At 28.7% G+C, this 57,671-nt stretch carries 64 protein-coding genes (1 of these 64 running past the window's edge); all 64 read right to left on the minus strand.

Going from position 1 to position 57,671, the window contains the following annotated elements; genetic code table 11:
* Positions 1–113: 113 nt before the first annotated feature.
* On the minus strand, positions 114–557 hold the full coding sequence (locus BUB51_RS01155) for a hypothetical protein (protein ID WP_073194771.1): 444 nt from the start codon (positions 555–557) through the stop codon (positions 114–116).
* Positions 558–571: 14 nt separating this feature from the next.
* The gene (locus BUB51_RS01160; protein ID WP_073194772.1) at positions 572–883 is read right to left on the minus strand and encodes a hypothetical protein; all 312 of its coding nucleotides are present in this window, start codon (positions 881–883) and stop codon (positions 572–574) included.
* Between the two features lie 17 nt (positions 884–900).
* Positions 901–2,514 carry a DUF342 domain-containing protein gene (locus BUB51_RS01165; protein ID WP_083599459.1) on the minus strand — a complete coding sequence of 538 codons (1,614 nt, stop codon included), beginning with the start codon at positions 2,512–2,514 and terminating at the stop codon, positions 901–903.
* 19 nt (positions 2,515–2,533) lie between these two features.
* Complete coding sequence (locus BUB51_RS01170) at positions 2,534–3,268, minus strand: FliA/WhiG family RNA polymerase sigma factor (protein ID WP_073194774.1); 735 nt, start codon at positions 3,266–3,268, stop codon at positions 2,534–2,536.
* A 65-nt stretch (positions 3,269–3,333) separates the two neighbouring features.
* The gene (locus tag BUB51_RS01175) at positions 3,334–3,816 is read right to left on the minus strand and encodes a chemotaxis protein CheD (protein ID WP_035162634.1); all 483 of its coding nucleotides are present in this window, start codon (positions 3,814–3,816) and stop codon (positions 3,334–3,336) included.
* Positions 3,813–4,427 carry a chemotaxis protein CheC gene (locus tag BUB51_RS01180; protein ID WP_073194776.1) on the minus strand — a complete coding sequence of 205 codons (615 nt, stop codon included), beginning with the start codon at positions 4,425–4,427 and terminating at the stop codon, positions 3,813–3,815. Before BUB51_RS01180 ends, BUB51_RS01175 begins: the two co-directional genes overlap by 4 nt.
* A gap of 31 nt (positions 4,428–4,458) precedes the next feature.
* Positions 4,459–4,869, minus strand: coding sequence for a chemotaxis protein CheW (locus tag BUB51_RS01185; protein ID WP_242945531.1), 411 nt, complete (start codon positions 4,867–4,869; stop codon positions 4,459–4,461).
* 19 nt (positions 4,870–4,888) lie between these two features.
* Positions 4,889–6,907: a chemotaxis protein CheA gene (locus BUB51_RS01190; protein WP_073194780.1), complete on the minus strand. Its 2,019-nt coding sequence runs from the start codon at positions 6,905–6,907 to the stop codon at positions 4,889–4,891.
* On the minus strand, positions 6,908–7,957 hold the full coding sequence (locus BUB51_RS01195) for a protein-glutamate methylesterase/protein-glutamine glutaminase (RefSeq protein WP_073194782.1): 1,050 nt from the start codon (positions 7,955–7,957) through the stop codon (positions 6,908–6,910).
* A 2-nt stretch (positions 7,958–7,959) separates the two neighbouring features.
* Positions 7,960–8,634: a flagellar brake protein gene (locus tag BUB51_RS01200; RefSeq protein ID WP_073194784.1), complete on the minus strand. Its 675-nt coding sequence runs from the start codon at positions 8,632–8,634 to the stop codon at positions 7,960–7,962.
* A 62-nt stretch (positions 8,635–8,696) separates the two neighbouring features.
* Positions 8,697–9,596 carry a MinD/ParA family protein gene (locus BUB51_RS01205; protein ID WP_073194786.1) on the minus strand — a complete coding sequence of 300 codons (900 nt, stop codon included), beginning with the start codon at positions 9,594–9,596 and terminating at the stop codon, positions 8,697–8,699.
* Between the two features lies 1 nt (position 9,597).
* Positions 9,598–10,725 (minus strand): flagellar biosynthesis GTPase FlhF, encoded by a 1,128-nt coding sequence (gene flhF / locus BUB51_RS01210; protein ID WP_073194788.1) that lies wholly within the window; start codon positions 10,723–10,725, stop codon positions 9,598–9,600.
* Positions 10,725–12,758, minus strand: a complete 2,034-nt coding sequence (flhA, locus tag BUB51_RS01215; protein ID WP_073194789.1) for a flagellar biosynthesis protein FlhA — start codon at positions 12,756–12,758, stop codon at positions 10,725–10,727. Before flhA ends, flhF begins: the two co-directional genes overlap by 1 nt.
* A gap of 18 nt (positions 12,759–12,776) precedes the next feature.
* Entirely contained in the window at positions 12,777–13,862 is a 1,086-nt protein-coding gene (gene flhB / locus BUB51_RS01220) for a flagellar biosynthesis protein FlhB (RefSeq protein ID WP_073194791.1), read from the minus strand.
* 18 nt (positions 13,863–13,880) lie between these two features.
* Positions 13,881–14,645, minus strand: a complete 765-nt coding sequence (fliR, locus tag BUB51_RS01225) for a flagellar biosynthetic protein FliR (protein WP_073194797.1) — start codon at positions 14,643–14,645, stop codon at positions 13,881–13,883.
* Between the two features lie 17 nt (positions 14,646–14,662).
* The gene (gene fliQ, locus BUB51_RS01230; protein ID WP_035162597.1) at positions 14,663–14,932 is read right to left on the minus strand and encodes a flagellar biosynthesis protein FliQ; all 270 of its coding nucleotides are present in this window, start codon (positions 14,930–14,932) and stop codon (positions 14,663–14,665) included.
* 11 nt (positions 14,933–14,943) lie between these two features.
* Positions 14,944–15,708: a flagellar type III secretion system pore protein FliP gene (gene fliP / locus BUB51_RS01235; RefSeq protein WP_073194798.1), complete on the minus strand. Its 765-nt coding sequence runs from the start codon at positions 15,706–15,708 to the stop codon at positions 14,944–14,946.
* 39 nt (positions 15,709–15,747) lie between these two features.
* On the minus strand, positions 15,748–16,185 hold the full coding sequence (locus tag BUB51_RS01240) for a hypothetical protein (protein ID WP_073194800.1): 438 nt from the start codon (positions 16,183–16,185) through the stop codon (positions 15,748–15,750).
* Between the two features lie 2 nt (positions 16,186–16,187).
* On the minus strand, positions 16,188–16,550 hold the full coding sequence (locus BUB51_RS01245; RefSeq protein ID WP_035162787.1) for a response regulator: 363 nt from the start codon (positions 16,548–16,550) through the stop codon (positions 16,188–16,190).
* Between the two features lie 25 nt (positions 16,551–16,575).
* Positions 16,576–17,727 carry a flagellar motor switch phosphatase FliY gene (gene fliY / locus BUB51_RS01250; protein ID WP_073194802.1) on the minus strand — a complete coding sequence of 384 codons (1,152 nt, stop codon included), beginning with the start codon at positions 17,725–17,727 and terminating at the stop codon, positions 16,576–16,578.
* Positions 17,717–18,715, minus strand: a complete 999-nt coding sequence (fliM, locus tag BUB51_RS01255; RefSeq protein ID WP_073194804.1) for a flagellar motor switch protein FliM — start codon at positions 18,713–18,715, stop codon at positions 17,717–17,719. The genes fliY and fliM overlap by 11 nt, the downstream gene beginning before the upstream one ends.
* A 13-nt stretch (positions 18,716–18,728) precedes the next feature.
* The gene (locus BUB51_RS01260) at positions 18,729–19,142 is read right to left on the minus strand and encodes a flagellar basal body-associated FliL family protein (protein ID WP_073194805.1); all 414 of its coding nucleotides are present in this window, start codon (positions 19,140–19,142) and stop codon (positions 18,729–18,731) included.
* 17 nt (positions 19,143–19,159) lie between these two features.
* Positions 19,160–19,906: an OmpA/MotB family protein gene (locus BUB51_RS01265; protein ID WP_200791867.1), complete on the minus strand. Its 747-nt coding sequence runs from the start codon at positions 19,904–19,906 to the stop codon at positions 19,160–19,162.
* Positions 19,906–20,691 (minus strand): flagellar motor protein, encoded by a 786-nt coding sequence (locus tag BUB51_RS01270; RefSeq protein WP_073194809.1) that lies wholly within the window; start codon positions 20,689–20,691, stop codon positions 19,906–19,908. Before BUB51_RS01270 ends, BUB51_RS01265 begins: the two co-directional genes overlap by 1 nt.
* Before the next feature lie 3 nt (positions 20,692–20,694).
* A complete protein-coding gene (locus tag BUB51_RS01275; RefSeq protein ID WP_073194811.1) occupies positions 20,695–20,904 on the minus strand; it encodes a flagellar FlbD family protein in 210 nt (69 codons plus the stop codon).
* A gap of 55 nt (positions 20,905–20,959) precedes the next feature.
* Positions 20,960–22,231, minus strand: a complete 1,272-nt coding sequence (locus BUB51_RS01280) for a flagellar hook protein FlgE (RefSeq protein ID WP_073194813.1) — start codon at positions 22,229–22,231, stop codon at positions 20,960–20,962.
* A 70-nt stretch (positions 22,232–22,301) separates the two neighbouring features.
* A complete protein-coding gene (locus BUB51_RS01285) occupies positions 22,302–22,685 on the minus strand; it encodes a TIGR02530 family flagellar biosynthesis protein (RefSeq protein WP_242945532.1) in 384 nt (127 codons plus the stop codon).
* A gap of 5 nt (positions 22,686–22,690) precedes the next feature.
* Complete coding sequence (locus tag BUB51_RS01290; protein ID WP_073194817.1) at positions 22,691–23,131, minus strand: flagellar hook assembly protein FlgD; 441 nt, start codon at positions 23,129–23,131, stop codon at positions 22,691–22,693.
* Positions 23,132–23,144: 13 nt separating this feature from the next.
* Positions 23,145–24,485, minus strand: a complete 1,341-nt coding sequence (locus BUB51_RS01295; protein ID WP_073194818.1) for a flagellar hook-length control protein FliK — start codon at positions 24,483–24,485, stop codon at positions 23,145–23,147.
* Positions 24,486–24,502: 17 nt separating this feature from the next.
* Complete coding sequence (locus tag BUB51_RS01300; protein ID WP_073194820.1) at positions 24,503–25,741, minus strand: MotE family protein; 1,239 nt, start codon at positions 25,739–25,741, stop codon at positions 24,503–24,505.
* Between the two features lie 12 nt (positions 25,742–25,753).
* A complete protein-coding gene (gene fliJ / locus BUB51_RS01305; protein WP_073194822.1) occupies positions 25,754–26,194 on the minus strand; it encodes a flagellar export protein FliJ in 441 nt (146 codons plus the stop codon).
* Positions 26,195–26,206: 12 nt separating this feature from the next.
* Entirely contained in the window at positions 26,207–27,526 is a 1,320-nt protein-coding gene (gene fliI / locus BUB51_RS01310) for a flagellar protein export ATPase FliI (RefSeq protein WP_073194824.1), read from the minus strand.
* Positions 27,527–27,531: 5 nt separating this feature from the next.
* Complete coding sequence (locus tag BUB51_RS01315) at positions 27,532–28,257, minus strand: FliH/SctL family protein (RefSeq protein ID WP_073194826.1); 726 nt, start codon at positions 28,255–28,257, stop codon at positions 27,532–27,534.
* Entirely contained in the window at positions 28,250–29,260 is a 1,011-nt protein-coding gene (gene fliG, locus BUB51_RS01320; protein WP_083599462.1) for a flagellar motor switch protein FliG, read from the minus strand. The genes BUB51_RS01315 and fliG overlap by 8 nt, the downstream gene beginning before the upstream one ends.
* Positions 29,261–29,273: 13 nt before the next feature.
* Complete coding sequence (fliF, locus tag BUB51_RS01325; RefSeq protein ID WP_073194829.1) at positions 29,274–30,818, minus strand: flagellar basal-body MS-ring/collar protein FliF; 1,545 nt, start codon at positions 30,816–30,818, stop codon at positions 29,274–29,276.
* A gap of 30 nt (positions 30,819–30,848) precedes the next feature.
* Positions 30,849–31,145: a flagellar hook-basal body complex protein FliE gene (gene fliE / locus BUB51_RS01330; RefSeq protein WP_073194831.1), complete on the minus strand. Its 297-nt coding sequence runs from the start codon at positions 31,143–31,145 to the stop codon at positions 30,849–30,851.
* 14 nt (positions 31,146–31,159) lie between these two features.
* Positions 31,160–31,600: a flagellar basal body rod protein FlgC gene (flgC, locus tag BUB51_RS01335; protein WP_073194833.1), complete on the minus strand. Its 441-nt coding sequence runs from the start codon at positions 31,598–31,600 to the stop codon at positions 31,160–31,162.
* Between the two features lie 2 nt (positions 31,601–31,602).
* The gene (flgB, locus tag BUB51_RS01340) at positions 31,603–32,004 is read right to left on the minus strand and encodes a flagellar basal body rod protein FlgB (RefSeq protein ID WP_073194835.1); all 402 of its coding nucleotides are present in this window, start codon (positions 32,002–32,004) and stop codon (positions 31,603–31,605) included.
* 206 nt (positions 32,005–32,210) lie between these two features.
* Entirely contained in the window at positions 32,211–32,993 is a 783-nt protein-coding gene (gene codY / locus BUB51_RS01345) for a GTP-sensing pleiotropic transcriptional regulator CodY (RefSeq protein ID WP_035162817.1), read from the minus strand.
* A gap of 15 nt (positions 32,994–33,008) precedes the next feature.
* Positions 33,009–34,403: an ATP-dependent protease ATPase subunit HslU gene (gene hslU / locus BUB51_RS01350; protein WP_073194837.1), complete on the minus strand. Its 1,395-nt coding sequence runs from the start codon at positions 34,401–34,403 to the stop codon at positions 33,009–33,011.
* A gap of 14 nt (positions 34,404–34,417) precedes the next feature.
* On the minus strand, positions 34,418–34,948 hold the full coding sequence (gene hslV / locus BUB51_RS01355; protein WP_073194838.1) for an ATP-dependent protease subunit HslV: 531 nt from the start codon (positions 34,946–34,948) through the stop codon (positions 34,418–34,420).
* A 47-nt stretch (positions 34,949–34,995) separates the two neighbouring features.
* Entirely contained in the window at positions 34,996–36,318 is a 1,323-nt protein-coding gene (gene trmFO, locus BUB51_RS01360) for a methylenetetrahydrofolate--tRNA-(uracil(54)-C(5))-methyltransferase (FADH(2)-oxidizing) TrmFO (RefSeq protein WP_073194840.1), read from the minus strand.
* Between the two features lie 11 nt (positions 36,319–36,329).
* A complete protein-coding gene (gene topA / locus BUB51_RS01365; RefSeq protein ID WP_073194842.1) occupies positions 36,330–38,414 on the minus strand; it encodes a type I DNA topoisomerase in 2,085 nt (694 codons plus the stop codon).
* A 64-nt stretch (positions 38,415–38,478) separates the two neighbouring features.
* Positions 38,479–39,573 (minus strand): DNA-processing protein DprA, encoded by a 1,095-nt coding sequence (gene dprA, locus BUB51_RS01370; RefSeq protein WP_073194844.1) that lies wholly within the window; start codon positions 39,571–39,573, stop codon positions 38,479–38,481.
* A gap of 31 nt (positions 39,574–39,604) precedes the next feature.
* Positions 39,605–41,134, minus strand: a complete 1,530-nt coding sequence (locus tag BUB51_RS01375; RefSeq protein ID WP_073194846.1) for a YifB family Mg chelatase-like AAA ATPase — start codon at positions 41,132–41,134, stop codon at positions 39,605–39,607.
* A 202-nt stretch (positions 41,135–41,336) separates the two neighbouring features.
* Positions 41,337–41,699, minus strand: coding sequence for a YraN family protein (locus tag BUB51_RS01380; RefSeq protein WP_081943502.1), 363 nt, complete (start codon positions 41,697–41,699; stop codon positions 41,337–41,339).
* Positions 41,680–41,961, minus strand: a complete 282-nt coding sequence (locus BUB51_RS01385) for an EscU/YscU/HrcU family type III secretion system export apparatus switch protein (protein WP_073194848.1) — start codon at positions 41,959–41,961, stop codon at positions 41,680–41,682. Before BUB51_RS01385 ends, BUB51_RS01380 begins: the two co-directional genes overlap by 20 nt.
* 5 nt (positions 41,962–41,966) lie before the next feature.
* Positions 41,967–43,343, minus strand: coding sequence for a hypothetical protein (locus BUB51_RS01390; protein WP_073194850.1), 1,377 nt, complete (start codon positions 43,341–43,343; stop codon positions 41,967–41,969).
* Complete coding sequence (locus tag BUB51_RS01395; RefSeq protein ID WP_073194852.1) at positions 43,330–43,983, minus strand: ribonuclease HII; 654 nt, start codon at positions 43,981–43,983, stop codon at positions 43,330–43,332. Before BUB51_RS01395 ends, BUB51_RS01390 begins: the two co-directional genes overlap by 14 nt.
* A 99-nt stretch (positions 43,984–44,082) precedes the next feature.
* The gene (gene ylqF / locus BUB51_RS01400) at positions 44,083–44,931 is read right to left on the minus strand and encodes a ribosome biogenesis GTPase YlqF (RefSeq protein WP_073194854.1); all 849 of its coding nucleotides are present in this window, start codon (positions 44,929–44,931) and stop codon (positions 44,083–44,085) included.
* A 106-nt stretch (positions 44,932–45,037) separates the two neighbouring features.
* Positions 45,038–45,385 (minus strand): 50S ribosomal protein L19, encoded by a 348-nt coding sequence (rplS, locus tag BUB51_RS01405; protein WP_035162832.1) that lies wholly within the window; start codon positions 45,383–45,385, stop codon positions 45,038–45,040.
* A 100-nt stretch (positions 45,386–45,485) separates the two neighbouring features.
* Positions 45,486–46,223: a tRNA (guanosine(37)-N1)-methyltransferase TrmD gene (trmD, locus tag BUB51_RS01410; protein ID WP_073194856.1), complete on the minus strand. Its 738-nt coding sequence runs from the start codon at positions 46,221–46,223 to the stop codon at positions 45,486–45,488.
* Positions 46,220–46,714, minus strand: a complete 495-nt coding sequence (rimM, locus tag BUB51_RS01415; protein ID WP_035162835.1) for a ribosome maturation factor RimM — start codon at positions 46,712–46,714, stop codon at positions 46,220–46,222. Before rimM ends, trmD begins: the two co-directional genes overlap by 4 nt.
* A 102-nt stretch (positions 46,715–46,816) precedes the next feature.
* Positions 46,817–47,047 (minus strand): KH domain-containing protein, encoded by a 231-nt coding sequence (locus tag BUB51_RS01420; protein WP_035162837.1) that lies wholly within the window; start codon positions 47,045–47,047, stop codon positions 46,817–46,819.
* Between the two features lie 24 nt (positions 47,048–47,071).
* On the minus strand, positions 47,072–47,341 hold the full coding sequence (rpsP, locus tag BUB51_RS01425; protein ID WP_035162839.1) for a 30S ribosomal protein S16: 270 nt from the start codon (positions 47,339–47,341) through the stop codon (positions 47,072–47,074).
* Between the two features lie 26 nt (positions 47,342–47,367).
* Complete coding sequence (gene ffh / locus BUB51_RS01430; protein WP_035162841.1) at positions 47,368–48,708, minus strand: signal recognition particle protein; 1,341 nt, start codon at positions 48,706–48,708, stop codon at positions 47,368–47,370.
* A complete protein-coding gene (ylxM, locus tag BUB51_RS01435; RefSeq protein WP_341423341.1) occupies positions 48,708–49,121 on the minus strand; it encodes a YlxM family DNA-binding protein in 414 nt (137 codons plus the stop codon). Before ylxM ends, ffh begins: the two co-directional genes overlap by 1 nt.
* A gap of 46 nt (positions 49,122–49,167) precedes the next feature.
* Positions 49,168–50,217, minus strand: coding sequence for a signal recognition particle-docking protein FtsY (gene ftsY, locus BUB51_RS13540; RefSeq protein WP_035162845.1), 1,050 nt, complete (start codon positions 50,215–50,217; stop codon positions 49,168–49,170).
* Between the two features lie 12 nt (positions 50,218–50,229).
* Positions 50,230–53,811: a chromosome segregation protein SMC gene (gene smc / locus BUB51_RS01445; protein ID WP_035162847.1), complete on the minus strand. Its 3,582-nt coding sequence runs from the start codon at positions 53,809–53,811 to the stop codon at positions 50,230–50,232.
* A 116-nt stretch (positions 53,812–53,927) separates the two neighbouring features.
* A complete protein-coding gene (locus BUB51_RS01450; protein ID WP_073194860.1) occupies positions 53,928–55,019 on the minus strand; it encodes an elongator complex protein 3 in 1,092 nt (363 codons plus the stop codon).
* Positions 55,009–55,731, minus strand: a complete 723-nt coding sequence (gene rnc, locus BUB51_RS01455; protein ID WP_073194862.1) for a ribonuclease III — start codon at positions 55,729–55,731, stop codon at positions 55,009–55,011. The genes BUB51_RS01450 and rnc overlap by 11 nt, the downstream gene beginning before the upstream one ends.
* Positions 55,732–55,874: 143 nt before the next feature.
* Complete coding sequence (gene fabF / locus BUB51_RS01460) at positions 55,875–57,113, minus strand: beta-ketoacyl-ACP synthase II (protein WP_073194864.1); 1,239 nt, start codon at positions 57,111–57,113, stop codon at positions 55,875–55,877.
* Between the two features lie 79 nt (positions 57,114–57,192).
* On the minus strand, positions 57,193–57,423 hold the full coding sequence (gene acpP, locus BUB51_RS01465; protein WP_035162057.1) for an acyl carrier protein: 231 nt from the start codon (positions 57,421–57,423) through the stop codon (positions 57,193–57,195).
* Between the two features lie 33 nt (positions 57,424–57,456).
* Positions 57,457–57,671, minus strand: partial view of a 3-oxoacyl-[acyl-carrier-protein] reductase gene (gene fabG / locus BUB51_RS01470; RefSeq protein ID WP_035162056.1) — the 3' portion only. It continues 529 nt past the right edge of the window; 215 of the gene's 744 nt are visible here — the last part of the coding sequence; its start codon lies off the right edge, out of view; it ends in the stop codon at positions 57,457–57,459.

Genomic DNA, 57,671 nt, shown 5'->3' on the forward strand with positions numbered 1-57,671 from the left:
TGTAAATCCAAAGAATCACAACAACTAACTCTCTTTGATGTCTTGAATTTACACAATTTGAGCAGTTTTGTTATCTAATTTTGGGGAAACTTAAATTTTCTTAATATATATAACTATTTATTTGCTTCTTTTAATTTTAATATCATATCAATTTCCCTTATACTTCTATTTAACATTTTTGCAATTTCAACATTCTTAAATCCGTTATGTTTTAATTTTTGAACCTCATTTATCAAATTAATATTTTCGAAATTTTTAAATTCGCTGTTTTTAACTGTTTGATTGCTATTCATCAAAACTTTGCCAATTTCTTTTTCTTCATTTACATCTTGAATTTTCATATAATCATAAATCTCTTTTATTTTTTTTTCTAATTCAAATATTATTTGTTCAAATTCATCAATTTTTTGTTCAAGATGCTTAATATAATCTAGTGTCTCAAATTTATTATATTCTATTTCATCAAAATATCTATTTTTTTCTTCATTTTTCATCCAAACAATTAAAGATAATATAATTAATATAATACCTAAGCATATTAATAATATAGAAGTCATATTACAACCCCTCATCAAATTCTAACATCAAATCTACTACCTAAATAATCCCTTTTTATATCATTTTTTTTATTATCTTTATCTTCTCTTTTTTCTCTTTCATTATTAGAATTTCTATTTTTTTTATTGCTATTGTTATCCAGTTTTGCTCTATAAGGTTTTTTAGATTTATTAATAGTTTTTTGCTCTTTCTCTATATTTTTCTTGTTTTCAAGTACTTCGTTATATAAATTAGTAAATGACTTATCATTTTCAGACTGCTGAACTTTAGAAAGCATTTGCATTTTTGAAACTGCTAACCTTAAATCAGCAGTATTAATTTTCATAAATATCCCCCTAATTATTATTCAAATGGAGTAATTTTTATCTCTCCATCAATATTCACTAAAGTACATGGCCCAAGTTTTTCTCTTACAAACATAATACTATTTCCGATAACAATTTTAACCCCTGGGAAAATCTCTCTTTCAACCTTAACTTTACCATTAATTTGCATTTTTATTTTTTCTTCTATACTACTTAACTGTTCTTTTAAATCATTTAATTGATTAATTAAAACTTTTCTGCTATCTATAATTTTTATAAGTAGTTTCCTTTTCTCATCAGATAAATTGTTGCCTTTTGCCAGTCTAGTAAATAACTTTATTGTTTTATCAAGTTTTTCTAAATTTGATTTTATCTCATTTATTTTATTTTTGATTTCTGTATACTTTGATTTTAACTGTATATCTATTCCAACTTCTAATACCGTTACAGTACCCATTGGAGAACCTACTGTTTTTGCCCTAATTTCATTTTTGGCTTTACAAATTCCTCCAACAATTAAACCTTTTTTACCATTTACTTCAATATTATTACCAGAAATCACTTTACTATGCATTATTGCTTCTGCATGTATATCTAAATCGGCATAAATATCGCTATTTTCAATAAATTTTGTATAAATATTGCCTCTAGATATCAGCTTCCCTTTATGATAACCTTGTATACCTCTTTTAACTATTATGTTGCCATTGCTTTCAATAACAGCTCCTTCGACTACTCCATTTATTTCAATATCATTCATTGCTTTTACATAAAAGCCTGTAATAACATTTCCCTTTATTCTTACTGTACCATTAAAACTAATGTTTCCTGTTGAATTATCTACATTGCCAGCAATCTCAAAAACTTCGTAAACAACAATTTTCCCATTTCGACATACAACTTGTCCATCTTTTAATGCATATGCTGCATATCCATTTTCATATAAGATTACATTTTTACCTACTTTTAAAGATACTTCTTTACCTTTAATAGAAGGTATATTTTCACCAGTCACTGTAATACCATCTTCCCCATTTGTAGCAGGAATTCTTTCTGCCAATAATTCACCTTTCTTAACATTATTTATTATGTTTAAATTTCTGTAATCCACACTACCATCTTTTAAAATTTGAGGTTTACATATGTTTTCAATATTAAAATACCATTTGATATAACCATCTTTTCCTGCTACTGGTTTTTTCCCTTGAGCAATACAAATTTTTTTGTTATAAAGTTTATTTTCAAAAATTTCCTTTAACTTTTCATAATCAAGTCCATATTTTATTTTCTTTTTTACTTTATTAATAAATTCATCAAACTCTATATTTCTACCTCCATCAGGTGGTAACAAAGTTACATATCCAAACATCTTATCTTCTGATATATCAATTAAGACTTCTTCATCAATTAATATTTCTTCTTGTTTTGGTGCAAATCTTACAAAATCACTCTTATCATTTATTGCATTTACAATAGCTTCTAGATCATATTCTCTTATATGCTTTTTGTTAATTTGTTCTAGTACATCAGACAAACTAATTTCATTTTCCGCATCATTATTTATTTGAATATAAACACCATCTTCTAGATACTTAAATTCAAAATTATTGATATTTTTTTTATTTTCTAATTTGTCTAATTTTATATTCATCTACTCACCACCTGAATAATTAAAATATTCCTCTATGTTTTAACTTGCTTTTGATAGAAATAAGAGCTTTACTATGCAATTGTGATATTCTTGATTCAGAAACTCCTAAAATTTCACTTATCTCCTTATAAGTTAGTTCATTATAGTAATATAACGATATAACTAATTTTTCTTTCTCTGGCAAATCATCAATTATTTCACTGACTATAGACTTTATTTCTTTTTTTTCAAATTGTCCTTCTGGAGTATCATCACTATTTTTAAATATTATTTCATTACCAGAAGCAATAACATCTTCTAACGAAACAATATTATAAATCGAAACTTCTCTAAACAACTTTTCTACTTCTTTTTCATCGATCTTTAGCTTTTTAGCAATATCTTTATGTGTAACCGTTCTTCCTAATTTATTTTCTAGTTCTCTAACAACTGTTTCTAACTCTCTAGCTTTTTTTCTTAAAGATCTAGGAATCCAATCTAGTTTTCTCAAATTATCTATTATTGCACCTCTAATTCTAATTTGAGCATATGTTTCAAACTTTAATCCTCTATTGATATCAAATTTTTCTATAGCATCTATTAACCCAAATACTCCATAACTCAATAAATCATCAAATTCTATATTACCACTATAGTAGTTATATAGCCTTCCGGCTACAACCTTAACTAGATATACATATTCTTCTATTAACTTTTGTTTATATTCTATATTATTGGTAGATTTGTACCTATCCCAAACTTCTTCAATGGTCATATTAAAATCCTCCTGTAAGATAGGTTGCTATAATTATGTTATGTCTACTATAGCTATGACTGCCTTTAAATATATTTACACCCTTTACCAATTGTTCTTACCATTAAAGAACCGTCTTCACAGTTTAATTCAATAGTTCTACCATAATTTCCTCCTGTATCTTCAGCTACTATCGGAATACCATATTCTTTCAATTTCTTTTTTGATGCTATCACATTTCTTTCCCCTATTCTCAATAATTCATTTCGAGTGCTAAACTTAAACATTTGAGCCCCACCAGCTAATTTAGCTATTAGAATATTCTTATTAGCTCCAATCTTCAACATTTTTTCAATTAATATTTCAATTGCAGTATCTGCAAATTTTGCTTTATTTGAATTATTTTTTATATCTAAACTAGACGGCAACATTATATGAGCTAACCCGCCAATTTTGTTTGTTTTATCATATAAAACAATACCTACACATGAACCTAATCCTAAAGTTGTAATTATACAAGGTGATTTAGAAACTGCTAAATCTGCCATTCCCACTTTTATTACTTTCATATTTCAACTACCCCTAATTTTTTTAACATTGTTTCAAATGAATCTAATTCTGGTATTAAAAACAAATTTCCAGTTACTTGATTATTCCCTTCTTTAAATTGGGTTTCGATAAATAAAACTTTATCACTAATATAGCCAAACTGTATAGCAGGTACACTTAAAATCGCTCCTGCCATATCGAATGCTATTGATGGAACTGAAATTTTCAAAACCATATTAGAAAGCATACTTAAAGAATTTATATAAGAAGCAGCAAGTATGTTTCCAACTTCGGATAAAGCAGACATATCCATATCGGTAAATTCGTCTTTTTCATTACTACTTTTAAAAAGCAATTTCAATAAACAACGTGCAGAATCTATATCCAATATAAACATAATACTTCCTTTTATATCTCCATTCATTTCAAAATAAATACCAACAACAGGTTTTTCTGCTCCTCCAAGTACATTTGCTACTTCATTAAAATCTAATATTTTTACTTGAGGTACATCCATATCTATTTTTTCATTTATTATATTTGCTAGTGCAGTTGCTGCATTTCCAGAACCTATATTACCTATTTCTTTTAGTATATCTAACAACATGATATTCAAATTATTTATATCCATTATTAACACCTCTAAATACTTATTATGCTGTTTATAAAACCTTTTTCAGGTTCAAAAGCATAATTAATTTACCATCCTTTTTACCTATACCTTTAATAAACTCAACTGTATTTACTTCTCCTACTACAGGTGGATTGTCCACTTCATTATCATTTAAATAAATAACTTCTGATGAAGAATCCACTATTAATCCAATTATATAGTCTTGTATTGAAACTATCACGACTCTTGTATCATTATTATAATCTCTTATTGGCAAACCAAATCTTTCTCTTAAATCAATAACAGGAATAACTTCTCCACGTAAATTTATAACACCTTTTACATAAGGTTTAGTATTTGGTACTCTCGTTATATTTGAAATTTTTTCAATTGTTTTAACATACTCTATTTCAATGCCATAGCTCTCATCTTCTAATTTAAATAAAACATACTGATTCAAAATCTCACCTCCTGCTTATTTAAAATAAAGAATTTATATCGAGTATAAGAGATATACTACCATCTCCTAATATTGTTGCTCCTGCAATATATTTAGTTCCCGATAAATATTTCCCTAATGATTTTATTACTATTTCCTGCTGACCTATAAGCTTGTCTACAATTAATCCAGCTTCTTTATCGCCTTTTTTAGCAACAACTGTAATTAATTCTCCGCTCTCATCTTTATCTTTTGACTTTTGAACACCTAAAATTTCATTTAATCTAACTATTGGTAATGTTTTATCCCTAAATAAAACTACTTCATGATTCTGTATTTTCCTAATAGCTTGACTTTCAATAGTTGTAATTTCCTTTATAGAACTTAATGGTAATGCATAAATCTCGTCTTGTAATTTTATTAATAATGCTTGAATTATTGCTAATGTTAACGGTATTCTTATTGTAAATTTAGTACCTTTCCCTTTTTCAGTTTCAACTTCAATATTACCACCTATAGCTTCTATCTTGTTTTTAACTACATCTAGTCCAACGCCTCTACCTGAAATATCTGATATCTTTTCAGCTGTACTAAAACCTGCTTTAAAAAGTAAAGAAATTATTTCTTCTTTAGACATGTTATGTGCTATTTCTTCTGTTATTATTTTTTTATCCACCGCTTTACGCTTAACCTTTTCCAAATCGATACCTCTACCGTCATCCTCAACTTCTATAACTACATTATTACCATCTGGATATGCTCTTAAATATAAACTTCCTGTTTCTTCTTTGCCAACTTTTACTCTCTCTTCTGGACTTTCTATTCCATGATCTATCGAGTTTCGTATTAAATGTATTAAAGGATCACCTATTTCATCAATTACTGTTCTGTCTACCTCAGTTTCCTCACCAGACATAATTAATTTAATATTTTTACCTAAATCTTTAGATAAATCCCGTACCATTCTAGGAAATCTATTAAAAACTCTATCTATAGGTACCATTCTCACTTTCATAACTGCATCATGTATACTAGTAGTAATCCTTTCTAAATATTCAATTGCTTCATTCATATTATGATTTTCAGAATTACCACCGACTTCTTCCATTCTTGTTTTAATAATTATTAATTCACTTACAAGATTCATTAAATTATCAAGTCTGTCAATATCAACTCTAACAGTTTTTCCTACTTTATTATTTTTCTTTTTGCTTTTCTTTTCGGTCTTAGTTTGTGTTTTATTTTGTTTCTCATTAATCGCTTCATTAGTTTTCTCTATGACTTTGCTATTGTCCATACTATCTGTGATTTCAACTTTTTTTATTTCAATAGTTTCAACATCGGTTATCTTATTTAACTCCTCTAAAATAGAATTCTTATCACTTTTACTTAAAATTGTTATTGAAAAGCTTAAATCAAAATTTTCATCTTCTATGTCTTCAACTGAAGGTTTTGAATAAACTACCTCTCCATATCTTTCTAATGTATTAAATATAATGAATGCTCTTGCCGCTTTCAACATACAATCTTTCTTTAATACTACTTCAATCGTATAGGCGTTTAACCCATTTTCCTGTGCTTTTTTAATAACATTGGTAACATACTGATTAAGATTATTTCCACTATCAACCTTGTCATCTTCTAACATTTTTATGTTAGATTCAGATTGATGATCTTTATTATTTAAAATAGAATTCAACTTTATAATCAAATCTCTATTATCTTGCTCTCCTTCTTCACCTTCTTCAGCCACGACATTAATATATTCTTCAAGTGCATCAAAACATTCGAATAATAAATCGACAATGTCAGTATTAATAGTTAATTTATCGTTTCTTATTGCATCTAGCAAATTTTCCATTTCATGTGTCAGACTTGCTATCTTTGTAAAACCCATTGTTCCTGACATTCCTTTTAAAGTATGTGCTACTCTAAATATTTCATTAATTAGTTCTTTATCGTCTGGATTTTTTTCTAAACTAAGTAAACTCTCATTTAAACTATGTAAATGTTCTTTAGATTCATCTATAAATATATCAAGATATTGACTAATATCCAATTATAACACCCCCAATATATTCAAAATTTCATCTGAAATCGAATCTAAAGGTAATATTTTATTAATACCACCAATATTTATTGCAGCCTTTGGCATTCCAAATACAACACAGCTTTTTTCATCTTGTGCAATAGTAAAACCATTATTTTCTCTAATAAGTTTTATCCCATGACTTCCATCAGACCCCATTCCAGTCAATATTACACCTATCTTTTTAAGATATTTAATTTTTGCAACTGATTCCATTAAAACATCTACAGATGGTCTATGCCCAGAAACAGGTTTTTCTTTATTTAATCTTATATATACTTTATTAATACCCACTTCTTCTAATGTCATATGATAATCACCCGGAGCAATATAACAATATCCTCTCCTTACTAATTCTCCATCTTCACCTTCCTTTACTACAAGATGCGACATAGAATTTAATCTATTAGCTAGAGATTTAGTAAAACCCTTGGGCATATGCTGTACAACAACTAAAGCAGCATTTATTTCACTTGGTAAATTAGGTATTATTGACTGAAGAGCTCTTGGTCCTCCAGTAGAAGTTCCCAAAGCAACTATATAATCTAACTTTTCTTTTTTATTATCTATAACTATAGAATTTTTTTTAAAGACTGCATACTTATCTACTACAGTATTCGACAATATAGCACTTGCAGCTACTTTAACTTTTTTTATAATTTCTTCTCTCTTATCTCGACTTCCAACTTTGAAAATATTAGTTGGTTTTGTAATAAAATCAACAGCTCCATATTCTAAAGCTCTTAACGTCGCTTCAGCGCCCTGACTAGTTAAACTGCTAAGCATTATAACTGGTTTTTTAAACTTTTTCATAATCTCTTTTAATGCTGTAATACCATCCATTACAGGCATTTCAATGTCTAATGTAATAACATCAGGATTCAGATGAGGAATTTTATCTAACGCCTCTTTGCCATTCTTAGCAGTTCCAATTACTTCTATCATTCTATCACTAACCAAAATATCACTTATTATTTTACGCATAAATGCTGAGTCATCTACAACCAACACTTTTATCATAATTAGATCAGTCCTTTTTTCCTTAATTTTCTTTGTTGTTCAAAGATGTATTTAATCAAACGTTCTCTATCTTCATCTTTAATATCAGTAAACTTAACTCCTAAAGAAAATTTAAAATTATCATTTTCTATTTCTTGAACTCTTACAACTGTTCCTAAAGCTGTTATATTAAAATCTCCTATTGGTATCTGCAATTTTACTGAGTCTCCTATAGAATGTTTCAAATTACAAAACACCCTTATACCACTACCGCTAATATCCTTCGCTGTACAATTTTCAATAACCTCTTTCTCCTCATCGCGAATCTTTAAACTATATACTTTTTGTACATCTAATTTTACTGATAATCTATAATAATTCCTTTCTTGTATCTTTGTAATACAACTTATTCTTTCAATTTTTAATTTATATACATCTTTATATTCACGTTCAATAATTTTGGCTTTAAATACAAACCGTCCTTTATCTTCACGAAAATATGAAATTTCAATTAAGTTCCCAACGTGTAATGGTATTAATGTACTTTTTTGTATAGGACCGCTTATTATATAAATATCATCATCAATAATATCTAGCACCTGACTTGCATATTTATCATCTGTCTTTATATTAACTCTTTTGATTTCTATCTTATCGCCTATAACTGGATATTCACATAATGTCTTATTTTTGTGCATTAGATATGGTCCTCCTTTTAGAATAAATCTTTCTGTATATAATATTAGATTTATCAAAAATTCTATTTGCTATAATTTAAAAAATAATTTTTGAATCTTTCAATAAAATTTTTAAAATTATTATCATTGCTATTATCTTCGTTACCAACAATTTTTAAAGCAATAGCATTTATCCTTTTAACAAAAGAAGAATTCGGATGTAATAAAGTTATTGGCTTTTGGAGCTTTACAGATTCTACTAATAATTTACTGTTTTGTATATATCCCAAATTTATTAGCTCGAAATTTAAAAATCTTTTAGTAGCTCTATTTAATTTTTCATAAACTTCTTTAGCTTCATAATAATTATCGACTTTATTTACTACTAAATTAATTTTATTGTAACTATAATTAGAAATAATTAGAGTTTTAATCAATGCATATGCGTCTGTTAAAGAGGTAGGTTCAGGAGTGGTAACTAAAATAACTTCATTGGCAGCCTCAATAAAACTCAATACAGTTTTCGATATACCTGCCCCAGTATCAATTAATATAAAGTCTGCAGTTTCAGACAATTTTTCGAGTTGACTAGTTAATTCATATAATTCTCTCTCTTTAATATCAATTAACTCTTCTAATGCCGATCCTCCAGCAATAATCTTTAATCCACAAGGACCTTCTGTTATAATTTCCAAAATATCCTTTTCTTTTTTTATAACATCAACAATAGTATGTTTAGGCATAATTCCTAAAGCTATATCAACATTTGCTAAACCTATATCCGCATCAAAAATAACTGTTTTATATCCAAGCTTATTTAATGAAATTGCTAAATTAATTGTAAAATTAGTCTTACCAACCCCACCTTTACCACTAGTTATAGCTAAAACTCTAGTTTTACTATTGGGTTTATTTTCAATTTTCATTCTGTTGTTTTTATATTTACTTACCATTTGTCTCAATCTATATGCTTGGTCTCTCATACTATAACTCTCCAATCAAGTATTTACTTAATTTATTTACATCTGCAATTTCAATGTCATCAGGAACATTTTGACCAGTAGTAAAATAAGACAATGGTTTATCCGAGTAATATCTGGTGTTTAAAATAATACCTAAATTATCGACTTCATCTAACTTAGTAAAAATGATTTTATATTCCTGTATATTCCTATATTTATCAATAACAGATTTAATAGTATCCATACTAGATGTTGCACTTAACACTAAATAGACTTCTTTGTTATTGACAGAATTAATCAAATTTCTTATTTCTTCAATCTTTTCATTATCTTTATGATTTCTTCCAGCAGTATCTATTAAGATAATCTCTTTATCTTTTAATTTCGACATAACTTTATAAATATCCTCTATATCATAAATATTATTTACTGGAATACTTAATATATCCCCATAAGTTTTTATCTGCTCTGCAGCTCCTATTCTATATGTATCTGCATTGATAATTCCAACTTCTAATTTTTCATATAAACATATTTTAGAAGCAATCTTAGCTAAAGTAGTAGTTTTCCCTACACCAGTAGGCCCAATAAAAAATATGATTTTATTCGGCTTTGACAAATCTATAGGTTCTGGATTGCCCAAATATTCAATTATATGATATCTAATTATATCTCTAATAGATTTATCATCCTTATCTTCAACATTAAATCTTTCATTTATCTTATTCAATATTTCATCAGCTATATATTCCTCTACTCCTTTTTTAACAAGAATCCGTTTATAAGCCATTAACTTTTCTGATAAATTACTTCTTTCTTTCTTTTCGGCATTTATAAGCATATTTTCCATTAATTGTTTTAATTCTTTGATCTCTTTATTAAGTTCCTTCTGAACATTATTTATTTCATCATTGAATGAACTATTATAATAATTTATACCCTTATTGGTCCGATCATCTATTGTATTTTTTAGTTTATAATTTTCATCTACTGCAGCTACTACTTCTATTAGCGGTTTTTTAAAAAAACCAAAAAAACCACTTTGTTTTATTTTTCTTGTATGAAGTATAACTGCATCTGTACCGAGTTCTTTTTTTATTTTATCCATAATTTCTTTATTTGTCTTCCCAATATACCTCTTTACCTTCATTATAATGTCACCATCCCTAATGACTGAACTTCGACTGTAGGCTCTATTTCATTATAAGACAATACTACTAAATCTTTTACTAATTGTTCAGTCAATCTTTTGAAATATATTCTAACTATAGGAGCTGTTAGGATTATCGGCTGTTCTCCTATCGAAGTCACCTTTTCTATATTTTTTGATAAACTTTGAAGGATTTTTTGGACTTTTACTGGTTCTAGTGCCAGATATGAACCTGTTTCTGACTTATTGATAGAATCCATAATCAACTGTTCTAGTTCACCATCTAATGTAATTACTTTTATCTTATTGTCTTGCACATATTTCTTTGTTATATATCTTGACAACCTCTGTCTTACATATTCAGTTAATAAATCCGGATCTCTAGTAACTACTCCGTAGTCTGCTAAAGCTTCTAATATAGAAACCATATTTCTAATAGAAATTTGTTCTTTTAATAAATTCGCAAAAACTTTTTGTATATCGCCTATAGAAAGAACATTTGGAATAAGTTCTTCTACTAAAGCAGGATATTCTTCCTTTATATTATCTATTAAGACTTTCACTGCTTGTCTATCAAGCAGTTCATGTGCATATCTCCTAATTATTTCAGTTAAATGAGTTGCTATTATAGATGGTGGATCTACTACAGTGTACCCTAATATTTCTGCTTTTTCCCTCTCATCTTCAGTTATCCATTTCGCCGGTAGACCAAATGCTGGTTCAATAGTATCTATCCCTGTTAATTCTCCTTGAGCCGTTCCTGGATTCATAGCTAGATAATGGTCAAATAATAATTCACCTTTTGCAACTTCTACCCCTTTTATTTTAATTACATACTCATTTGGATTTAATTGTATATTATCCCTTAATCTAACCATTGGAACTATCATCCCAAGTTCTAATGCTATCTGTCTTCTAATTAATACAATTCTATCAAGCAGATCTCCACCTTGATTCACATCGGCTAATGGTATAATTGCATAACCAAATTCCAATTCTATGTCGTCTACTTTTAATAATGACATTACGTTTTCTGTCTTTTTAACTTCTTCAACTTCTACTTCTTCTGCAATTTCTTTTTCTTCTTCAACACTCTTTTTAATATTAATCTGCATATTATATCCTAAATAAAAGAATATGCCTGCTAAAAATATGTATGGCAAAAATGGTAATGGAGTAACAATTCCCAATAAAGACAGTACACTACCAATAATATACATAATTTTAGGATGGTTATTAAAAAGCTGTTTAACAACATCTTGTCCAAGATTTGATTCTGAAGCAGCTCTAGTTACAACTATACCTGTAGCAGTAGATATAATAAGAGCTGGTATCTGACTAACCAAGCCATCTCCTACCGTTAACAAAGTGTATTTATGAAGTGCTTCTACAAATGTTAAATTTTTAGTCAAAATTCCTATAACAAAGCCTGCACATATATTTATTATAGTGATAATAATACTAGCTATTGCATCCCCTTTAACGAATTTACTGGCACCATCCATAGCGCCATAAAAATCGGCTTCTTTCTGTATTTCGCTTCTTCTTTTTTTCGCTTCTTCTTCTGTTATAAGTCCTGAATTCAAATCTGCATCTATAGCCATCTGTTTCCCTGGCATAGCATCAAGAGTAAATCTAGCTGCAACTTCTGCTACTCTTTCAGCTCCTTTAGTAATTACTATAAATTGTATTATTACAATTATTAAAAATATAATAAAACCTACTATAGGATTTCCCTTGATTACAAAATTTCCGAAGGTCTCTATAACACTTCCTGCATCTCCATCTGTTAAAATATATCTTGTTGTTGATATATTTAAAGAAAGTCTATAAAGTGTAGTTATTAATAACAAAGACGGAAAAACTGAAAATTGTAAAACTTCTTCAGCATACATTGCAATTAAAAGAATTAATAATGCAAAAGATATATTCAAAGTTAAAAGTATATCTAAAGCCCCTTTAGGAACAGGTATAATAATCATTAGAATTATTGCAATAATAAATATCGCTACTACAATATCTCCAAATTTCATAATTGTCCTCCTAACTTATTAGACCTTTTTAAGGCTATAAACATATGCGAGTATTTCAGCTACTGCTTGATAAAGTTCTTCAGGAATTACCTGCCCTATTTCAACATTATTATATAGATGCCTTGCTAACCATTTGTTTTCAACAACCGGTATAGAAGATTCTTTTGCTACCTTTTTAATATTTTCAGCAATCATATCTTTACCTTTAGCAATTACATATGGAGCATCATATTTTTCTTTATCATATTTCAAAGCAACTGCATAATGTGTTGGATTGGTGATAATAACATCCGCTTTAGGTACATCCTGCATCATCCTGCGCATAGATATCTGACGCTGTTTTTCTTTTATTTTCGATTTAATAACAGGATCACCTTCTGTTTGTTTATATTCTTCTTTTATTTCTTGCTTCGACATTTTTAAATTTTTCTCATATTCCCACCATTGATATGCATAATCCAATACGGATAATATAAACAAAGCTAATCCTATTCTAATAGCAATCTCAAATGACATTTTAGCTATATAAAATATAATATTAGATATATCTTTTTCAAGTAATCGCATAATATTCTTAATTTGTCCCATGATGTAAGAATACATAATATAACCTATTAATAATATCTTCAAAAATGACTTTACCAATTCTACAAGTGCTCTTTTTGAAAATATACGTTTAAACCCCTCTATAGGATTTATCCTACTAAACTTAATTTGCAAAGTTTTTGTTGTAAATAAAAATCCTACTTGGAAATAATTAATAATTAATGCAAATATAAAAGCTATCCCTAAAATTGGCGCAACAATTTTAGCTGTTTTTAGAATAATATATCTTAATAATAAAATAATTTCTTTTTTTGAATAAAAATCATCAGCAATTAAATATTCGCTATAAATATAACTTATGTGTTCTTTTAAACTATTAAACATATAATTACCAAAAATTTTTAAAGCTAGAAATATAAATATTAGCAGTAAAGCAGATGTTAATTCTCTACTTTGTAGTACCTGCCCCTTTTCTCTCGCTTCTTTTCTTCGTTTAGGAGTAGGTTTTTCTGTCTTTTCTCCACCTGCAAATAATTGTATTTTTATATTACTCAGCATTTGTGATCATTCCTTATTCTACTTTAAGAAAGAAAATACCCGAAAGATTTGTTCATATAAATTACACATAAAAGTAATGATAAAAGGTATCATCAATATCAAAGTAATAATTCCTATAGCAATTCTCAAAGGCATTCCAACTATAAAAACATTCATTTGCGGCATAGTTCGCGCTAATATTCCTAATATAACATTAGTTATAAATATAGTAGCCAATATAGGGCTACTAAGTTTAAAAGCTATAATGAATATATTACTAGTAATTGTAAGTATCTCTTTATAAATACTTGCCTTAATAACATAACTCCCTAAAGGGATTATGTTAAATAAATCCAATAAAGTCTTTATTAATACATGATGTCCATTCACAACCAAAAAAGTCAGTAAAGCCAAAATGTAAAAGAAATTACCTGTTATTGGAACCTGTATATTACTATTAGGATCTAATACATTTACCATACTAAAACCTAATTGCATATCTACTAACTTTCCTGCTAAATATAATGAAGAGAAAAATAAATACATAATGAATCCAATAAATATACCTAAAAATAATTCTCTTATTATATAAATTATAAAATGATAAATATCTATTTGCGATTGATTGAATTCAACTATATTAATCATTATCAGTGTAAGAAAAAAAGTAAAAACTATTTTGAATATTGTTGGTACATTCCTTCTACTAAATATTGGAGTAATGATAAAAATCCCGCTTAATCTAACGAATACTAACAAGAAAATAATATATTTATTTATAATCAATTGTATAACATCTACCATAAAATTCACCATTTAAACTATTTTATAAACGTATTCATATTCTCAAAAAGTTTATTAGTAAAATCTAAAATAAGACTTAATAGCCAAGGCGAAAATATTAAAAACGAAATCATCACAGCTATTATTTTAGGAACGAAAGCCAATGTAGCTTCCTGTATTTGTGTCGTTGCTTGAAATATACTAACAGCTAACCCTACTAATAGGCCAAAAATCAACATTGGAGAAGAAAGCATTAAAACCATTTTAATCGCATCTTGAGCTAAACTTATAATATCCCCTTGGCTCATTTATATCACTCCTAATTAAAACTTAATAGTAATTGTTTTACAACAAGATTCCATCCATCTACCATAATGAAAAGCAATATTTTAAATGGTAAAGATATCATAACTGGTGGTAACATCATCATTCCCATTGACATCAATGTACTTGCAACTACCATATCTATTACTAGAAACGGTATAAATAATACAAATCCCATCTGAAAAGCTGTTTTCAATTCACTAATCATAAAAGCAGGTATTAATACTCTCGTTGGTATATCTTCTAATTTCAAATTATCGTTTTGCTCAATACCTGACGCTTTAATAAATAAAGCCAAATCTTTCCCTCTAGTCTGTTTAAACATGAATTCACGGATTGGTTCTAATGCATTATTAAACGCTTCCTCTTGGTTGATTTCCCCATTTAAAAAAGGTTTAACAGCTTGTTCATTAATTTGATCTATAGTTGGACTCATAATAAAAAATGTTAAGAATAACGCTAACCCAATCAAAACTTGATTTGGTGGCGTCTGTTGCGTTGCTAAAGCATTACGCATGAAAGACAGTACAATAATTATCCTAGTAAAACTTGTAACCATTATTAAAATAGAAGGGGCCAAAGTTAATACAGTTAACAAAATCAATATCTGTATGCTTATAACATAATCATTTGGATCATTTGTATCTTTCAAAGATATCGTCTTCCCAAATAAAGAAATTTCTGGGGCCCCATATACAACAGAATTACAAAGTACAATTAATACAGTTGTAATTATAAGAACTTTTACTATTTTAGTCATATTATTCATCCTACTCATTTATAGTTCTTAGTAATCTTATTAGTCCTTTATATTTTTTGTAAAATTATTTTCAAAAAGCTTTTCCAAATATTTGTTAAATTTAGGTTTGTTAGTTATAAAATCAGGTGATGATAACTCAATATTTTCTAATTTATCAAGCAAAATTATACTATTATTATTATAAGCTAATATATAATATTTACCATACATTTCTAATACTAAAATTCTGATACCATTTATATTTAAAATATCTATAACTTTAACCTTATCTCTTTTTCCAACAACATTAAATTTGAGTTTCAATATTCTACCTAAAAATAATATAGCTAAAATGATTAAAATAAAGCCAAATATAAAACTGATTAAATCAATAAAAGAATAACCCCCGTTATTATCAATGTAACTGGAGCCAAAAGCATACTCATTAACAAATAAAAAGCCAGAGGTAAAAAATAATTTAGAAAAAATATCTCTCATTGTTAGCCTAATACTTTTTTTACAGCTTCTAATACTCTATCTGCTTGAAACGGCTTCACTATAAAATCTCTAGCTCCAGCTTGAATTGATTCGATAACCATAGCCTGTTGTCCCATAGCTGAACACATTATTATTTTCGCATTTTCATCTAACTTTTTAATTTCCTTCACAGCTTGAATTCCGTCTACTTCTGGCATTGTAATATCCATTATTACTAAATCTGGTTTAAGCTCTTTATATTTTTCAATAGCTTTAGCCCCATTATCGGCTTCACCTATAACCTCATATCCATTCTTATTCAAAATATCTTTAATCATCATTCTCATAAAAGCAGCATCATCAACAATAAGTATTCCTTTACCCATATTAATTCCTCCTTATTATTTCTTTTTAAATTTTATTTGCCCTTTTTGATGGATTTACAACATCTGTTATTCTAACACCAAAATTATCATCGATTACTACAACTTCACCTTTAGCGATAAACTTTCCATTTGCAAATATCTCTAAAGGTTCTCCAACTAGCTTGTCCAGTTCTATAACTGTTCCAGGACCAAATTCTAAAATCTCACTAATCTTTTTAGTTGTTCTTCCCAATTCGACAGTAACTTCTACAGGTATCTCCTGTATTAAATCAATGCTTTCATTATATTCTATTTTTTTATTCTCATCAAAGGACTGGAATTCTACTTTTCTTACATTAATATGTTCTTGTTTCTTAATTTCTTCATTATTCACATTATAACTCAAATTTTCTGTACTATTCTTAGACTCATTATTGTGTCTCAATTTTTCATTACCTTCTTGATTAATTAGATCCATATTTTCATTTAAATTATCAGAATTAAAATCAGATTTCTGCCCTAAAAGTCTACTTACCATATTTTTCGCAAAATCAATTGGTAAAAGTTGCATTATCTCACTATCAATCAAGTCGCCAATAATCATTCTAAAGGATATTTTAACAATTGTTTTATTCTTAAAAATATCTAAATCTATATTATCTTCATTTAATTTTATTAAAAAAGCTCTAGGAGGTTCAATATCAATAACTGTAGAAAACATCTCTGATAGCGAAGTACTTGACGAACCAACCATTTGATTCATTGCTTCACTTATAGCACTTAAATCCATTTCATTCAATTCTCTATCTGTGTTTGTACCGTCACCACCCATCATAAGGTCGGTAATAACTTTTACATCATCTGTTTTCAATATTAATAAATTTGAACCTTCGAGTCCTAACTTATATTTTACATCTACAGCTACAAATGGAACTACATATTCTTTTGAAAGTTCCTCTGTATTAGTTACCTCTACCTTAGGTGTTGTGATAACAACTTTCTTACCTAGTAGAGTATATAAAGTTGTTGCTGCTGTTCCCATACTAATATTACCTATTTCTCCTAGTGCATCTTTTTCTGTTTCAGTTAATTCTTCTTTTTCTCCAACTGTTTCATTATTATTATTATCAATATTATCAACTAGTTCTCCTTTTAATAAAGCATCTATTTCTTCCTGCGAAAGCATATTATTCGTCATCTATATCTTCACCATCCTTTTTGACTCTGGTAATCTTAACAGCTATTTTATTATTTTTAATTCCAGGTACTCCATAAAACTTCGTTTTTGATCCAACTTTAATTTCTAATTCACTATCTGTTGTTCTATTAAGTTTTATAACATCACCTACTCGTAAATCTAATAAATCTTTAACTGTAATCAAAGTACTTCCAATTTCGGCTATTAAAGGTACCTTTACTTTTCTTATTCTCTTTTTAACAACATCTATTTCAGTAGAATCAATATCTTTACTATTTGTCGAATACCAAAGCTTAGTGCTTAATTTGTTCAATATAGGTTCTATCGTTAAATGAGGAATACATATATTAGCCATTCCCTCTGTTTCTCCTATTTTCACATTTAACGTAATCAATACTATTGTTTCACTAGGAGAAACTATCTGTATAAATTGTGAATTAGTTTCTATTTTCTCCAAAGACGGTTTCAAGTCTAATATATTATCCCAAGCTTGTGTTATTATATCTTGAATCCGGCAAAAAACCTGCTTTAATAATACTAATTCTATTTCAGTAAAACTGCGATTTAATTCAACACTACTACCATTACCTCCTAATAATCTGTCTATGACAGCATAAGCAATATTTGGTGAAATATCTAAAATAATTTGTCCGGATAATGGATTAAAATTTATAATTGAAAGAAAAGCAGGATTTGAAATTGCATTACTAAACTCACTAAAAACATATTGATCAATAGTTAAGACTTCTACATTTACAGGTGCTCTTAAATAACCTGATAAAAATGTCTGTAGTAATCTAGCTAACTTATCATGAATAATGCCCAATGTCCTCATTTGGTCTTTAGCTATTTTTTGCGGATTTCTGAAATCATATTTCCTTACTTTCTTTTCTTTTGCTTCTTCTTTTATCTCTTTAACATCTACTTCTCCGGAAGTTAAAGCCTTGAGTAGGGCATCTATTTCACTCTGTGAAAGAACTTCTGACAATAGTTATACCTCCCTACTGTACAATTAATTCTTTAAAATATATATTTGTTATATCTTTAGTATTAAATAATTCTGCCAACTTTTCTGTAATTTCTTTTTGAAGTAAAATTTGCCCATTACTACCCTCTAATTCTTTTTCTGTTTTGCTTCTGATAATTTCATTAATCTGATTATTTATTAGAAACTTCTTTTTCTCTAATATTTTTAACAATTCCTTATCTGTTACCTCCACAGTAATATTAATTTTAACAATACTGCTACTATCCTTTACATTACTATACATCTCACCTACTTCAAAATAAAATTTTTCTTTTGGTTTATTAACATCTGTCTTACTTTTAATATATAAAAAAGAAAAAACAGCTACTAAAATCAATGAAACTACTAATATTACAACAGCAATAACTAAAATTTTCTTACTATTCATATTTACAACCCCTTTTATTAATCTGGTTCCCATTTTGCATAAGATGATTTTAAAATGACAATATCTACCCTTCTATTTTTAGCTTTATTTTCAGGTGTATCATTAGGAGCTACAGGCCTGTAATAAGCATATCCAGCTGAAGATATCCTATTTCCTTCTATTCCCTTCTCTTCTATTAAAAATCTTAAAACATTAGTAGCTCTAATAGCAGATAATTCCCAATTTGATGGAAATTTTGATGTTCTTATAGGATCTGTATCTGTATGTCCTTCTATCTTTATATGCTTATGTTTAAATTCTTTTCTATTAAGTATATCTCCTATATATCTTAGAATTTCTTTTGCTTTTGGTTTTATTTCTGCTTTTCCAGAATCAAAAAACACATTATCTAAAATTCTGATAGTTAGACCTCTTTCTTCAATTCCAGCTATCACTTTAGTTTCTAATCCTTTTTCTTTTGCATATTCTTCAATCAAAGCTTTTAATTTTCGAAAATCTTCAATCTCTTTTTTTTCGTTTGTAGATTTATCTTGATATAAGTTTCCATTATTTACAAAAGGTACGTCTTGTATAGTCTTCCCACCTTTTAGAACACCTAGTGAACCTTGAAATGATTTCATAATAGCTTCAAATTTTTGTACGTTTATTTCAGAAAAAGAAAACAATAACACGAAGAAACAAAGAAGTAAAGTAACCATGTCCCCATATGTAGTCATCCATTCGGGTGCACCTTTTTTTTCTTCTTTTTTTACTCTCTTTCTCATTATGCTTCCCCACCTTCAGTTTCTTTTTCTATAGCTTTTCTCATTTCAGGTGGCAAGAAGGTTTTTAATTTTTCTTCTATAATCCTAGGGTTTTCACCTGCTTGAATTGATAAAAGCCCTTCAACAATTAACTCTTTTATAAGTATTTCCTCTCGGCTTCTACCTTTAAGTTTATTAGCAATTGGAATAAAAATCAAATTAGCAAATAAAGAACCATAAAAAGTTGTAACTAAAGCTACAGACATATTTGGTCCGATACTAGCAGGATCATCTAAATCTTTAAGCATATTAATAAGACCTATTAAAGTACCTATCATACCAAATGCAGGCGCATAACTACCCATTGCTTCAAAAATACCTTGCCCTTCACCATGTCTTTCCTCGGTAAAAGACAGTTCAGTTTCTAATATATTTCGAACAAGCTCTGGATCAGTTCCATCAACTATTAAAACAATCCCTTTCTTTAAGAAAGCATCGTCTACATTCTCTGCAGCTTCTTCTAATGCAAGAAGTCCTTCTCTTCTAGCTATATTAGCCAGTTTAATTATCTCATTTATTATTTCCATTGGTGAAATATTCTTAGTCATAAATGCATTTTTTACAACTTTTAATGTTTTTAATACTTTAGATAGAGGATAACTAACAAAAGTAGCCGCTATAGTTCCTCCAAGAACTATAATTAAAGAAGGAAAGTCGATAAAGTTTCCTATATTACCTGATTGAGAAATTCCCCATACAACAAATCCAATACCTGCTATGAAACCAATGGCAGTTGCTAAATCCAACAGTTACACCTCATTTCCTATGTTTAATAAGCTTTTATAAATTTCTCTTTTATAATTTATAACTTTATTTATTACTTCTTCCACGGTTTCTTTTACAACAATCTTCTTACCATCAGTTAATGTTACTATCGTATCAGGTGTTGCCTCAACAAATTCAATTAAATCACTATTTAATACAAATTCTTTTCCATTTATTCTTTTCAATATTATCATGTAATCATCTCCATCTACCTACAAGTGCTATTAGGGTAGAAATCTACCCCAATAGCTACCTTTTCATATTAACTAATTCTTGCAACATTTCATCAGTTGTTGTTATAACTCTCGAATTTGCTTGAAATCCTCTTTGTGTTGTAATCATCTCTGTAAATTCCATAGACAAATCTACATTTGACATCTCAAGAGCTCCTGGATTTATCGTTCCAAAACCACTCGAACTAGGTTTCCCAATTTGAGGTTCCCCCGAGTTTGGTGTGCTTTCAAAAAAGTTATTGCCCACTTTTTGTAAACCCATAGGATTATCAAATTTAGCTAACACTAATTGTCCCAACGGCTTTTTCTCACCATTTGTAAAACTTCCAGTAATTACACCTGAAGCATCAACAGCAAAACCAGTTAAAAAACCAGCACTTTTGCCAAGCTGTCCATTTTGATCTGGAACATCAAATCCCTTCACATCATTTTCATTTGCAAATTGAGTTATTTTAGAAAAATCAACTACTAATTTACTATTTTTACTATCTGAACCAAAATAGTATGTGTCCGTTCCTGAAAACTGTATCTCAAAAGTTTTAGTTGCATTTGTTAAAAATCCACCATTATCAAAAGTTAATGTCTGTGGTGAACTTGTTGGTGCTGGATTAATAGCCTCACCTGTAGCTAAATTTATTACATTAACAACTTCTAAATTCCACTCATTAGGATTAGCTGTTTTGGTAAATTTAAAATTAACCTTATATGAATTACCCAAACTATCTTTTACTACTGTATCTGTTAAAAATTCCTCACTGTCTTTAAATCTAGAATCTAGATTTCCTATAAATTCAATTGTAGTAGATGCACTTGGCGGTGCTACTTCTGAACGATTAATCATAATAGGAGCATATTCTCCTTTATCATTTATTCCTAATACTTTAAAACCATCAGGTGTTACCAAATAACCTTCTCTATCCAAAACAAAATTACCTGCTCTTGTATAATAAATATTTTCATATTTAGGATCATCAGTAATCATAAAAAATCCTTCACCATCAATCATTAAATCTGTTGGATTATCTGTTCTTTGTGTTGGTCCTTTTGTAAAAACTGTATTAATTGAACCTAACTTTAGTCCCAAACCTATTTGCTGTGGATTTGTACCGCCTCTGCCTTCTTGAGGGGCTCCAGCACCTCTTACAACTTGACTAAAAACCTCTTGAAAATTAACTTGTCCCCTTTTATAACCCACTGTATTTACATTGGCTATATTATTGCCAATTACATCCATTTTTAATTGGTGTAGTCTTAATCCCGATACACCAGAATACATTGATCTCATCATATTAAAAACCTCCTTTGTTTTTTTATGCCGTCTGTCAGTCAGGCATAAATAGCTCCCTAAAAAGGTCCAGCTATATAATTACAGCTCCATCAATATTAGTAAACACATTTTCTCTTAACTGTTCTTGAGTTACTGTTGTAATAACAGTTCTATTTCTAACACTTATTATAAAAGCCTTATCTTTAAAAAGAACTAAAGCTTCTTTAACACCCTTATTTTCTGCCTTATTAATAGCATTTTCTATATTCCTTAAATCATCTTTATTAAGCTTTATATTTCTCAATTCCATTCTCTTAACTGCATGTTTCGAAAATTTCAACTGATTATTTTTTTCTTCAAATCTTTTTAATATCTCATTAAAATTACAATTTTGTTCTGAATTTATCTTTCTTTTTATATATTCATTATGATTAATTCTATTCCCCATTATTATATTTTCATACGAAACATTCATATACATCACTCCAGATTCGTATTACTAAAGCTGTAATATATTTCATTTATATTGTCCTCAATAGAATTTAATACTGTCTTAATTTCTAACAGCTTTTCAGTATTTTCCTTTTGAAAGCTGTTAATTAAACTCTTAATTTCTTTTTTGATTTCCTCTTGATAACTGTTAAAATTTTTGATCTCCTCTAATATATCCTTTTGCGACTTCTGCAAGTTTTCATCTAGTGTCTGTATTCTTTCTAATGTACTAAATTGAGCCATCTGTGAAATAAACTCTTTATCATCAATAGGATTTAATGGATCCTGATTCTTCAACTGTGTCACTAATAACTTTAAAAAAGCATCTTTCCCTAAAGTATTATTGTCTGTATCAGTTTTTTTATCGGATTTTGAATTTTCATCTTTAAAACTATAAAATATCTGATCGTTAACCTTATTAACGCTCATTAAAATATCACTCCTATGCTTTTAAATCAATATTATTTTCTATAAAACTATCTAATAGCCCATTTTCATATAAAAATTCATTTTCAATCTCTTGACTTATTAACTTATTTTTCTCTTGATTCATAGAATAATTTCTATTGTAACCAGATTGTGAATTATAATTATCAAAATTCGAACTTTGTCCAATATCTATACTAAATTCATAAACTTCTAATCCTTGTTCTTTAAGATTATCTTTTAGCATATCCAAATTTGCTTCTATTGCTTGTTTTACCTGATAATTTTCTACAATAATTCGAGCTGAAACTAAATTTTCTTTTGTTGTAATCTTTAAAAACAAATCACCTAAAACTTCTGGTTTTAACTTAATTCTTATTTCCGGATTCATTTTTCTAGGATTTATAATCAATTTTTCAACAATCTGCTTCATTAACATATTTTTATCTATATTATGAAATAAAGTCTTTTCATTAACTAATTTGTCTTCATAATTATTCAAAATATTTTCTTTAACACCATTAAACCTATCAATCAAGCTATTCATATGATTGTTTATTATTAAAATTTTTTCACTTTTGTTGCCTATAAAATCATTTTCTATTACTTTTTTATCTTCTATTAATAAACTTTCTTTTATAGGTATCTTATGATCTTCTTGCTTTTCTTTATTAACTAATCTTATTTCTTTATTTTCTTTATTTGCATCACTTTTTATATACATATTATTTTCTTTCATATTACCTATTTCACTTAAAAAGTTTTGAGAAAAATTAAAATTCCCATTTTGCTTATTTTCGTTTAATAAATCTTCTACTAGAAGATCCAATTTGCTAATTATTTTATCAATATCTTGCTCCATCTTAATCCCTTTATTCTTTTCATATGTTTGTAATAAGTTCTTTATTTGATTTGTCAATTCTATAATGTTTTCTCCTAATACATGCTTTTCATCGTTTTCAAATTGAATCAATAAACTTTTAAGATCACTATTCAACTCAAGTTCTTCATTATTTAATAAAATCTTATTAATATAAGCTATTATCTCTTTAATATTTTCTTTTTCATCATTATAGACAACTTCATCTTTTTGTGTTTTTTTACAATCAATATCTTTTCTTTTTAATTTAACTTTACTATCTTCGTCATTTTTGCATTTACTATAATTTTTGTTAGCCAAAGAAATAGTTTGTCCATTTTGAACTTCATTTTTCCCATCATCTGCTTTGTTTTTTTTATTATTCAATTTACCATTTAATATATTTTCAAAACTATTATGCTTTGAATCCTTTGATTTGCACTTTGTATCGGATTTAAAATTATTATTAATAAAAGCTATTTCCGCAATACTATTCACTAACTCACCTCCTTTCATCATTGTAAAGCTAATTTTCTTGTAATTTCAGTTGCCTTTCTATCATTTAAATTCTTTAATATTTCTGACACAGTCGTCTTTTTTAACCTTCTTAATATATCTATCGCCAATTTTGAATCAGATACAGTATAATAGTTAATAGAATCTATTTTAAGTGCTGTTAACTCTTTGTCATTTATAATTAATTTTTCAATAATATTAGCTACATCCCTGGGATCCATCTTCTCATAAACTAAAACTAAATCATTTAATTTTTCCTCATACTCTTTTATGTAATCAATAATCTGGCTCAATTTAACTGTAATATTTTCTTTTGAACTAGTTAATAGTTCTTCCCGCCTAATATTATAAAATAACTCATCAACAAATTCTTTATCTCTTGAATATTTAAGAATATCAGCTGCTTTTTCTAGAGGTAAATTAATATATATTTTAGCCAAATCACTTATTGAATATCTTTCTGTATTCCCCAATACTTTAAAAGCATCATATGAATTTTTCCCTGCATAAATTTTCGCTAAATCTTTAAACTCTTCATATTTCATTTCTTTTTCTAATAAATAAGATTTTAATAAATACATTTTATCTTTATCAATTAACGATATTTTGGATAATATTAAATTCTTTTCTTCATCACTTAAATAATATAGAATTTCTACTACTTTCTTATCATCCATATTATTAATTACATCTGCAATTTTATCCTGTTCATCTGTATCTCCATTAATTTTCTCTTTAATTTCTTTTAAAACTAAATAATTATCCATCTTTTGAAGTCTTTCTGCTTCTTTTTTAATACTATCTTGTTTCTCTTTTTGTATTTCATCATATAGTGAAAAAAGTAAATCCTTCCTTAATTCCCTTTCCCTAACCAACTTAATTATATCAACTGTTTTATTCGGATACTTATTATTCATTAATCTTATAATGTCATTATAAAGTTTGTTATCATCTTTTTTTATAATATACAATTTGTCTGCCGCATTATTTATATCAATCTCATTAAAGTATTCGATAAGAAATGTTTTTTTGGCTTCAATTTCTTCTTCAGTTGGATAACTATTAAAATATTCTCCTACAAAACCAGGAGCATCTTTTAAATGATTATTAACTAACATTCTAAAGGAATCAACTTTATAATAAATTGTTGCTAAAACTCCAATTGGTATAGTTAATACCAGAAATATAATAATAATTATAGAAATAATTTTGTTACTACTCTTTTTTTCTTTAGTCATAATAAACCCCCGCTAATTTTTACTGCTTCTAAAGTTTACAATTTCATCTACTAATTTATCTTCTTCTTTTTTGATTTCATAAATAAACTCATTATAATGCTTTTCCTTAATCTTTTCCATCATCTTCTTTTCTTTCAACGCTTCTAAAAGATTCTTTTTCTTACTATCCACTACGTCTTTGGCATTATATACTCTAGCCTTTTGCTCTACTATTTCTTTATTAATATAGTCTATTATCATATTATAATTTTTCAAATCAAATATAGTCGTATTTTTCACATTTATATTTCTCATAGCTAATTCATTCTTCTTATAATTCATTAATTCTCTAAGTTTATTTTCTTCAGTTCTCAAAATTTCTTTTGCCCTATTATAATCAGCCAATCTTAAGTTTTCTACAGTTTCTCTATATTCTAATATCTTTTGAAATTTAAATTTAAAATTATTTTGCATTCAAATCACATCCTAAAAAACTGATGTAATATCCTTCATTATTTCTATTGTTTCCTCTAATGTATACTTTTCCATTATGCCTTGCTTTAAAAAATTATTAATCTTTTCTATAGCATTAATAGCAATATCAATTTTTTCATTACTGCCCTCTTTATAAGCACCAATATTTATTAAATCTTCTGCTTCCTTATAAATTGACATTATATCTTTTATTTTATTAGCAAGATATATATGCTCTTTATCACATATATTAGGCATTACCCTACTAATACTTGCTAATACATCTATCGCAGGATAGTGATTTTGATTTGCCAATTTCCTTGATAAAACTATATGTCCATCTAATATCCCTCTTACAGTGTCAGTTATTGGTTCGTTTAAATCATCTCCATCAACTAAAACTGTATATAAAGCTGTAATTGTCCCTCTATCTGATGTTCCTGCTCTTTCTAAAAGTTTCGGCAGTAGCGCAAATACTGATGGTGTATATCCTCTTGTAACTGGCGGTTCTCCAACAGCTAGACCCACCTCTCTCTGTGCCATCGCAAATCTAGTTAACGAATCCATCAAAAGCATCACATTTTTACCTTTATCCCTAAAATATTCAGCAATCGCTGTAGCAAGAAAAGCTCCTTTCATCCTAACAAGAGCTGGTTTATCAGATGTTGCAACTACAACAACAGATTTTTTTAGTCCTTCTTCTTTCAAATCATTTTCTATAAATTCTCGTACTTCTCTACCTCTTTCACCTATAAGTGCAATTACATTAACATCGGCTTTGACATTTCTTGCAATCATACCTAATGTTGTACTTTTTCCAACACCACTGCCTGCAAAAATGCCAATCCTTTGCCCTTTTCCACAAGTTAATAATCCATCTATTGCTTTTATACCTAATGGTAAAATTTCTCTTATTTTCTTTCTCTGTAAAGGATTCGGTGGACTATTCATCACAGAATAAGTTTTACTATTGCTTATCGGTCCTTTACCATCAATTGGTTCGCCTAATCCATCTAAAACTCGTCCAATAAGTTCTTCACTAACATTAACTTTTAAAGAACTTCCTGTTGACACAACAATACTACCTGGTCCTATTCCTTCCATATCTCCTAAAGGCATTAATAAAACCTTATCTTCCTTAAACCCAACTACTTCGGCTGGTATCGCTACTTTACTGCTAAAAGGATATATATAACATAATTCTCCTATACTAGTCTGTGGACCACTCGACTCTATCGTAAGACCAATAACTTTAGTTACTTTCCCATAATATTTAATTAATTTAACGTTATTAACTGCATCTGCATATTTTTTTATATCTATTACTTCCATACATATCACTCACTATTTAGAATATCTTTTAAAGTTTTTTTCATTGTTTCAATTTGAGTATTTATGCCAACATCCACACAACCTCTTTCAGTCTCTATAATACAGCTACCCTTTTGTAAATTATTATCGATTTTGACTTTAATATCTTCGATAAGACTTGCTTCTGCCAATAATCTCTCTTTAGCAAGCTCAACAACATCGTAATCATCTTTAGAAACTCTAATAACGACTTTATCACTTACTAATAAATTTTCTAAACCTTTTAAAATAATTGATATAATAACTTCTTTATCATCATCTAATTTTTGATTTATTATTTTCTCACTTATACTTATTACTAATTCTACGATGTCTTTTTCCAACTGCTTTAAATATGCAGCTCTTTTCTGTAAATATTCTCTTTTTATACTATTTGCCTCTTTAATAATTTTTTCAGCTTCTATACACCCTTCTTCATAACCTTTTTTATATCCCTCTTCATACCCCTTTTGTTTTGATTCTTCAATTACTAAACGAGACTTTTCATACGTTTTTTCCATTATAGCATCTGCATTTTCCCTCGCTTCATTAAGAAGCATTTCTGCTTCAGCCTTAGCTTTATTTATAATTTCATCATGTTTTTTCCAAGCATCTTCCATAATTTTTTCAATATTATTTCTATTATCCTCTACACTATCTTTTGTTACAGGTGTTTCTACAATTACTCGATACGATTTAATAATATTAGACAACTATCTCGTCCCCTCCTCTTGGAGTAACTATTTCGCCTTCTTCCTCAAGTTTTCTTATAACATTAACAATATTTTGTTGAGCCTCCTCTATATCTTTTAATCGAACAGGACCCATAAATTCCATATCTTCTTTTATCATTTCTGCTAAACGTTTAGACATATTAGCAAAAATAACTTGCTTAACTTCTTCACTTGCAGATTTAAGAGCAATTGCCCATTGATTATTATCAATTTCTCTAATAATTCTCTGTATAGACCTACTATCTAGCGTTACAATATCTTCAAATACAAACATTCTTCTCCTTATTTCTTCGCTTAATTCAGCATCTTGTGTTTCTAATTCTTCCATAATATGCTTTTCAGTTCCACGGTCAACGGTATTAAGTATAGATACTATTGTTTCGATTCCTCCAACACTTGTATAATCCTGAGTAACTAGATTTGAGAATTTATTTTCTAATACCCTTTCTATTTCTTTAATTATGTCAGGTGATGTTCTATCCATTATAGCAATCCTTTTTGCTACTTCAGCTTGTTTATCTTGAGGCAAACTCGATAAAATCTGGCCCGCTTGACTAGGTTTAAGATACGATAGAATCAAAGCTATAGTTTGTGGATGCTCATTTTGTATATAATTTAACAATTGATTAGGATCTGCCTTTCTAATAAATTCAAAAGGCCTTACTTGTAATGAAGCCGTCAATCTATTAATTATATCAATTGCTTTTTGAGAACCTAAAGCTCTTTCTAGAACATCCTTAGCATAATTTATTCCACCTTCAGATATATATTCTTGAGCTAAACATAATTGATAAAAATCCTCCAATACTTTTTCCTTTTCTTCAGGAGAAACCATTCTAATATTTGCAATTTCTAAAGTAAGTTCTTCAATTTCTTCATCATTTAAATGCTTGAATATTTCGGCTGATTTTTGTGGACCTAAAGTTATCAATAATATCGCAGCTTTCTCTCTTCCAGTTAACTGCTGTAATCTAGACGACATGGCTCTCCCCTCCTTAATCTTCATTTAACCAAGTTCTTAATAATTGTGCAACCGCTTCTGGCTTCTTGTCAATAAACTTCTCAATTTGACTCTTAATTTCTGATTTTTCATTACTTATTAAATCTATATCCTGTATCTGTTCAAATTGTGTTGATTTCTGCTCTAGTACATCATTAATATCATATTTTTCATTTTTACGTCTATAATAATAAATAGTTCCAAATATCCCAGCTAATGCAACGAATGCTATTGATAATATTAAAATTAGATTATTGTTTTTACTATCGGCATTATTAGTAACATAATCAATACTATTTGGTAATGACTTATTAAATTTTGCTGTATTTACTTGTACTTGCTTTGTATCCAATCCAGTAGCTGCATATATTAATTTAACAATCTCTTTTTTCTCTTCAGCTGAAAGCTCTCCATCTGCAATCGCATCTTCATTAATCAAAATCGCAACCGTTATAGATTCAATGCTACCAGGTGCTTTTTCGATTTGCTTATTTATTTCATTTAATTCATAATTTATTGTCTTACTCGCCCTATAAAACTTAGAATTATTTTTATCAGACTGTACATAATTAACAATATTATCAGAATTTGAATCGACTCCTGGTACTCCTCCGTCTGGTCCATTAATCATGTTTTCTTCTAATTGCTCCATACTACGTATTAAACCTTCATCACTACCATCTACTGGTGGTTGAAATTGTACAACTTTTGTAACCTCACTATCGAAATTCATTTTTACACTCGATCTTACATCAACATTTCCATATCCAAACATAGTTTCTAAGAACCTTTTTATACTATTATCAATTCTTCTCTGTATATTCCATTGAATATCTAATTGCTCATTATAATTATATTTTTCAATATTTTCGTCTGCAGTAAGTAAATTACCCGTATCATCAATAATTGAAACATTTTCTAATTTTATCTCTTTAACAGCTCCAGCTACTAAATTTCTTATAGCAAGTACTTTATCTTTTGATAAATGGTATCCCCTTGACAATTTGATAAAAACTGAAGCTGTGGCTTCCTCACTTTGCTTTAATACAAAACTATTTTCATCTGGTATATCTAAATATACCTTAGCACCCTCTATTCCATCAATTTCTGTTATAGTGCTTGCAAGCTCGTTTTCTAAAGCATATTCTAATCTTTGCCTTTTTTCATAATCCGTCATAGTCCAACTATTATCATTTAATGCATCTAAAAAACTATAACCATCTTTCGGCAATCCTTCAGTAGCTAGCTGAATTTTAACCTTATTTTTATATCCTTTTGGTACTAAAATAGTTGTACCTTCATCTGCATTTTTCCATTTTATACCCATTTCATTTAGCTTATCCGTTATAAGTCCAGCATCTTTTAAGCTCAAATTTTTATAAAGAACTTCATATTCTGTACGTGTAAGGTAATATGTAATCAAACTAACACTAATGATAATTAGAAAGGCACTAACTGTTAATTTGATTTTTTTTGTTTTATCTAGTTCACTCCAAAAATCATTAAGCTGTTTTCTAATTTTATTTATAGTTTCAGACACTCAATCACCTCATTTCTTGCTACGACTAAATTAAATTTGCATCCTCATTATCTCCTTATATGCATCTATAACCTTATTCCTGATACTTAATGTGAGTTGTAAAGCTATATTGGCCTTTTCACTAGCTATCATCACTTCATGAATATTATCTATTTGTCCCATTGCTAATAACTTATTATAATGTTCAGCTTCTACTTGTAGACTATTTACTTTATCTAATGCTTCTTTTAAGAAGTTTCCAAAAGAGTCTTTTTTGCTGTTATTTATATTAATATCCTTACTTATATAACTTAAATTTCTTATCTTACTTATATCATTTATCTCCATATACTTATCCTCCCTTATCTACCTATTTCTAATGCTTTCATAGCCATAGTTTTAGATGAATTAATTGCTGCTATATTTGCTTCGTAGGCTCTAGATGCCGATATCATATCCACCATTTCTTTAACTACCTCTACATTTGGCATCAAAACATATCCATCTTTATCTGCATCAGGATGTCCTGGCTCATACACTTTTTTAAATGGAGTTTTATCTTCCACTATTGCACTAACCTTTACACCTTGTCCATTTAAATTTTTATGTGAATAATTAGATAGATAATATGAAAAAGGTTTACTATTTTTCTCTTTAAACACTACCATTTTTCTTCTATAAGGAAGTCCACTACTTGTCCTAGTTGTATTTGCATTAGCTATATTTTTAGAAATAATATCCATTCTTATTCTTTCTGCACTCATTCCAGAAGCACTAATATTTATAGCATTAAAAACTCCCATTACTATCTCCTCCCTTCATTAATTACTGATTTAATTCTGCCGAATTCTGATATTGTTTGCCTAATTAAAGCGTTATACATTATTGTGTTTTTTGCTAATTCTGCCATTTCGATATCAATATCTACATTATTTTCATCTAATCTAGTGGACGTATTTATTTCTTTTACAACTATTGGTTCGAAATTATCATGTCGTGATCTAATATGTAATTTATTTGTAACTTCAAGTTTTACTGATTTGTCTTCTAAATTCTCTTTTAATATATTTTCAAACTCAACTCTAACTCTTTTATAGCCAGGTGTATTAGCATTAGCAATATTATTAGAAATAGCTTCATGTCTTAGCCAAGTTCCATTAAGGGCAAAATTTAAAAAATTAACTGTAGAAAACATTTTATCAAACATAAACTCACCTCTTAAGTCAAATATCTATAAATTATTCGATAAAAATTTACAAAATCCTTCATGTTTTTGTTTTTATACTTAATTAATATTAATTTTCTTTTTCAATTTACATATATCCTCTTTATATTTTATATTTTTTTACAATTTTCTTCAAATAGTCAATAAGTCCTAATAAAAAGGAAAGGTATAACATAAATGTTATACCTTTAATTTCTAACCTTTTTTAACTCATCTATTAATTTATCATTTAAAATCTTTATATATGTTCCTTTCATTCCAAGAGACCTAGATTCGATTACTCCAGCACTTTCAAATTTTCTAAGTGCATTTACGATTACAGATCTTGTAATACCTACTCTGTCCGCTATTTTACTAGCAACAAGTAATCCTTCGTCCCCTTCTAGTTCATTAAAAATATGTTCTACTGCTTCTAATTCAGAATATGATAAAGTACCTATTGCCATTTGAACTATAGCTTTCTTACGAGCTTCCTCTTCTATTTCTTCATTTTTAGCCCTTAAAATTTCCATTCCAACTATTGTTGCACTATATTCAGCCAAAACTAAATCTTCTTCAGTAAATTCCCTTCCAAACCTCGCTAAAACTAGAGTCCCTAATCTAACTCCTCCACTTATTATCGGTACAACTGTACTTAATTTATTAGGATAATCACATCTAGATACCTGATCAAAAACACATTCTTCAATTTCTTTTGTATTGGCTCTAGTTTCATTAATCCTCAACAATTCTTCATTATATTCTTTAGGAAATCTTCTTTCTTCTACTACTTCACTCTGTATGATATTACACTCAAAACCTGAAGATAATGCAAACCCCAATACTCTTCCTTTTTTACTAGCTATATAAACATTTGCCTCTAGAATTTCACTTAAAGTCGCACTTAATTCTGAAAAAGAAACTGGTTTACTACCTGAATTTTGCAAAATTTTATTAAGTCTTCTTGTCTTCTGTAATAAACTTTCACCCATATTAATCCTCCTTCATTAGATTATGTATTTTGACATATCTTTTTCTTGTATGATATCACCTAATTTTTCTCTAACATATTTCTCATCAATCACTATCTCATTTTCTTCAATATCTGGAGCTTCAAAAGATATATCTTCATGTAATTTTTCCAATATAGTATGCAGTCTTCTAGCTCCTATATTCTCTGATTGTTCATTAATAAGATATGCAATTTTTGCTATTTCATTAATAGCTTCTTCAGTATATGTTACTTTTATACCTTCTGTCTCTAACAACAACTGATATTGTTTGATAAGTGCATTTTGTGGTTTTGTCAATATTTCCTTGAAATTGTCTTGAGCAAGATTTTCTAATTCTACTCGAATAGGAAACCTACCTTGAATTTCTGGTATTAAATCTGTAACTTTTGAAATATGAAAAGCTCCAGCTGCTATAAAGAGAATATGATCTGTTTTAACAGGTCCATATTTTGTCATAACAGTACTTCCTTCAATAATTGGCAAAATATCCCTTTGAACTCCTTCTCTTGATATATCAGGCCCGGAACTATAATTTCTTCCTGCAATTTTATCTATTTCATCAATAAATATTATCCCATTTTCTTCAGCTCTTTTAATCCCTTCATTAATAACTTCATCCATATCTATAAGTTTTTGTGCTTCTTGAGAAGTCAAAATTTTCTTTGCCTCTTTAATAGGAACTTTCCTCTTTTTAGTCATTTTAGGGATTATCCCACCTAATAAGTCATTCACATTAATATTTAACTCTTCAATTCCAATGCCACTAAACATCTCTATAGTAGAACTTTTACTTTCTTCAATTTCTATTTCAATAACTTTATCATCTAATTCATTACTATTAAGTCTCTTTCGAATTTCTTTTCTTTGTTCCAAAATTTTTTCATTTTCAGCAGAATTATCATTATTATATTTATCGGTTCTATTAGTACCGAAGAAAACATTTAGAGGATTTATAAAATCCTCCGTTTTCTTATGTAGCGGCACTAAAATTTCAGCAATTCTATCTAAAGCAATATCATATGCTTTACTGTATACCATTTCGATTTTCTCTGATTTTACCATTCGTATAGAAGTCTGCACTAAATCCCTTACCATCGATTCTACATCTCTACCCACATAACCTACTTCAGTAAATTTTGTAGCTTCTACTTTTACAAAAGGCGCATTTACTAATTTAGCTAGTCTTCTTGCAATTTCAGTTTTCCCTACACCAGTCGGCCCTATCATTAATATATTTTTAGGTTTAACTTCCTCTTTAAACTCATCATCTAACAAACTTCTTCTATACCTATTTCTTAATGCAATCGCAACGGATTTTTTTGCTTTCTGTTGACCTATTATATATTTATCTAATTCTTTAACTATTTGTTTTGGAGTTAATTCCTTCATAAAAAAACACTCCTTTAAATTACTTCTATAGAAATATTACTATTAGTATATACACATATAGACGAAGCTATCAAGAGTGACTCTTTTACTATTTCCTCAATTGAAAGATCAGAATGTTTTAGTAATGCTTTACCTGCCGCAAATGCATAACTACCACCTGAACCTATAGCAACTATACCATCTTCTGGTTCAATAACCTCACCATTTCCTGAAATCACTAATAAAATATCTTTATTTCCTGCTATTAACATAGCTTCGAGTTTTTTTAAAATCTTATCATTTCTCCACTCCATAGCTAATTCTACAGCTGCTCTTTTAAGATTTCCACTAAATTGTTCTAATTTTTCTTCTAGTTTTTCAGATAAAGTCATTGCATCAGCTACAGAACCCGCAAATCCAACTACTACGGTATTATTATATAATTTTCTCACTTTTTTAGCTGTATGTTTCATAATAGTTTTATCTCCAAAAGTAACTTGCCCATCTCCAGCTATTGCAACCCTATTACCTTTTTTTACAGCAATAATTGTTGTTCCCCTAAACATAATCTCACCCCTATCAGCAACAATCAATACTATCATATTTTAACATATCAATCAACTAATATTTTATTATCTTTAATAAATTTTTGTAAAACTTTTAAACTTCGTTCGGATTTCAATCTATTTCTCTCTTTTTTATTCTTAACTTTATGCTCCAATTTAGGCATTATCCCAAAATTTATATGCATAGGTTGAAAATCACTTATACTTCCGTCAGAAATATAATTACTTAAAGAGCCAAGTGCCGTTTCTAATGGAAATATTATTGGCTCTTTATCTAATAATATTCTAGACATATTTATACCTGCCACTAATCCAGAAGCAGCAGATTCAACATATCCTTCAACACCAGTTATTTGTCCTGCAAACATTATATTTTTATATTCTTTCAATTGATAAGTTGGTTTTAAAACCTTTGGTGAATCGATATAAGTATTGCGATGCATTACACCATATCTAACAAATTCTGCATTTTCTAATGCAGGAATTAAACTAAATACCCTCTTTTGTTCTCCCCATTTTAAATTAGTCTGAAACCCAACTATATTATATAAAGTTCCTTCTTTATTGTCTTGTCTTAATTGAACAACTGCATGATACTTCTCTTTTGTAATTGGATTTTCTAATCCAACAGGTTTTAATGGCCCATATAACAAAGTTTCTTTACCTCTTTTCGCCATAACTTCTATAGGCATACAAGCTTCAAAAACTATTTGTTTTTCAAAATTCTTTAATGGATGGACTTCTGCTTTAATAAGTTCTTCATAGAAACGTTCATATTCTTCTTCATTCATAGGACAATTTATATAGTCAGCATCTCCTTTATTATATCTAGAACCTTTAAATGCTTTTTCCATATTAATTGATTCATAAGTTACAATTGGAGCTGCTGCATCATAGAAATACAAATTTTCAGCTTTAGTTAATTTAGAAATATTATCTGTCAAATTTTTAGATGTTAATGGCCCTGTAGCTACAATTACAAAACTATCAATTGGTATTTCAGTTACTTCCTCTCTTATGAGTTCTATATTAGGATGATTATAAATTTTATTAGTTATTTCTTCCGAAAATTTTTCTCTATCAACTGCTAGTGCTCCTCCTGCAGGCACTTTATTATTATCAGCAGCTTCAATAATTAATGATTTTAACATCCTCATTTCAGCCTTAAGTAATCCTACGGCATTTTCTAAACTGTCCGACTTTAATGAATTACTACACACTAATTCAGATAGTTTATCTGTATGATGTGCTTCTGTATTTTTAACAGGCCTCATTTCAAATAGCCTAACTTTAATTCCCCTGTTAGCTAATTGCCAACTTGCTTCGCATCCTGCCAATCCTCCACCAATAACTACTACTTCTTTTTGCATAATATCACCCTCTACTCCTCTTTTGTTTCTTTTTTATATTTGCATTCTTTATTGGAACACACTATATAAGTACCCTTTTTATTTTTTTTCTTTACTAATATCCCCCCGCATTCTGGGCATTTATCGCCAGTTGGAATATCCCAAGAGACAAACGAACAATCAGGATAATTACTGCACCCATAGAATTTTCTACCTTTTTTGGTATGTCTCTCTATTAATTCTCCACCACATTCTGGGCATTTTACACCTAACTCTTTTACAATAGGCTTTGTATTTTTACACTCTGGGTATCCAGGACAAGCTAAAAATTTTCCGAATCTACCATGCTTTATTACCATAAACCTTCCACATTTTTCACATTTTATATCAGTAACTTCATTTTGAATTTCTATCTTATTTATTTCATTTTCTGCTTTTTCAAGACTAACTTTAAATTCTTGATAGAACTCGTTTATTACATCTCTCCAATTTAATACACCTTCTTCAATTTTATCTAACTTACTTTCCATATCTGCAGTAAATTCTTCATTAATAATATCTGTAAAATATTCTAAAAGTAACTCTGTTACTAAAATACCCAAATCTGTTGGTTTAAAATATTTATTTTCTAAAACTACATAACCTCTACTTAAAATAGTGCTAATCGTAGGTGCATATGTGCTAGGTCTACCTATTCCTAACTCTTCCAATGTTTTAACTAAAGTGGATTCGGTATATCTTGCTGGCGGTTGCGTAAAATGCTGTTCAGGTTGTATATCTTTAATATTTACGCTCTCACCTTCATTAAGATTTGGAATTTCTATTTCTTTTTCTTGTTTATCATCTTTAAATATCTTTAAATAACCATCAAATACAATTTTAGAACCAGAAGCTTTAAAAATATATTTTCCGGCACTAATTTTAACTGATAAAGTTTCGTATAATGCAGGGCTCATCTGGCTTGCAATAAATCTTTCCCAAATAAGTTTATACAATTTATATTGATCGACACTTAATGAGCCTTTTATCTTTTCTGGCGTTCTATCTATCAAAGTAGGTCTAATCGCTTCATGTGCATCTTGAATATCATTTTTTCTTTTCGATTTAAATTTTCTAATTCCTGTAGTATATTTTTCTCCATAAATTTCTACTATAAAATCTTTAGCTTTTTTTAGCGCCTCATCAGATATTCTAACTGAATCAGTCCTTATATAAGTGATAAGACCAACAGTCCCCTCTCCTTTAATATCAATACCTTCATACAATTGCTGCGCTATCATCATTGTTTTTTTAGTAGAAAAACCTAAACGTTTAGATGCTTCCTGTTGTAAAGTACTTGTAGTAAAAGGAGGACTAGGATTACGTTTTCTGTTCCCTTTCTTAATTTCCTCAACAGTAAAAGTACTCATTTTAACTTCTTTAACAATAGCTTCAACGTCATCTTTGCTTTTTAATTCTAACTTTCTTTCTTTCCCTTCAGCTTTAACACCATAAAAATTGGCTTTGAATACTTGATTATTTTTTTCAAGAAAAGCATCTAATGTCCAATATTCAGTAGGTTTAAAATTTTCAATCTCTTTTTCTCTATCGCAGATAAGTTTTGTTGCAACAGATTGTACCCTACCGGCACTTAAACCTCTTTTAACTTTTCTCCATAGAAGAGGACTAATTTTATATCCAACAAGTCTATCTAATATCCTTCTAGCTTGTTGAGCATCTACTAAATTCTGATTAATTTGTCTAGGTTTTTTAATCGCATTTTTTATAGCGTTTTTAGTAATTTCGTTAAACTCTATTCTAACTTTATCATCTTTTGAAAGCCCTAATATATGTGATAAATGCCATGAAATTGCTTCTCCTTCTCTGTCAGGGTCTGTTGCTAAATAAATTTTATCGGCTTTTTTCGCTTCCTTTTTTATCTCATTTATTACTGGACCCTTTCCTCTTATCGTTATATATTCAGGTTCAAAATTCTCCTCTATTTTAATACCCAATTTACTCTTGGGTAAATCTCTGACATGCCCTACAGATGCTTTCACCTTATAATTACTTCCTAAAAATTTGCCTATAGTTTTAGCCTTTGCAGGTGATTCTACTATAACAAGAAACTTTGCCAAGTCATACACCTCCAACTTTCATAATGTCTGTTATTATATCAAAAACTATATGTTAAGTCTACTTTTAAAAATCAGTTAATTGAAAAGTTTTTCCCGGCAATTGTCTTACAATCCCTTTTAATTCCAAAATTGTTAATATACTATTTACTTCTTTTATACCTAATCCAGTTTGAAAAGATATTTCGTCACAATGTTTAGGATATTCTTTTATACACTCAACTATCTTAATTTCATCTTTCCCCAAATTCAAATGAGAAACTTCCTTAATCCTTTTTGTTTTAATTCTATTTTTCAATAGAGTAATTTCTTCAATAATATCATTAATATCCATAACAAGTTTTGCCCCATCTTTTATAAGCAGATTTGTACCTTTACTATAAACACTATTAATATTACCCGGTATCGCAAAAACTTCCCTGCCCTGTTCTAATGCCATCTGTGCTGTAATTAACGAACCGCTTTTTTTGCTCGCCTCAACAACTAAAACACCTAAAGAAAGTCCACTAATTATTCTATTTCTCATTGGAAAATTATACGGCAATGGTTGAACTCCTAGCGGGTATTCAGTAATAATTGCTCCATTGTTCTGTATTTTTTCAAATAACGCCTTATTAGTTTTAGGATATATTAAATCTATCCCATTTCCTAAAACAGCGATAGTTCTTCCTTCAGCTATAAGTGCACCTTCATGAGCTTTAGTATCTATCCCATAAGCTAAACCACTTACTATAGTAATTCCTAAACTAGCTAGTTCTTTTGCAAATTTTTCCGCAGCCCATTTGCCATATGCAGTAGCTTTTCTAGCACCAACTATAGCTATGGATACTTCATCTTTAGATTCTAAACTACCTTTAATATAAATTACTTTCGGTGGATTATAAATACTTTTTAAATGTTTAGGATAATCATCATCAAAAATTGTTATTATTTTTGCCCTACTTTTTTGAACTCTATTTATATAATCTTCATAATAATGTATATCTTTATATTTAACTAAAACAGATTTAAAATACTCGCTTATAAAATTAATATTATTGATAACATCTGTTGACGCTTCCCATAACGAATAAAAGCTACCAAAATACTCTTCAAGTTTTTCGATTGTATTACTGTTTATATTAAGACTATTTAACCAAATTAAAATATCTCTACTATTCATAGTATTACCTACTTTCATATTCTATTATAGATTAACGCCAAAATTTTCTATCTAAACTCCTATATTGAATGGCTTCAGCTAAATGTTGTATTTGTATTGATTCTTTTTTATCTAAATCAGCAATAGTCCTAGCTAATTTCAAAATTTTACTATAAGCTCTTGCACTTAATCCTAAATTATTAAATGCTTCTTCCATCAATTTAACACATTCTTTATCTAATTTACAGTATTTATTTATATCTTTTGATGTTAATTGTGCATTACAAAATATTTTTTCTTTATAATACCTATCAATCTGAATTTTTCTTGCTTCATTTACTCTTTTTCTAATACTTTCTGATGTTTCCGACATAGTATTACTTCCCAAATCTTTATAATCTATAGGTGTAACCTCTATATGTATGTCGATTCTATCCAATAATGGCCCACTAATTTTACCCAAATATCTATTTATTTCTCTTTCACTACAAGTACATTCATGTGTCGGATCACCATAATAACCACACGGACAAGGGTTCATACTTGCCACAAACATGAATTTAGCGGGATATGTAAATGAAGCATTAACTCTCGAAATTGTTACGTATCCATCTTCCATCGGTTGTCGAAGAACTTCTAAAACATTTTTTTGAAATTCAGGTAATTCATCTAAAAAAAGTACACCATGATGCGCTAATGATACTTCTCCAGGTTTTGGTATTCTACCTCCACCAACTAAAGATGCACCAGAGATTGTATGATGAGGTGCTCTAAAAGGCCGTTTTGTAATTAAAAAATTATCTTTTAACAAACCTGCTACACTATATATTTTAGTAATCTCCAATGATTCATCAAATGTTAATTCAGGCAGTATAGAAGGTAATCTCCTAGCAATCATTGTCTTTCCAGAGCCCGGTGGCCCTATAAGTAATATATTATGCCCTCCAGCTGCAGCAACTTCCATTGCTCTTTTTAATGATTCTTGTCCTTTAATATCACTAAAATCAGCATATAATTCATCATCGTTTTTAAATAAACTTGATAAATCAGTTTTCCAAGGTTCTATATCTATCTCATCATTTAAATACATTACAAGCTCATACAAGTTTCTTACTGGTATTACATCTATGTTTTCTACCACACTACATTCATCTTTATTTTCGTAAGGTACTATAATTTTTTCAATACCTTTATCTTTAAGCGATATAACTAATGGAAGAGCACCTGCTATTTTATTTATATTACCATCTAAAGATAATTCTCCTATAAAAGATACTTTACTTAAATCTCTATCTCTTATAATCCCTGTCGCTAATAATATCCCAACAGCAATCGATAAATCAAGCTGTGAACCTTCTTTTTTCAAACTTGCAGGTGCAAGATTTATAGTAATCCTGCTTAAAGGAAATTCAAACCCAGAATTTTTTATAGCAGTTCTTACTCTCTCTTTCGCCTCTCTTATGGAAGTATCTGGAAGTCCAACTATACTAAAAGTTGGCATTCCTCTAGAAACATCAGTTTCTACTTCAACAATATAGCCATTTAACCCATGTAATACACAAGTTTTTACCTTTGATAACATTACTCCCAATCTCCCCTTTGTTTTTACGTTTATGTCTTCTATATACTTCAATAAATGAATTGAATTTCCTTCTTTTTTCTTTTATGTCTTTTGATAGGTGTGTTTTTTAGAGGGTTTAAGTTTATCATTTATGATAAGGTTAATTATGATAATTATAGTAAACAATATCAAGATCAAAAAAAATGCACAACAGATTGTGCATTTATATCCAAAAAGCATTTTGTATATGATTTATCTTGATATCTTTTCCCAAAAATATTTCTATAATATCAAATCTATATTGTTTATTCACTATTTTCTTAAGTTTTATATATGAATAAGCAGTTTTTATTATTTTTTGCTGTTTATCTACTGTAACTGCTTCATATGGATAACCATAATTGGAATTTCTTCTAGTTTTAACTTCTATAAATACTATAATGTCATCAATAACAGCAATTATGTCAATTTCTCCTAATTTACATTTAAAATTTCTTTCTATTATTTTATAATTATTTTTAATTAAATAATTAACAGCTAATTTTTCTCCTATAATTCCAGTAATTTTACTTTTCAAAATTCTCACCTTTTTTCTTATCTAATTCATATACAAAAGCCAATATCTCTGCTACAGCCATATATAATCTTTCTGGTATAACTTGTCCTATCTCTAAATCGATTAAATCTTCAACTAAATCCTTATTTTCAACTGTCTTAATGTTATTTTTTTCTGCTTCTTGGATAATTTTTTCAGCAATTTCTCCTTTGCCTTTAGCAATAACTTTAGGTGCAATATTCTCTTTATCATATTTAAGTGCAACAGCAATCTTATTATATCTATTTTTCAAATATATCACACCCTTATGTCTAATAAATAATTCTTAACATCTTTATCAGATAAAACATCAAGAGGATCAATATTTTCTCCATTTATATAATTTATAATTACTTTATTATAACCATGCTCAATTAAAGCATTTTTTAACTTATATTCACTTTTCTCGAAATTTTTTATATAACTACTTTTATTCATATAGAAATTAATCGTAATACTATCTCTAATTATATTGGCTAATATCTTTATTTTATCAAACCTATTAGTTTCTAAAGAAATCATTATATTCAAATTTTCTGTTTTGCCTTTAAATCTTCTTTTATCTAAAACATAAAACTTCTTTATCAATTCACTTTTATCGGCAAAATAAAATGGATAATATACAAAAGTAGCATTTTCATTAAGTTTACTTAAGAAAGTGATTTTATCTTTCAAAGTTTGGAACTTATCAAAAACTTCATCTGATGCTTTATCTTTTTTATGCAATATTAATTCTAGTTCTTTAAATAATTGCTTCAAATCTTTATAATAAGTTTTTAATGATTCTTTATCTTTTCCGTCAAACCTAATAATCAAGTTTTTTAAATTAACTTTAAAATTTTTAAATTCTCTATCTTCAATAATATTTTTTTCATATAAATCAATCAAAAACTCTTCTAAATCTTCTTGAATAAAACTTTTATCACTAATCAATTCATCTAAAAACTTTAAATTGTTCACACTAATTTGAATTTCCGATTTTAAAAGAAAAACTACTTTTTTAATAATATCTGGTGTAATATCTCTACCCCTTAAAATATTCATCAGTTCATTTCGAATTTTATCAGTTATTATATTATTTTTAGAAACATTATTATCATCTGATACTTTTTTAGTTTCAGTAGTTTCTTTTAAAAATTTAAGTATATCATCCGACATCATATCTTTATTATTGCCCAGATATTTTATCTCTTCATTTTCTTTAGTATTTATCAAATTTCTTACTTTATTTAATATCTTCATAACTTTTTCTATTGTCTCTTTATTTAATGGCATTTTAAACTTGATTAAACTTTTAATTATTTCTATATTTTCCTGATCTGCGTTTAAATTATTTCTCTCTAGCAGCATTTTAATAAATGTTTCTTTATTTTTTATATAAGAACATTCTTTTTCCAAAGGTGTCAACACTATATTCCCATCTGTAAAGTCTTTAATAAGAAAATTTAGAATTTTATTTTTATACTCCTCTAAGGAAATCAAAGTACTCGCCTTAATAATATCTCCATTACCTAAATCTATAGATACAATATCCCCAGATACATCTATTATTCTACCTTTAATAATACCACCTTTATATAATCTACTATTAAATTTAGTATTTATAAAAATCTGCATTTCTTTATCTATTCTCATAAATATCACCAAATAAATTAAGTTGTTTTTCTTTTCCCAAAATATTTTTAAGAAAACTTAATCTATGTATTGGCGAAGGCCCTAATTCTTTTATTGCTTCTCTATGTTTTTTAGTCGCATATCCTTTATGTTGTTCTAATCCATAACCCCTATATTTTTTAGCCCACTCTATACATTTCCTATCTCTATAAACTTTTGCAACTATTGAAGCAGCTGCTATCCCATGACATCTCGAATCCCCTTTTACTATACTCATTTGAGGTATGTCAACATCTATTTTTTCTGCATCTATTAAAATAAAATCTGGCCTTATAATATTATTATTTTTATCTCTTAACGACATTACCGCTTTTTTCATTGCAAGTTGAGCACTTTTTTTTATATTTATTTTATCAATTGTTTTAGAATCTACTTCTCCAATTCCAAATGCTATTGCTTTGTCAAGTATAATATCATATAGTTTTTCCCTCTTTTTAGCAGAAAGCTTTTTAGAATCATTTACACCTTCGATAATTAAATCTTTAGGCATAATTATTGCGCAAGCTACTACGTCTCCAGCGAGACAACCTCTGCCAACTTCATCAACACAAGCAATATATTCATAACCTTTTTCCCATAATTCTCTTTCAAAAGTCAACATATTACCCCTCCACAATATTTGAATTCTATTTTGTTTCTTTTAAATCCTTCATTATGCCTTTACAAAAATCTTAAAAAATAAACCTTCCTTTCTGGAAGGCTATTTTTCTGGATGTTCTAATGTTATTTTACCAATAGTCCCTTTTCTGAACTCATCTAAAATCAAATGGGCCACTCTTGAGTAATCTATATCTCTGCCCTTTAAAATGCAACCTCTTTTCAAGGCTATTTCTTCCATTACCTGTAATGGCGTTTTGTCTTCTAATTCAACTTTATATCTATCCTTAAGTTTGTCTGGTGCTACATCAATAAGTCTCTCTATTAATTTCAATGCTAGAGTTTCAATATCCATAATCTCATCTTTTATTGCTCCAGTAAAAGCCAAATTAAGTCCTACATTTTGGTCCTCAAACTTTGGCCATAATATACCAGGAGTATCTAATAGCTCTAAATTGCCTCTCAATTTTATCCACTGTTTACCCCTAGTTACACCCGGACGATTACCTGTTTTGGCGCTTTTTCTACCAGATAATGAATTTATCAAAGTAGATTTTCCAACATTGGGTATGCCTACAATCATAGCCCTCACAGGTTTTTGTTTTATACCTTTAGCCTTTAATTTTTGCAATTTTTCTTTTAATATTTTATTTGCTTCTTCAATAATTCTTTCAGTCCCAACATTTTTTGCTGCATTTATTAAAATAGCCGTTATATTCCTTTCTCTATAATAATTAATCCATTTCTCATTTATTACATCGTCTGCTAAATCACATTTATTTAATATTACAACTCTAGGTTTATTCCCAATAATCTTTTCAATATCAGGATTTTTACTGCTAACAGGTATTCTAGCATCTAACAATTCAAAAACTATATCAACAAGCTTTAAGTTTGTTTTTAACAATTCTCTTGTTTTTTTCATATGACCCGGATACCAGTTTATATTCATATATCATCACCCTCTTCAAAATTACTTGTTAACTATTATCACTCAATTTTTAATTAGTATTCGTAATCCACTAAAATAAATATAGGGACTGAAAATCAGTCCCAAATTAATAATCTCTTTTTTCTTTAACCTTTGCAGCTTTACCAGTTTTACCTATTAAATAATTTAATTTAGCTCTTCTTACTTTACCTCTTCTAGTTACAACAATCTTCTCAATTCTTGGAGAATGAACAGGGAATGTTCTCTGTACACCCACACCATAAGATATTCTTCTTACAGTGAAAGTCTCTCTTGAACCTCCACCTTGTCTTTTAAGTACAATACCTTCAAACACCTGAATTCTTTCTCTATTTCCTTCTTTTACTTTATAGTGTACTTGAACTGTGTCCCCAACATTAAATTGAGGGATATCATCTCTGATTTGCTCCTGCTCTATTAACTTAATTACGTCCATGTTTTCCCCTCCCTTCTTCCTAGACGTTCATGCTATTTTAAGCAGAGGACCGCCCGTTTTGCCACAAGTAATTATAGCATAAATATATACAAAATACAACTTATTTCTGTGTATTTATTTCTTTCTTTATTTCATTTAATACTTTTTTTTGTTTTTCATTTAATTCTAATTTATCTATCAAATCTGGTCTTCTCATATAAGTAAGTTTCAATGATTGATATAATCGCCATTCTTCTATTTTTTTATGATTCCCAGACAATAGAACATCAGGTACCTCATATCCTCTAAATACTCTTGGTCTTGTGTATTGAGGATATTCTAAAAGTCCATTATAATGCGATTCTTCTTTAAATGATTCTTCACTACTTAAAACCCCTGGAATCAATCTTACTACTGAATCAACTACAACCATAGCAGATATTTCTCCGCCAGTTAATACATAATCTCCAATTGAAATCTCATCATCTATATAATTTTCTACTATTCTATTATCAATTCCTTCATAATGTCCACAAAGTAATATTAAATGTTGCTCTTTTGAAAGCTCTTTAGCTAAACTTTGATTATATACTCTTCCTTTTGGCGTAAGATAAATGACCCTTGAATTAGTCTTTCTAACACTCTCAATAGCTTTATAAATTGGTTCAGGTTTCATAACCATCCCAGGTCCACCACCAAAAGGATAATCATCAACACGCTTATGCTTATCTTCAGAAAAATCTCTTATATTAATATAGTTTAATTCTACTAATTTGTCTTTAATTGCTCTACCTATTATACTATAACTAAAAACTTCCTCTAACATAGTTGGAAACAATGTTAAAATATCTATCTTCATTCTATCATTCCTTCTAGTGGGTCTATAATCACTTTATTATCATCAAGATTTATCTCTTTAACAACTTCTTTTATAGCTGGTATAAGATACTCTTTATTACCATCTCTAACTACATAGACATCATTACTACCTGTCTGTATAATATCTTTAATTTCACCTATAAATCTACCATCTTTAAGATAAACATTTAAACCGATAATCTGAAATATAAAATACGTATCCTCTGGTAATTCTATAGCATTTTCTCTATCTATATATATATATTTACCCTTAAAACACAAAACATCATTAATATTGTCAAAATCCTTAAATTTCAACATAACAAAATTTTTCTTATACCAAACATCTTCTATTTCAACTTTTTGATTTTCTATATAAACATATTCTAATTCATCAAATCTAGTCATATCATCTGTTAAAGGCAATACCTTCATTTCCCCTTTAATTCCATGAGTATTAACTATTTTACCTACTTTGATAAAATCTATCATAGGCAATACCCCTTTGATTTTTATTTTTTTCAGTTTAGTCTATCCATTTGAAAATATTTTTATTCTAAAATTGAAATAAAGGGATTAGACAAACTAATCCCTTTACTGTATAATTTCAACTACAACCCTTTTGTTTTCCTTAGTAGCTGCTGCCTTTACAACAGTCCTTATAGCCTTCGCTATTCTACCCTGTTTCCCAATAACTTTTCCCATATCTTCTGGGGCTACTTTTAACTCAATAATTACTGATTGTGTACCCTCTACTTCATTCACTTGTACTTCTTCTGGTCTATCTACAAGAGCTTTAGCTATTACTTCAACTAACTCACCCATTTATCTACACCCCCCAAGATCGAATTAAGCATTCTTAATCTCTTCTAATTTCTCATAAATACCATTTTTCTTAAATAAATCATTCACTGTATCTGTAGGTTTAGCACCATTTTTTAACCATTTAATTGCCTTTTCAGCATCTATTTTAATCTCTTTTGGATTTGAAACAGGGTTATAATATCCAACTTGCTCAATGTATTTTCCATCTCTAGGAGCACGTGAATCAGCTACTACTATTCTGTAGAAAGGCTTCTTTTTAGAACCCATTCTTGTCAATCTGATTTTTACTGCCATATTTTCACCTCCTTCTGAAAGTCTATCTATCTAAAAAATGGAATTTTAAACTTGCCTTTTTTCATAGCTTTTTCCATTTCACCCATCTTCTTGATCATTTTTTTAGTTTCTTTAAATTGCTTTAAAAGCCTATTTACATCTTGAATCGATGTACCACTACCTTTAGCAATTCTTTTTCTTCTACTTCCATCTATAATAGATGGATTTTGTCTTTCTTCCTTTGTCATCGACTGTATTATAGCCTCAATTTTCACTAACTCTTTTTCATCAACTTTTAAATTTTTTAATTGTTTAGAACCCATACCCGGTATCATCTCTAATATCTGATCTAAAGGTCCTAAATTTTTCATCTGCTGTAATTGTTCAAGAAAATCCTCAAATGTAAACTGTTGATTTCTTAGTTTTTTCTCTAATTCAATAGCTTTTTTAGCATCTAGACTAGCTTGAGCCTTTTCAATTAAACTTAAAACATCTCCCATCCCTAAAATTCTTGAAGCCATTCTATCAGGATGGAAAGGTTCTATTTGTTCTAACTTCTCACCCATACAAACAAACTTTATAGGTTTTTGAGTGACAGCTCTAATCGATAAAGCCGCACCACCTCTTGCATCTCCATCAAGCTTAGTCAAAATGACACCATCAATACCTAATCTATTATCAAAAGTCTCAGCCACTGTTACTGCATCTTGTCCTGTCATTGCATCTACAACAAGTAAAATCTCATGTGGCTTTACTTCATCTTTTATATTTTCTAATTCATTCATCAAATCTTCATCAATGTGAAGCCTACCCGCTGTATCTATAATAATAACATCATTTCCATTCTTCTTGCCATATTCAATCGCAGCCTTAGCTATATTAACTGGATTCTGCTTATCACCCATTGAAAAAACTGGTATTCCAATACTACTTCCAACTACTTGTAATTGTTTAATAGCGGCTGGTCTATAAATATCACAAGCTACTAATAAAGGTGTTTTCCCATTTTTCTTAAATAAACCAGCTAATTTACCAGATGTAGTCGTTTTACCGGCCCCTTGAAGACCACATAACATTATAATTGTAGGCGGACTAGATGCAAATTCTATTTTACTCTGGGTTTCTCCCATTAACTTAGTTAACTCTTCATTTACTATTTTTATTACTTGTTGCCCTGGAGTAAGGCTCTCCATCACTTCATGCCCAACAGCTCTTTCTTTTACATTATTAATAAATTTTTTAACAACTTTAAAGTTAACATCCGCTTCAAGCAATGCAAGCTTTACTTCGCGCATTGCATTATTAACATCTTTTTCTGAAAGTTTTCCCTTACCTTTTAGTTTACCCAGAGTTTTTTGAAGCTTTTCAGCTAAACTTTCAAAAATCATTATTTGACCTCCTGATCATTATCTAAAATATCTAAAGCAATATTCTCAATATCCATTACATGAGAATTGATATCTTCTAAACGTCCTAATTTTAAATCATCCTTTATCAATTTTAACTGTTTAAGAATAATTTTTATTTTATCCTTATCTTCTAAAAATTTCTTAACTAATCCTAGTTTCTCCTCATAATCCAATAATCTTTTCTCTGCTCTTTTTAATATATCATGAACACCTTGTCTACTGATGTTTAACTGCTCTCCAATCTCGCTTAATGACAAATCATGTATATAATACATCTCAATTATTGTATATTGTCTATCACTAAGTAATTTCCCATAAAAATCAAATAGCAACCCCATTCTTATTACCTTCTCAAACATACAAATCACCATATCAATAGAATGTAAAGCCATAAACTTGACAGATTGTATTTTATAATACATATTCTTTTTTGTCAAGTTATTCTGCAAAAATCGCCTCAACAAAATTTTGAGGATCAAAATCTTGTAAATCTTCTATTCTTTCACCTACACCAACTAATTTAACTGGTACATTTAACTCTGATTGAACAGCTAAAACTACACCACCTTTAGCTGTCCCATCTAATTTAGTTAATACTATTCCAGTTATATCACAAGCTTCTTTAAACACTTTAGCTTGCATGATTGCATTCTGTCCTGTTGTAGCATCGACTACTAATAAAACCTCCCTAGTAGCCTCAGAAAATTCTCTTTCTACTATTCTAAAAATCTTATTAAGCTCATTCATTAAATTCTTTTTATTATGAAGTCTACCTGCCGTATCACAAATCAATACATCAGCCTTACGAGCTTTTGCCGCTTGTATGCCATCAAAAATAACTGCTGCAGGGTCAGAACCCTCTTTATGTGCTATTATCTCAACACCCGCTCTATTAGCCCATTCTTGCAATTGATCAATAGCAGCTGCTCTAAAAGTATCACCCGCTGCAATTAAAACCTTTTTACCTTCTTTTTTTAATCTATAAGCCAATTTCCCTATAGTCGTAGTTTTACCAACTCCATTTACCCCAACAACTAGTATAATCGCCGGTGATGGTTCTATATTAATTTTATTATCACTTTCAACATCAGTTAGAATTTCTTTCAATTCTTCTTTTAGCAACTCTCTAATTTCAAAAACTTCCTTTATCTTTTTCTCCTTTACTTTATCTTTCAAGTCCTCAATTATCCTCATTGTTGTATTTACTCCCATATCTGCAGTTATCAATACTTCTTCTAATTCCTCAAATAATTCTTCATCAATTTTCTGGTAAGATTTTAATATAGTATCAACTTTTTCAGTAATACCTTTTCTCGTCTTTTCTAATCCTTGTTTCAATCTACCAAATAAACTCAATTTTGGCTTTTCTTCATCATTAGATTGCTCAATCTTTTCTTCTACTACTGTTTCCTTTTCTTGAGATAAGTCATTTTCTTTTTGTTCTAAATCATTCTCTTTTTTAATCATTTTAAAAAATTTCTTTAACATTTTAAACCCTCCTTAGCTAGCTTTTTCGTCAATTTTTTCTGATAATCTTACTGATACCAATTTAGTAACACCTTCTTCTTCCATTGTAACGCCGTATAAAGAATCTGCTGCTTCCATAGTTCCTTTTCTATGGGTTATAACAATAAATTGAGTGTTTTCTGAAAAATCTTTTAAATAATCAGCAAATCTAAATACATTTGCTTCATCTAATGCAGCTTCGATTTCATCTAAAACACAGAAAGGAGTTGGTTTAGTCTTCAATATAGCAAAAAGTAAAGCAATTGCTGTCAAGGCTTTTTCTCCTCCTGACAATAATGAAAGACTCTGCAATTTCTTGCCCGGAGGCTGTGCTATAATTTCTATTCCACTTGTCAAGACATTTTCATTATCTTCTAAATATATATCAGCTTTTCCGCCTCCAAATAGTTTCTCAAAAACTTCAATAAAATTCTTTCTAATCTTCTCAAAATTAATATTAAAATGTTCTATCATTTTTCTCTCCATATCTTTAATAACTTTATTTAAAGACTGTTCAGCTTCTATCAAATCATTTTTTTGTTCAGTAAGAAATTTAAATCTTTCATTTACTCTTTCAAATTCTTCAATAGAACTAACATTTACATCTCCTAAAGACTTTATTTTTCTTTTTAAATCTCTAATTTCATTTTGAACTTTAGTTACATTTTCTATTTCTTTTTTATATTTTAAAGCCATTTGATATGAAAGTTCATAATCATCCCACAGTTTATTAGTATAACTCTCAAGCTGCATATTATATCGAGTAAGTTTAATATCTAGAGTATTTTTACTTGACTGCAAGTCATTTATCTTTTTATTCATTTCTTTTATCTTTTCTTGTTCATTATAAAATGACTGCATGTAATTATTCTTATCGCTTTTTATCTCTTTAAGCCTAATATCATATTCTAAAAGTTCTTGAGACAGCTCATTCTTTTCAACAATAAACATTGTTCTTTGATTTTGTAATTTTTCAATGTTTTCTTTGATTCTTTCTAATTCAGTTTCAAAATTTTCTATATCATTGGCAATTCTTTCATATTCCTCATCGAGTTTCAAAATCGATTCGTCAATTCCTTTCATTTTCTGCTCGCAAGAAGCCAAATTTACTTTGACATCAGTTAAATATTTTGACAAATCATCTCGTTCTAATTTATTTTTTTCAAAATTATCTAATAAGTTATCAACCTCTGTTTTACTTAAATTATATCTACTTTCACTATTTTGTAAATCTAGACTCAAAGTCTCAATCTCTTTATTCAATTCCATCATTTCGCCCAATAATTGTCTTTTCTCGTTATTATACTTTTCTATTAAATCAATTAAACTTTGTCTTTCTCTCTCCTTCTGAAGTTTACTATTCTCAAAATTTGAAATGTTTAAATTTAGTCTATTAATATCTTTTTCACTTTCTTCTAACTCATAATTTAACTTAAATAACTTATCATTTATGTTTTTAATATCTACTTCTAATCTCTTATATACTTCTTTAAGCTCTATTATCTGTTTACCCAAATCATTAAGCTCTCTTTCTCTACTCAACAGCCTCACATTTTTAGAACTCAAACTTCCACCAGTAATCGAACCGCCCGGATTTATAACTTCTCCATCTAACGAAACCACTTTCATTGAATACTTTAACTTTTTAGAAACTTTGATGCCATCATCAATTGTTTCAACAACAACTACTCTTCCAAGCAAATATTCAAAAATTTCTCTATACTCTTCATCAATTTCTATTAGCTTTGAAGCAATACCTATAACTCCATTCGTTTTTATTATCTCTTCTTCATCGGACTTTAATCCTCTACCTCTAATAGATGTCATTGGTAAAAAAGTAACTCTACCCAATTTATTTTCTTTTAAATATCTTATAATCCTCTTAGCTTCATTTTCCGAATTAGTAACAATATTTTGTAATGCCGAACCAAGCGCTATCTCAATTGCTATTTCGTATTTTTTATCGACTCTTAATAATTCAGCAACTACTCCTCTTACTCCTTCTCCTAATTGTCTATCTTTTTCAATTGCTTTAAGTACATTTTTAACACTTTTATAAAATCCATCATAACTCTCTTTCATTTCTTTTAAAAGATTATATTTAGATATTTTAGTTTGGATTTCGCCTTTTATTTGTTCCAATTGCATATTAATATTTTTTAATTTCTTTTCTAGTTTTTCCTTATCATCAATTAATGAATATTTAAAATCTGTTATTTTATCTAATTTTTTATTAAGTAGTTGTATTTCAGAATCAATATTTTTAATTTCAGATTCGGTATCATTTTTTTTATAAACTAACTCGTCAATTTCTTTATCTATCTGTTTAATTCTTTTATCAATATTTATAATAAAAGTTTTAGTGCTATTTATTTTGCTTTTAATTTCAGTTATACTATTTAATAATTGAATAACAATATCCTTTTTATCTTCTATTCCTCTTTCTTTGCTTTTTATCTCATCGTCTAACTTGTCCAATTTATTTAAGCGCTCATTTAATTCGCATTTTAAATTGTTAATCTTCTCATTTAACTCTTTCTTATCATTGATAAGTCTGATTTTTTCCATTTCAATTTCCTTTTGTCGTTTTACCAATTTTTCTATATTATTACTTACCTTATTTTGTTCTTTCTTTAAAATTTCCGTTTTTTCATCGCATAATTTTATTTCACCATCAATTTTCTCAATTTTATTTTGAATATCATACTTATTATTTTGTATAATTTCTATATTCTTCTCCATTTTTTCAATTTCATACTTTACTTCATTATATTTGTTTTCTAATGCTTCTCTTTTCTCTTCATTATATTTTAACTGCTCTTGAATTACATCTTTCTGTTTCTCTATATGTTCTATTTGCACTTTAAATCTATCTATTTCTCTTAAATATAGATTAACTTCCAAATCTTTTAATGTTTCTGCAAGCTCAAGATATCTTTTAGCCTTTTCAGCTTGTATTTTTAATGGGGATAACTGCCCTTCGATTTCATTTAATATATCATTAATACGAATAATATTCTCTTTAGTTCTTTTAAGTTTTTTCTCTGATTCTTCTTTTCTTGTTTTAAACTTGACTATTCCTGCTGCCTCTTCGAAAATATTTCTCCTGTCTTCTGACTTAGAACTTAATATTTCATCTATTCTACCTTGCCCAATGATTGAATATCCATCTTTCCCTACACCAGTATCCATAAATAGTTCTCTAATATCTTTCAATCTACATGAATTCTTGTTTATATAGTATTCACTTTCTCCTGAACGAAATAACCTTCTAGTTATACACACTTCCGAGTAATCTATAGGCAAGCTCCCATCCTTATTATCAAATACTAAAGTAACTTCAGCAAAGCCAAGCGGTTTTCTTCTTGAAGTACCTGAAAAAATAACATCTTCCATCTTACTGCCTCTCAATGTTTTAGCACTTTGTTCTCCTAAAACCCATCTAATAGCATCTGATATATTACTTTTACCACTACCATTAGGACCGACTACACAGGTAATCCCTCCACTAAGTTCAATATCAGTTTTATCTGCAAACGACTTAAACCCTTGTATTTCTATCCTCTTTAAAAACAAGTTTAACACCTCTTTTATATAGTTTGCTAAAACTAAACTGTACAAGAAATAAAAGGTTTCCAAAAATCCGGAAACCCATATAACTATATCTTTTTTTACTAATACACAAATATATTCTACTTAAATAGAATAAACCCCTTCCTTTTAAGATATTTCTCTATATATTCCCTAATAACTAATTCATAACATATTTCATCAGTATGTACCTTTAATACTTCTAAAGGTAACTCTGATTTCTTCAACTTGATAATTATATTATACTTATCTTTAAAATATTTGACATTACTTGATTTTTGCCCTACTATATTTGATACTAATTTACTATTAATTTCAATTAATATTGAAACATTTTTAATTTTATTTTCATTTATAAATTCTTCTAAAATTATTTTATATATATTTGATTCAACTAATTGTCTAATTGAAGGATGATATGGACCCGCTAAAACATCTCCTCCTAAAGAAATATTTTCTGTCGGTTGCAATCCTATTCTAATGACTGGTATTCCATGATATTTAAATAAAATTAATATATCTGTACAGATATCAATGGCTTCCTCTAAACTCAACGGCTTATATTTTTTTGCAAAATACATGTATTCTAAATAAGTATCCTTAATTACTAATGTTGGATATAATCTAACAAAATCTGGTTTAAGATTAATAATATTTAAAGCAGTATTAATCGCCTTTTCTTTAGTATCGCCCGGTAGTCCTATCATAAACTGCAATCCCAATTCAAAATCCCATCTTTTTATTAAATTAACTGCATCAATCACATCATTGACAGTATGTCCTCTATTGCTCTTTATTAAAACTTCCTCATCTAATGATTGAACTCCCAACTCAATAATATCTACATTGTACTTTTTCAATAATGCAAGAATAAAATCATTTATATAATCAGGTCTTGTCGACAATCTAATTTTGTCTATTAATCCTCTCTTTTTGTAATTATATACTATATTTAAAAACTCTTCTTGCTGCTTGACATCAATCCCAGTAAAACTTCCGCCAAAGAAAGCCACTTCTATCTCTTTTGTATCAATAGGAATAGTTTCTAAAAACTTATCAATCGTTTCTTCTATTTCAGTAGCCGTTATATCTTTAATTTGTCCCGCTATTTTCTTTTGATTACAAAAAACACAATCATGTGGACATCCTTTATGCGGTACAAAAATAGGTATTATTTTTTTTCTAGTTCCCATCTAAAACACCTAACCTTATTAAAGCATTTTTAGCGGCACATTGTTCAGCATCTTTTTTACTACGACCAATACCCTCACCTAATACTCGATTATTAAGAGAGACTTTAACTTGAAAAATTTTATTGTGATCTGGACCATATTCATTCATTACATTATAACAAACACTCGACTTATTATTTTTTTGAATTATCTCCTGCAATTGAGTCTTATAGTCAATTAATATTTTCCCTTCTACAGCATCTTCAATTATATTCTTCAATACATTTAATACAAATTTTCTAGCTTCTTTAAGCCCACCATCTAAATATATCGAGCCTATTAAGGCTTCTAATGCATCTGCTAATATAGATATCCTTTCTCTTCCACCAGTAGCTTCTTCTCCTTTTCCTAAAAGAAGATATATGCCTAAATTCAACTTTTTTGCTACTGTTGATAAAGACGTTTCACATACAATAACAGCCCTTAATTTTGTGAGCTCCCCTTCAGGGAACTTAGGATACTTTTCAAATATATAGTCGCTTACAACTAAACCTAATACAGAATCTCCAAGAAACTCTAACCTTTCATTATATTTGATTTTCAATTTCTTATGCTCATTAGCATATGAGCTATGAGTTAATGCTCTATTAAGAAGATTTATATTACAAAATCTATATCCGATTTTTTCTTGCAATTCTTCCAATAACTTCATTCGTTCATTATGTAAAGACATACTCTACCTCCAGCTTGATTTGAAACAATTTACTTTTATCACATTAATAGTTTACTACATAGTATTATTTACATGCAAATAGTTTTTAAATCTGTAATTGATAATTTAGTAATAAAGACTAGGCTTTAACCTAGTCCTTATTACTAAACATATTTTTTTATTATAATAGAAGCGTTATGACCACCGAATCCTAATGAATTTGACATTGCATAGATTACTTTTTGCTCTATCCCTTTATTAGGTACATAATCTAAATCACATTCTTCATCTTTCGTATTGTAATTAATTGTAGGCGGTATAAAATCATGATATACTGTTAAAGCACATACCGCACCTTCAAGTCCACCAGCCGCACCTAATAAGTGTCCAGTCATTGATTTAGTAGAACTTACTTTTAGTTTGTAAGCATAATCTTTAAACACTTCTTTTATAGCAGCAGTCTCAAACTTATCATTATATGGTGTAGACGTTCCATGTGCATTTATATAGTCTATCATATTTGGCTCTATACCTGCATCATCTAAAGCTGATTTCATAGCTCTAGCTGCTCCCTCTCCATTTTCTGCCGGTGCAGTTATATGATAAGCATCACACGTCATCCCATATCCTACAATTTCTCCATATATTTTAGCTCCTCTATTTAAAGCATGATTCAATTCTTCCAAAATAAGAATTGCTGAACCTTCTCCCATTACGAAACCATCTCTATTCTTGTCAAATGGTCTACTAGCTATCTTAGGATTATCATTATTTGTCGATAATGCTTTCATAGATGAAAAACCGGCCAATGCTAATGGCGTTATTGCAGCTTCAGCACCACCTGTAACAATTATATCGGCATCTCCTCGCTGAATTATCTTAAAGCTATCGCCTATGGCATTCGTTGAAGAAGCACAAGCCGAAACAACTGTTTCATTTGGTCCTTTTGCACCTAATAAAATAGCTATCTGTCCTGCTGCCATATTACTAATCATCATAGGTATAAAAAAAGGACTTATTCGTTTAGGACCTTTCTTTAATAATTTTTCATGTTGTTCCTCAAGAGTAGATAAGCCTCCAACTCCTGAGCCTATTACAACTCCAAATCTATTTTTATTTATTAAATCCAAGTTTAACTGGGAATCTTCTACAGCCAATCTACTTGCAGCAACTGCAAATTGAGTAAATCTATCCATTCTTTTCGCTTCTTTTTTATCCATATAATCCTCAGGCTTAAAACCTTTTACCTCTGCCGCTATTTTTGTAGAATAACCTTCAGTATCAAATCTCGTTATATAATCAACACCATTTTTACCTTCTTTAATAGCATTCCAAAATTCTTCCATTCCAATTCCAATTGGACTTACTACACCTATACCGGTAATAACCACTCTTCTCTTCATGGTTTAACCTCCTAAAATGTCTAGTTAATAAAAATCTATTTTTAAGGTCCCGAAAAAAATCGGGACCATTATCTCATAATTACTTCATATTATTCTGAATATACTCAACTGCATCTTTAACAGTTTTTATTTTTTCTGCTTCCTCATCTGGAATTTCTAAATCAAACTCATCTTCAATAGCCATAATAAGTTCAACTACATCAAGAGAGTCTGCATCAAGGTCGTCTTGAAAAGATGATTCCATTTTTATTTCATCTTCCTCAACCTCTAGCTGTTCAGCTATTATCTTTTTAAGCTTTTCAAATACCATGTTTACACCTCCCTTCAATATTATTACAATAATTTATATTAATAACCCTCCATCAACAATTAAAACCTGACCTGTTATGTAAGAAGATAGGTCACTAGCTAAAAATGCAACTGCATTAGCTATATCTTCAGGTTCTCCTAACCTATTCAACGGTATTTTTGTTAAATACTCTTCTTTTACTTTATCCGGCAACTTATCTGTCATATCAGTATTTATAAATCCCGGAGCTACCGCATTTACTCTTACCT

It is taken from the genome of Caloranaerobacter azorensis DSM 13643 (assembly GCF_900129995.1).
Lineage (GTDB): Bacteria > Bacillota > Clostridia > Tissierellales > Thermohalobacteraceae > Caloranaerobacter > Caloranaerobacter azorensis.

Coding starts and splice junctions, on each gene's coding strand:
- fliQ (WP_035162597.1), bottom strand. CDS start 14,932: ATGAGCCAAGGGGATATTATAAGTTTAGCTCAAGATGCGATTAAAATG.
- acpP (WP_035162057.1), bottom strand. CDS start 57,423: ATGGTATTTGAAAAGCTTAAAAAGATAATAGCTGAACAGCTAGAGGTT.
- flhB (WP_073194791.1), bottom strand. CDS start 13,862: ATGCTGAGTAATATAAAAATACAATTATTTGCAGGTGGAGAAAAGACA.
- hslU (WP_073194837.1), bottom strand. CDS start 34,403: ATGAAGGAATTAACTCCAAAACAAATAGTTAAAGAATTAGATAAATAT.
- ffh (WP_035162841.1), bottom strand. CDS start 48,708: ATGATTTTTGAAAGTTTAGCTGAAAAGCTTCAAAAAACTCTGGGTAAA.
- fliR (WP_073194797.1), bottom strand. CDS start 14,645: ATGGTAGATGTTATACAATTGATTATAAATAAATATATTATTTTCTTG.
- dprA (WP_073194844.1), bottom strand. CDS start 39,573: ATGAATAGTAGAGATATTTTAATTTGGTTAAATAGTCTTAATATAAAC.
- rnc (WP_073194862.1), bottom strand. CDS start 55,731: ATGTCTTTACATAATGAACGAATGAAGTTATTGGAAGAATTGCAAGAA.
- rpsP (WP_035162839.1), bottom strand. CDS start 47,341: ATGGCAGTAAAAATCAGATTGACAAGAATGGGTTCTAAAAAGAAGCCT.
- ftsY (WP_035162845.1), bottom strand. CDS start 50,217: ATGTTAAAGAAATTTTTTAAAATGATTAAAAAAGAGAATGATTTAGAA.
- fliG (WP_083599462.1), bottom strand. CDS start 29,260: ATGTCGTCTAGATTACAGCAGTTAACTGGAAGAGAGAAAGCTGCGATA.
- BUB51_RS01240 (WP_073194800.1), bottom strand. CDS start 16,185: ATGAGAGATATTTTTTCTAAATTATTTTTTACCTCTGGCTTTTTATTT.
- BUB51_RS01180 (WP_073194776.1), bottom strand. CDS start 4,427: ATGGATATAAATAATTTGAATATCATGTTGTTAGATATACTAAAAGAA.
- trmD (WP_073194856.1), bottom strand. CDS start 46,223: ATGAAGATAGATATTTTAACATTGTTTCCAACTATGTTAGAGGAAGTT.
- fliI (WP_073194824.1), bottom strand. CDS start 27,526: ATGGAAGTAATAGATATAAAAAAATATGCAGATGCAGTTAATAACGTT.
- BUB51_RS01265 (WP_200791867.1), bottom strand. CDS start 19,906: ATGAGAAAGAGAGTAAAAAAAGAAGAAAAAAAAGGTGCACCCGAATGG.
- ylqF (WP_073194854.1), bottom strand. CDS start 44,931: ATGAATATAAACTGGTATCCGGGTCATATGAAAAAAACAAGAGAATTG.
- fliJ (WP_073194822.1), bottom strand. CDS start 26,194: ATGCAAAATAATTTTAAATTTAAATTTCAAAAGATATTAGAATATAGA.
- BUB51_RS01280 (WP_073194813.1), bottom strand. CDS start 22,231: ATGATGAGATCAATGTATTCTGGTGTATCGGGATTAAGACTACACCAA.
- flgC (WP_073194833.1), bottom strand. CDS start 31,600: ATGGGAGTTTTTAATGCTATAAATATTAGTGCTTCTGGAATGAGTGCA.
- BUB51_RS01170 (WP_073194774.1), bottom strand. CDS start 3,268: ATGACCATTGAAGAAGTTTGGGATAGGTACAAATCTACCAATAATATA.
- BUB51_RS01245 (WP_035162787.1), bottom strand. CDS start 16,550: ATGGGTAAAGGAATACTTATTGTTGATGATGCTGCTTTTATGAGAATG.
- BUB51_RS01290 (WP_073194817.1), bottom strand. CDS start 23,131: ATGAGCGTTAATAAGGTTAACGATCAGATATTTTATAGTTTTAAAGAT.
- trmFO (WP_073194840.1), bottom strand. CDS start 36,318: ATGCAAAAAGAAGTAGTAGTTATTGGTGGAGGATTGGCAGGATGCGAA.
- BUB51_RS01195 (WP_073194782.1), bottom strand. CDS start 7,957: ATGATAAAAGTGTTGGTTGTAGATGACTCAGCATTTATGCGTAAAATA.
- BUB51_RS01300 (WP_073194820.1), bottom strand. CDS start 25,741: ATGACTAAAGAAAAAAAGAGTAGTAACAAAATTATTTCTATAATTATT.
- hslV (WP_073194838.1), bottom strand. CDS start 34,948: ATGTTTAGGGGAACAACAATTATTGCTGTAAAAAAAGGTAATAGGGTT.
- fliY (WP_073194802.1), bottom strand. CDS start 17,727: ATGACGAATAATATGCTTTCGCAGGAAGAAATAGATGCTTTATTAAAA.
- ylxM (WP_341423341.1), bottom strand. CDS start 49,121: ATGGCTTTACATTCTATTGATATGGTGATTTGTATGTTTGAGAAGGTA.
- BUB51_RS01155 (WP_073194771.1), bottom strand. CDS start 557: ATGACTTCTATATTATTAATATGCTTAGGTATTATATTAATTATATTA.
- flhA (WP_073194789.1), bottom strand. CDS start 12,758: ATGAAATTTGGAGATATTGTAGTAGCGATATTTATTATTGCAATAATT.
- rplS (WP_035162832.1), bottom strand. CDS start 45,385: ATGGACGTAATTAAGTTAATAGAGCAGGAGCAAATCAGAGATGATATC.
- BUB51_RS01450 (WP_073194860.1), bottom strand. CDS start 55,019: ATGGGAACTAGAAAAAAAATAATACCTATTTTTGTACCGCATAAAGGA.
- fliP (WP_073194798.1), bottom strand. CDS start 15,708: ATGACTAAAATAGTAAAAGTTCTTATAATTACAACTGTATTAATTGTA.
- BUB51_RS01200 (WP_073194784.1), bottom strand. CDS start 8,634: ATGCACAAAAATAAGACATTATGTGAATATCCAGTTATAGGCGATAAG.
- rimM (WP_035162835.1), bottom strand. CDS start 46,714: ATGATAGATTTTATCAAAGTAGGTAAAATAGTTAATACTCATGGAATT.
- fabF (WP_073194864.1), bottom strand. CDS start 57,113: ATGAAGAGAAGAGTGGTTATTACCGGTATAGGTGTAGTAAGTCCAATT.
- BUB51_RS01175 (WP_035162634.1), bottom strand. CDS start 3,816: ATGAAAGTAATAAAAGTGGGAATGGCAGATTTAGCAGTTTCTAAATCA.
- BUB51_RS01260 (WP_073194805.1), bottom strand. CDS start 19,142: ATGAATAGTAAGAAAATTTTAGTTATTGCTGTTGTAATATTAGTAGTT.
- codY (WP_035162817.1), bottom strand. CDS start 32,993: ATGGGTGAAAGTTTATTACAGAAGACAAGAAGACTTAATAAAATTTTG.
- flgB (WP_073194835.1), bottom strand. CDS start 32,004: ATGTTTGATAAAATGTTTTCTACAGTTAATTTTTTAAATTTTGCCCTT.
- BUB51_RS01390 (WP_073194850.1), bottom strand. CDS start 43,343: ATGAGAATAGATAAAGAAATGCAGATTTTTATAAATACTAAATTTAAT.
- BUB51_RS01160 (WP_073194772.1), bottom strand. CDS start 883: ATGAAAATTAATACTGCTGATTTAAGGTTAGCAGTTTCAAAAATGCAA.
- BUB51_RS01395 (WP_073194852.1), bottom strand. CDS start 43,983: ATGTTGACTTTTGAAAGAGAATTATGGGAAAAAGGTTATGAATATATT.
- BUB51_RS01285 (WP_242945532.1), bottom strand. CDS start 22,685: ATGAATGTTTCGTATGAAAATATAATAATGGGGAATAGAATTAATCAT.
- BUB51_RS01275 (WP_073194811.1), bottom strand. CDS start 20,904: ATGATAATATTGAAAAGAATAAATGGAAAAGAATTTGTATTAAATAGT.
- BUB51_RS01165 (WP_083599459.1), bottom strand. CDS start 2,514: ATGAATATAAAATTAGACAAATTAGAAAATAAAAAAAATATCAATAAT.
- BUB51_RS01375 (WP_073194846.1), bottom strand. CDS start 41,134: ATGTTATCAAAGGTAAAAACTTGTGTATTACATGGGTTAAATGGCTAT.
- BUB51_RS01205 (WP_073194786.1), bottom strand. CDS start 9,596: ATGAGAGACCAAGCATATAGATTGAGACAAATGGTAAGTAAATATAAA.
- fliE (WP_073194831.1), bottom strand. CDS start 31,145: ATGGAGATAAATGATATAAGTAAGATAAGAAATTTAAGTTATATAAGT.
- BUB51_RS01420 (WP_035162837.1), bottom strand. CDS start 47,047: ATGGGTGAGTTAGTTGAAGTAATAGCTAAAGCTCTTGTAGATAGACCA.
- flhF (WP_073194788.1), bottom strand. CDS start 10,725: ATGAAGGTAAAGAGGTATATTGGGAAGACAAATAAAGAAATTATGGAT.